This is a genomic window from Erwinia sp. GW821-FHT03D09 (assembly GCF_059420805.1).
This window is the reverse complement of the sequence record NZ_JBWKUK010000016.1, coordinates 46442-103887: the sequence shown is the minus strand read 5'-3', so window position 1 is coordinate 103887 and position 57446 is coordinate 46442. Positions and strand designations below refer to the sequence as shown.

The 57446-nt window shown below is 57.1% G+C and carries 51 protein-coding genes and 4 pseudogenes (1 of these 55 cut by a window edge); 26 read left to right on the top strand and 29 right to left on the bottom strand.

Features of this window, described 5'->3' with window-relative positions; genetic code table 11:
* The 6 genes from AC07U6_RS16640 to AC07U6_RS16615 all read right to left on the bottom strand — a co-directional run.
* A protein-coding gene (locus AC07U6_RS16640; protein ID WP_494763853.1) for an MFS transporter crosses the window boundary here: on the bottom strand, window positions 1–174 show its start. Its footprint begins 1146 nt before the window's first position; 174 of the gene's 1320 nt are visible here — the first part of the coding sequence; its start codon is at window positions 172–174; its stop codon lies off the left edge, out of view.
* 146 nt (window positions 175–320) lie between these two features.
* Window positions 321–1307, bottom strand: a complete 987-nt coding sequence (locus AC07U6_RS16635) for a Csu type fimbrial protein (protein WP_494763852.1) — start codon at window positions 1305–1307, stop codon at window positions 321–323.
* Entirely contained in the window at window positions 1304–3730 is a 2427-nt protein-coding gene (locus AC07U6_RS16630) for a fimbria/pilus outer membrane usher protein (RefSeq protein WP_494764818.1), read from the bottom strand. The genes AC07U6_RS16635 and AC07U6_RS16630 overlap by 4 nt, the downstream gene beginning before the upstream one ends.
* A 3-nt stretch (window positions 3731–3733) precedes the next feature.
* Window positions 3734–4459, bottom strand: a complete 726-nt coding sequence (locus tag AC07U6_RS16625) for a fimbrial biogenesis chaperone (RefSeq protein ID WP_494764557.1) — start codon at window positions 4457–4459, stop codon at window positions 3734–3736.
* Window positions 4460–4484: 25 nt separating this feature from the next.
* Window positions 4485–5018, bottom strand: a complete 534-nt coding sequence (locus AC07U6_RS16620) for a Csu type fimbrial protein (protein WP_494763850.1) — start codon at window positions 5016–5018, stop codon at window positions 4485–4487.
* Between the two features lie 14 nt (window positions 5019–5032).
* Window positions 5033–5599 (bottom strand): spore coat protein U domain-containing protein, encoded by a 567-nt coding sequence (locus AC07U6_RS16615; protein WP_494763849.1) that lies wholly within the window; start codon window positions 5597–5599, stop codon window positions 5033–5035.
* 514 nt (window positions 5600–6113) lie between these two features.
* On the opposite strand from AC07U6_RS16615, the gene AC07U6_RS16610 reads away from it, so the two are divergent.
* Together AC07U6_RS16610 and AC07U6_RS16605 are read left to right on the top strand one after the other, a co-directional pair.
* Entirely contained in the window at window positions 6114–8237 is a 2124-nt protein-coding gene (locus AC07U6_RS16610) for a putative bifunctional diguanylate cyclase/phosphodiesterase (protein WP_494763848.1), read from the top strand.
* Between the two features lie 65 nt (window positions 8238–8302).
* Complete coding sequence (locus AC07U6_RS16605; RefSeq protein ID WP_494763847.1) at window positions 8303–9709, top strand: aminotransferase-like domain-containing protein; 1407 nt, start codon at window positions 8303–8305, stop codon at window positions 9707–9709.
* 43 nt (window positions 9710–9752) lie between these two features.
* Here the strand turns inward: AC07U6_RS16605 and AC07U6_RS16600 are convergent, their stop codons facing one another.
* On the bottom strand, window positions 9753–10235 hold the full coding sequence (locus AC07U6_RS16600; RefSeq protein ID WP_494764556.1) for a YlaC family protein: 483 nt from the start codon (window positions 10233–10235) through the stop codon (window positions 9753–9755).
* Between the two features lie 202 nt (window positions 10236–10437).
* Here AC07U6_RS16600 and AC07U6_RS16595 point away from each other — a divergent pair, with 202 nt between their 5' ends.
* On the top strand, window positions 10438–11430 hold the full coding sequence (locus AC07U6_RS16595; RefSeq protein ID WP_494763846.1) for a lysozyme inhibitor LprI family protein: 993 nt from the start codon (window positions 10438–10440) through the stop codon (window positions 11428–11430).
* A gap of 12 nt (window positions 11431–11442) precedes the next feature.
* On the opposite strand, the gene AC07U6_RS16590 is transcribed toward AC07U6_RS16595, so the two are convergent.
* Together AC07U6_RS16590 and AC07U6_RS16585 are read right to left on the bottom strand one after the other, a co-directional pair.
* Window positions 11443–11886, bottom strand: a complete 444-nt coding sequence (locus AC07U6_RS16590) for a hypothetical protein (protein WP_494763845.1) — start codon at window positions 11884–11886, stop codon at window positions 11443–11445.
* The gene (locus AC07U6_RS16585) at window positions 11810–12799 is read right to left on the bottom strand and encodes a transcriptional regulator (RefSeq protein WP_494763844.1); all 990 of its coding nucleotides are present in this window, start codon (window positions 12797–12799) and stop codon (window positions 11810–11812) included. The genes AC07U6_RS16590 and AC07U6_RS16585 overlap by 77 nt, the downstream gene beginning before the upstream one ends.
* Before the next feature lie 262 nt (window positions 12800–13061).
* Here AC07U6_RS16585 and AC07U6_RS16580 point away from each other — a divergent pair, with 262 nt between their 5' ends.
* The 13 genes from AC07U6_RS16580 to mdcH all read left to right on the top strand — a co-directional run bounded on the left by AC07U6_RS16580 (window position 13062) and on the right by mdcH (window position 26240).
* Window positions 13062–14498, top strand: coding sequence for a circularly permuted type 2 ATP-grasp protein (locus AC07U6_RS16580; RefSeq protein ID WP_494763843.1), 1437 nt, complete (start codon window positions 13062–13064; stop codon window positions 14496–14498).
* Entirely contained in the window at window positions 14492–15421 is a 930-nt protein-coding gene (locus AC07U6_RS16575; RefSeq protein ID WP_494763842.1) for an alpha-E domain-containing protein, read from the top strand. The genes AC07U6_RS16580 and AC07U6_RS16575 overlap by 7 nt, the downstream gene beginning before the upstream one ends.
* A complete protein-coding gene (locus tag AC07U6_RS16570) occupies window positions 15421–16221 on the top strand; it encodes a transglutaminase family protein (RefSeq protein ID WP_494763841.1) in 801 nt (266 codons plus the stop codon). The genes AC07U6_RS16575 and AC07U6_RS16570 overlap by 1 nt, the downstream gene beginning before the upstream one ends.
* 18 nt (window positions 16222–16239) lie before the next feature.
* Window positions 16240–16950, top strand: coding sequence for a proteasome-type protease (locus AC07U6_RS16565; RefSeq protein WP_494763840.1), 711 nt, complete (start codon window positions 16240–16242; stop codon window positions 16948–16950).
* Window positions 16951–17086: 136 nt separating this feature from the next.
* On the top strand, window positions 17087–18814 hold the full coding sequence (gene olsF, locus AC07U6_RS16560; protein WP_494763839.1) for a bifunctional ornithine lipid synthase OlsF: 1728 nt from the start codon (window positions 17087–17089) through the stop codon (window positions 18812–18814).
* A gap of 255 nt (window positions 18815–19069) precedes the next feature.
* Window positions 19070–20722 carry a malonate decarboxylase subunit alpha gene (gene mdcA, locus AC07U6_RS16555; protein WP_494763838.1) on the top strand — a complete coding sequence of 551 codons (1653 nt, stop codon included), beginning with the start codon at window positions 19070–19072 and terminating at the stop codon, window positions 20720–20722.
* Window positions 20722–21576, top strand: a complete 855-nt coding sequence (locus AC07U6_RS16550; protein WP_494763837.1) for a triphosphoribosyl-dephospho-CoA synthase — start codon at window positions 20722–20724, stop codon at window positions 21574–21576. Before mdcA ends, AC07U6_RS16550 begins: the two co-directional genes overlap by 1 nt.
* Window positions 21577–21719: 143 nt before the next feature.
* The gene (mdcC, locus tag AC07U6_RS16545) at window positions 21720–22019 is read left to right on the top strand and encodes a malonate decarboxylase acyl carrier protein (RefSeq protein ID WP_494763836.1); all 300 of its coding nucleotides are present in this window, start codon (window positions 21720–21722) and stop codon (window positions 22017–22019) included.
* Complete coding sequence (locus AC07U6_RS16540) at window positions 22012–22848, top strand: biotin-independent malonate decarboxylase subunit beta (RefSeq protein ID WP_494763835.1); 837 nt, start codon at window positions 22012–22014, stop codon at window positions 22846–22848. Before mdcC ends, AC07U6_RS16540 begins: the two co-directional genes overlap by 8 nt.
* Window positions 22845–23645: a biotin-independent malonate decarboxylase subunit gamma gene (mdcE, locus tag AC07U6_RS16535; RefSeq protein ID WP_494763834.1), complete on the top strand. Its 801-nt coding sequence runs from the start codon at window positions 22845–22847 to the stop codon at window positions 23643–23645. The genes AC07U6_RS16540 and mdcE overlap by 4 nt, the downstream gene beginning before the upstream one ends.
* Window positions 23646–23774: 129 nt before the next feature.
* The gene (locus AC07U6_RS16530) at window positions 23775–24734 is read left to right on the top strand and encodes an AEC family transporter (RefSeq protein WP_494763833.1); all 960 of its coding nucleotides are present in this window, start codon (window positions 23775–23777) and stop codon (window positions 24732–24734) included.
* Between the two features lies 1 nt (window position 24735).
* On the top strand, window positions 24736–25341 hold the full coding sequence (locus AC07U6_RS16525; RefSeq protein WP_494763832.1) for a malonate decarboxylase holo-ACP synthase: 606 nt from the start codon (window positions 24736–24738) through the stop codon (window positions 25339–25341).
* Window positions 25338–26240: a malonate decarboxylase subunit epsilon gene (mdcH, locus tag AC07U6_RS16520; protein WP_494763831.1), complete on the top strand. Its 903-nt coding sequence runs from the start codon at window positions 25338–25340 to the stop codon at window positions 26238–26240. Before AC07U6_RS16525 ends, mdcH begins: the two co-directional genes overlap by 4 nt.
* Before the next feature lie 10 nt (window positions 26241–26250).
* Here mdcH and AC07U6_RS16515 read toward each other — a convergent pair whose 3' ends face one another.
* Complete coding sequence (locus AC07U6_RS16515; protein ID WP_494763830.1) at window positions 26251–27177, bottom strand: LysR family transcriptional regulator; 927 nt, start codon at window positions 27175–27177, stop codon at window positions 26251–26253.
* Window positions 27178–27314: 137 nt separating this feature from the next.
* Between AC07U6_RS16515 and AC07U6_RS16510 the strand changes: the two are divergent.
* Window positions 27315–27599, top strand: a pseudogene (locus tag AC07U6_RS16510) (acid phosphatase); the annotation flags it as partial.
* A gap of 10 nt (window positions 27600–27609) precedes the next feature.
* On the opposite strand, the gene AC07U6_RS16505 reads toward AC07U6_RS16510, so the two are convergent.
* The 5 genes from AC07U6_RS16505 to AC07U6_RS16485 all read right to left on the bottom strand — a co-directional run bounded on the left by AC07U6_RS16505 (window position 27610) and on the right by AC07U6_RS16485 (window position 33532).
* Window positions 27610–29055 (bottom strand): efflux transporter outer membrane subunit, encoded by a 1446-nt coding sequence (locus AC07U6_RS16505; protein ID WP_494763829.1) that lies wholly within the window; start codon window positions 29053–29055, stop codon window positions 27610–27612.
* Window positions 29052–31052, bottom strand: a complete 2001-nt coding sequence (locus AC07U6_RS16500) for a MacB family efflux pump subunit (protein WP_494763828.1) — start codon at window positions 31050–31052, stop codon at window positions 29052–29054. The genes AC07U6_RS16505 and AC07U6_RS16500 overlap by 4 nt, the downstream gene beginning before the upstream one ends.
* Entirely contained in the window at window positions 31049–32182 is a 1134-nt protein-coding gene (macA, locus tag AC07U6_RS16495) for a macrolide transporter subunit MacA (protein WP_494763827.1), read from the bottom strand. Before macA ends, AC07U6_RS16500 begins: the two co-directional genes overlap by 4 nt.
* A 699-nt stretch (window positions 32183–32881) precedes the next feature.
* Window positions 32882–33133 carry a hypothetical protein gene (locus AC07U6_RS16490; RefSeq protein WP_494764817.1) on the bottom strand — a complete coding sequence of 84 codons (252 nt, stop codon included), beginning with the start codon at window positions 33131–33133 and terminating at the stop codon, window positions 32882–32884.
* A gap of 144 nt (window positions 33134–33277) precedes the next feature.
* A complete protein-coding gene (locus AC07U6_RS16485; protein WP_494763826.1) occupies window positions 33278–33532 on the bottom strand; it encodes a hypothetical protein in 255 nt (84 codons plus the stop codon).
* 288 nt (window positions 33533–33820) lie between these two features.
* On the opposite strand from AC07U6_RS16485, the gene AC07U6_RS16480 reads away from it, so the two are divergent.
* The 3 genes and pseudogenes from AC07U6_RS16480 to AC07U6_RS16470 all read left to right on the top strand — a co-directional run bounded on the left by AC07U6_RS16480 (window position 33821) and on the right by AC07U6_RS16470 (window position 35474).
* A complete protein-coding gene (locus AC07U6_RS16480) occupies window positions 33821–34306 on the top strand; it encodes a GNAT family N-acetyltransferase (protein ID WP_494763825.1) in 486 nt (161 codons plus the stop codon).
* A gap of 238 nt (window positions 34307–34544) precedes the next feature.
* Window positions 34545–34961 (top strand): annotated as a pseudogene (locus AC07U6_RS16475) (TroA family protein); the annotation flags it as partial.
* A gap of 240 nt (window positions 34962–35201) precedes the next feature.
* Window positions 35202–35474, top strand: a complete 273-nt coding sequence (locus AC07U6_RS16470; protein ID WP_494763824.1) for a hypothetical protein — start codon at window positions 35202–35204, stop codon at window positions 35472–35474.
* Between the two features lie 76 nt (window positions 35475–35550).
* On the opposite strand, the gene ftnA is transcribed toward AC07U6_RS16470, so the two are convergent.
* The 3 genes and pseudogenes from ftnA to AC07U6_RS16455 all read right to left on the bottom strand — a co-directional run.
* Window positions 35551–36063: a non-heme ferritin gene (ftnA, locus tag AC07U6_RS16465; RefSeq protein WP_494763823.1), complete on the bottom strand. Its 513-nt coding sequence runs from the start codon at window positions 36061–36063 to the stop codon at window positions 35551–35553.
* Between the two features lie 329 nt (window positions 36064–36392).
* Window positions 36393–38015, bottom strand: coding sequence for a GMC family oxidoreductase (locus AC07U6_RS16460; RefSeq protein ID WP_494763822.1), 1623 nt, complete (start codon window positions 38013–38015; stop codon window positions 36393–36395).
* 105 nt (window positions 38016–38120) lie between these two features.
* Window positions 38121–38330, bottom strand: a pseudogene (locus tag AC07U6_RS16455) (TonB-dependent siderophore receptor); the annotation flags it as partial.
* A 33-nt stretch (window positions 38331–38363) separates the two neighbouring features.
* On the opposite strand from AC07U6_RS16455, the gene AC07U6_RS16450 reads away from it, so the two are divergent.
* A complete protein-coding gene (locus tag AC07U6_RS16450) occupies window positions 38364–38507 on the top strand; it encodes a hypothetical protein (protein ID WP_494763821.1) in 144 nt (47 codons plus the stop codon).
* Between the two features lie 106 nt (window positions 38508–38613).
* Here the strand turns inward: AC07U6_RS16450 and AC07U6_RS16445 are convergent, their stop codons facing one another.
* The 3 genes from AC07U6_RS16445 to AC07U6_RS16435 are packed head-to-tail and all read right to left on the bottom strand — an operon-like array spanning window position 38614 to window position 41056.
* Entirely contained in the window at window positions 38614–39912 is a 1299-nt protein-coding gene (locus tag AC07U6_RS16445) for a cytosine permease (RefSeq protein WP_494763820.1), read from the bottom strand.
* Between the two features lie 18 nt (window positions 39913–39930).
* Window positions 39931–40620 carry a helix-turn-helix transcriptional regulator gene (locus AC07U6_RS16440; protein ID WP_494763819.1) on the bottom strand — a complete coding sequence of 230 codons (690 nt, stop codon included), beginning with the start codon at window positions 40618–40620 and terminating at the stop codon, window positions 39931–39933.
* 25 nt (window positions 40621–40645) lie between these two features.
* Window positions 40646–41056, bottom strand: a complete 411-nt coding sequence (locus tag AC07U6_RS16435; RefSeq protein WP_494763818.1) for a GNAT family N-acetyltransferase — start codon at window positions 41054–41056, stop codon at window positions 40646–40648.
* Window positions 41057–41498: 442 nt separating this feature from the next.
* Between AC07U6_RS16435 and AC07U6_RS16430 the strand changes: the two are divergent.
* Window positions 41499–41972, top strand: a pseudogene (locus AC07U6_RS16430) (helix-turn-helix domain-containing protein); the annotation flags it as partial.
* Window positions 41973–42155: 183 nt separating this feature from the next.
* Here the strand turns inward: AC07U6_RS16430 and AC07U6_RS16425 are convergent.
* The 8 genes from AC07U6_RS16425 to fecI all read right to left on the bottom strand — a co-directional run bounded on the left by AC07U6_RS16425 (window position 42156) and on the right by fecI (window position 52140).
* Window positions 42156–44285: a putative bifunctional diguanylate cyclase/phosphodiesterase gene (locus tag AC07U6_RS16425; protein WP_494763817.1), complete on the bottom strand. Its 2130-nt coding sequence runs from the start codon at window positions 44283–44285 to the stop codon at window positions 42156–42158.
* A 194-nt stretch (window positions 44286–44479) separates the two neighbouring features.
* Window positions 44480–45247, bottom strand: a complete 768-nt coding sequence (fecE, locus tag AC07U6_RS16420; RefSeq protein WP_494764555.1) for a Fe(3+) dicitrate ABC transporter ATP-binding protein FecE — start codon at window positions 45245–45247, stop codon at window positions 44480–44482.
* A gap of 2 nt (window positions 45248–45249) precedes the next feature.
* A complete protein-coding gene (fecD, locus tag AC07U6_RS16415; RefSeq protein ID WP_494763816.1) occupies window positions 45250–46215 on the bottom strand; it encodes a Fe(3+) dicitrate ABC transporter permease subunit FecD in 966 nt (321 codons plus the stop codon).
* Window positions 46212–47204, bottom strand: coding sequence for an iron-dicitrate ABC transporter permease FecC (gene fecC, locus AC07U6_RS16410; RefSeq protein WP_494764554.1), 993 nt, complete (start codon window positions 47202–47204; stop codon window positions 46212–46214). Before fecC ends, fecD begins: the two co-directional genes overlap by 4 nt.
* Window positions 47204–48109: a Fe(3+) dicitrate ABC transporter substrate-binding protein FecB gene (locus AC07U6_RS16405; RefSeq protein ID WP_494763815.1), complete on the bottom strand. Its 906-nt coding sequence runs from the start codon at window positions 48107–48109 to the stop codon at window positions 47204–47206. The genes fecC and AC07U6_RS16405 overlap by 1 nt, the downstream gene beginning before the upstream one ends.
* Before the next feature lie 95 nt (window positions 48110–48204).
* On the bottom strand, window positions 48205–50568 hold the full coding sequence (gene fecA / locus AC07U6_RS16400) for a TonB-dependent Fe(3+) dicitrate receptor FecA (protein ID WP_494763814.1): 2364 nt from the start codon (window positions 50566–50568) through the stop codon (window positions 48205–48207).
* A gap of 100 nt (window positions 50569–50668) precedes the next feature.
* Window positions 50669–51622: a ferric citrate uptake sigma factor regulator FecR gene (fecR, locus tag AC07U6_RS16395; protein ID WP_494763813.1), complete on the bottom strand. Its 954-nt coding sequence runs from the start codon at window positions 51620–51622 to the stop codon at window positions 50669–50671.
* On the bottom strand, window positions 51622–52140 hold the full coding sequence (fecI, locus tag AC07U6_RS16390) for a ferric citrate uptake sigma factor FecI (protein WP_494763812.1): 519 nt from the start codon (window positions 52138–52140) through the stop codon (window positions 51622–51624). Before fecI ends, fecR begins: the two co-directional genes overlap by 1 nt.
* A 411-nt stretch (window positions 52141–52551) precedes the next feature.
* Here fecI and AC07U6_RS16385 point away from each other — a divergent pair, with 411 nt between their 5' ends.
* The 4 genes from AC07U6_RS16385 (at window position 52552) to AC07U6_RS16370 (ending at window position 57148) form a co-directional block, all read left to right on the top strand.
* Window positions 52552–53619 (top strand): alcohol dehydrogenase catalytic domain-containing protein, encoded by a 1068-nt coding sequence (locus tag AC07U6_RS16385; RefSeq protein WP_494763811.1) that lies wholly within the window; start codon window positions 52552–52554, stop codon window positions 53617–53619.
* A gap of 74 nt (window positions 53620–53693) precedes the next feature.
* The gene (locus AC07U6_RS16380; RefSeq protein ID WP_494763810.1) at window positions 53694–54611 is read left to right on the top strand and encodes an ABC transporter substrate-binding protein; all 918 of its coding nucleotides are present in this window, start codon (window positions 53694–53696) and stop codon (window positions 54609–54611) included.
* Window positions 54612–54665: 54 nt separating this feature from the next.
* A complete protein-coding gene (locus AC07U6_RS16375; protein ID WP_494763809.1) occupies window positions 54666–56153 on the top strand; it encodes a sugar ABC transporter ATP-binding protein in 1488 nt (495 codons plus the stop codon).
* 17 nt (window positions 56154–56170) lie between these two features.
* Entirely contained in the window at window positions 56171–57148 is a 978-nt protein-coding gene (locus AC07U6_RS16370) for an ABC transporter permease (protein ID WP_494764553.1), read from the top strand.
* The last annotated feature ends 298 nt before the right edge of the window (window positions 57149–57446 follow it).

Here is a 57446-nt window from a genome sequence, read left to right as displayed (position 1 = left end):
CAGCATCAGTGAAGCGAAGGGATCGTCGCCGGGAAAGAAGGTTTTGGCGATGGCGGTGGCGTAGTAGCCAAACACCATAAAATCGTACATTTCGAGGAAGTTACCGCTGGTAACGTTAAAAATCGTTCTGGCACCGCCCTGCCGCGATGAAGTGCTGACTGTCTCAGGGATCATGGGGACATCCTTATTGTAATTTCCCCCGTTTTAGCCTGCCGGTAACGGTATTAATGTGATACACATCACCGTTACCGGGCACAGGATATTTACTTTGGTAACAAATAATTAACAATGCACATGATGATTAAAATCTGCACATTAATTTAAAACGCAACATCGACGGACACCGAATCCAGATAGCTCCCCGCCGGCTGCGGTGTCTGGGTACTGATAATCAGTGCGCGATAGTTGAAGGTTTTGGTTAAGCCATCGGTACTGGTGACGCTGGCCGTGCTGCTGTCAACGCGATCGGTGCCGGTCGGGCCCCAGTAGGTGGTGCCGGTGGTGCCTTTATAAATCTGGTAGGCCAGCCGGTTACTGCCGGAAGCCATATAGCGCTGGGTGCCCACGGGATAGCCGCCGTTGGTAATGCCCACGGTGTAGGTACTGCCTTTGGTGCAGATCACATTCAGTGACTGGCTGACCGTCTGGAAGTTGGCGGGCAGCGGCGCGCTACCGAAGTTAATGCCCGGCGCGGTAATAGTGGTGCAGTCGCGCGTGACGGTCATATTCAGCGTAATCGGTAGAGATAAGGTACCCTGCTGGCGGTTGCCCAGCACACAGAAATTGCCAATGCCAATAGCGGTACAGATGTCATAGGTAAATGTCACCGTCAGCAGCACTGTATAGTTACCAGCTGCCACCACCGCGCCGGGCATCTGGTGTACATACAGCGGGATCGGAAAGCGATATCCATTTAACAGCCCGGCGAGGTCCAGCAGGGTACTGCGTGGAATAATCACTCCCGTGCCGCCCAGCGTGGCCACCGATGTGCAGTTGGCGTCGGTACACACCTGCAGCGGTATACGATCGGTGCCCAGCCCAAGCGCCGCCTGGGTTGTACTGGATGAGAAGGTCGCAGCCGTCAGTCTGACGGTGATATTGTCGTTGCCCAGCAACGTTAATACCCCGGCACCACAATCGACAGTGTAGGTGCCATTCAGCGTGGTTTGCGCGGTGGTGACCGCAAACGAGGTCATGGTACCAAAGCTGGCCGTCGCACTTGTCGGGCTAAGGGTACAGGCCGCCTGCGCCAGCCACGATCCGCTCATCAGCAGAATAAAGGTCAGGAATAATAAAACTCGTTTCATGGTGTAGTTCCTGAAGGGGACGACAGCGGGCAAACCAGCGGACCATAGGTCACCAGCGTGTCCGGCATTTCTTTCGGCAGGGTGAGTTCCGTCTCGCAGGTGCTGCCGTCCGGCGTTCTGGCGCGAATCGAGTTACGCTGCTCAAGGTTATCCATCCACACGATGCCATCCCAGCCGACTACTTCCGCCGGTGGAGCGGTACGGATAATTGCGGTCCCCACCGGCAGCGGCTGGCCGTGTTGATCGTTGATAATGACGCTGGCGGCGCGCAGCTGCTTGATTTCCATATCCAGCATATAGCCACTCTGGCGCTTCACCGCCACGCGTTTTTCCACATCTGCGCTACCCAGGTTAGCGGGCAGGTCGAGCGTGTCGATATCATATTTAGCGGCATAGTTTGAGGTCACGCGCGGCACCAGCAAGTACCCTTTATTATTGGTCTTGCCCTGTAACTGGTTCTCGAAGCGTACGCCAACATTCGGGTAGCCCGTTTTCACCAGTACAAAGGAGTCGGTCACCTGATTGGCGGCAAACAGCTGGCCGTCCATCAGCACCAGCGAGCCGTTAACCTGGCCCCACTTGGTCATGTATTCATCGTCACCGTAGAAGCCGCCGGACGTTTCCACCTGCTGGTTACGCCAGCGCAGGCTGCCCTGGCGGTAGTCGCCACTGCTGCTCTGATTCGCCCATGAGGCATCCCAGGCGAAGCCGCCGTCGCTCGGCATCGCGCGGGAGACAAACAGGCGCTGGGAATTTTTGCCCTCAGCATCGCGTTCTATACTGGTCCCGCCGCTGATCAGGCTGCTGAACGGCACGCTGAGCGAAATGGCACCCGCCCAGTTTTCCGCCTGATCGTCCCGGCTCGCGGAGACATAAATGCTGCTGCCACCCCACAGTCCGCGGCTCCAGGTCAGGTTGATTAGCCGGGTACGATCGCCGTTGCCGCTGGTTATGTCGATCAGCGCGGCACCCAGGCTGCCGTATTGATCGAGCGACAGGCTGGCGCTGTACTGAGCACTGCGCCGGCTCAGCGTGTAGTATTCCTGGTCGGCATTGTTCCACGTTTCGCCATTGTCGCGGTCACCGTACAGCGCGAGGTTGCCATAGCCGCTGGATCGTAGCGTTTGCTGCATGCCTACGGAAAACAGGCCCGTACTGTACTGATAGCCCCAGCTGTACTGATTACCGCTTTGCCCCATCATCTGGCTCTGGCTGACGGAGCCGTTGACCACGCCCAGCGAACCGACCCGCAACTGACCGCCTCCCCCCAGCTGTGCCAGTGACTCGGCCGTTTCGGCATGGCTCTCCAGAGTTAACCAGTCGGTTAAGCCATAGCGGTAAGAGCCGCTGGCGGTCAGCGGGCCGTAGTCAAAGTTTTCCAGGCCGTAATTCTCGCGCAGCGCCCCGGTAGAAACCGCATAGTCCGACAGGCCGCTCTGCAGGAGATTACTGGCGACGTAAAACGGCAGGGTGGTGGTCACCTGGCGTCCCTGAGCATCGGTGGTCACCACCACCGCGCTGCCCGCGCCGCTAACGAACGGCAGATTGGTCATTGACCAGGGTCCAGGCTGCACGCTGTTGCTGCTGGTACGGTAACCGTTGACAAACAGATCGACGGTGGACGGCACGGCGGCCTGGCCCGAGAACGAGGGAAGGGGGTAAGTAATTAAATCGGGTCGCAGCGAGAAGTCACGCGCCAGCTGAATGCCGCCGACGCGCACGCTGCTGCTCCACGCCAGGGAATCGGTCACCAGATCGCCCACCCGCAGGGTCAGCGCATTATCTTCATTCTGATTCGACCACCAGGTGTCATAGCGGGTATAGGTATTGCCCAGATCGGTGTCGCCGGACAGCTGGCGCTGTAAAATGCCGCTGTTGGAAAACTGCCCCCAGCCACCAAACAGACGCAGCTCGTTCCAGGCCGAAAGACGACTGCCGCCGCTGTCGGTCTGGCTGCCGTAAACATTGTAATTGAACAGCGCACCCGCGCTGCTGAGGCCGTCAATGCGGGGGCCGTTTTGGATGGCTTTACCGAATGTTTGCTGCGGTAGCCACTCCGGCGGCACCGTCAGCAGCAGGCGCTGCCCATGACGGTCATACTCGGCCTTGACGTTTTCCATCGCCGAGACGTCCATCATCGTCGAGTTAATCTTCGAGCTGGGGATGCCTGCCTTCATTAAATCGCCGGCGCGCATCACATAGTGATCGCCCTGGAACTGAACGCTGACTACCTCACCGGTATCGTAGCCGTTTAACATCAGCCCCAGCATCCAGCTTTGTGCCTCGCCCGCAGGAGCCGGCGCCGTCGGCGGCGGCGGCAGTGCGTTCCAGGTTTCGGCACCGGCGAACAGCGGCAGCAGGCAGCCGCTCAGGCCGATAATAGCCAGCTTCAGGGGAGTTGACGCCACGAAGTCAATCTTCATCGGTTAGCGTGAACTGCGGCCGCGCCAGACGGTTTTATCACTCAATTGCGCACTCAGTTCAGCATTCGCCGCTGCCGAAAAACTGAGGGGGAAAGTATTGCTCGAATGCGGTAAAACGTAGCCGAGCAGGCTGTCGGAAACGCTGCGCCCGCCGAGCGAGACGTGGCTCAGGCGGGCGTGCCCGCTACCGCTGTTGGTAATTTCGAGCGCCTGATGGCCATCTTTGTTAACCAGCTTCCATGCCAGCTGCGGTTTGCTGCTGGTGACGCTGGCACCGTTACCGTAAATGAACAGCGGCACGGTATAGCGCATCTGGAAATTCAGCCCGGCCTGATTTTGCGATGTGTTTTGCGCCTGCGGCGACGGGAGCTCGTCAATCAGAATGCGGAATGCCGTTTCTTCACCGGCAGGGACCGGCGTTTGTTTCACCAGGCGAATCAGCTGTTTTTTTCCGGGCTCAATCCGCACCATTGGCGGGCTGGCCAGCACCTGCTGCTGAGTTTGATACTGGTCCTGGCCGTCCTTCTGCTGCCAGAGGAACACGCGAACCTGCATCAGCGTGGTGCTGTCCCCACGGTTTTCCATCCACAGCTCGGTGGCTTTCTCATCGCTCGCAATTTTCGGGTCGATCGGCCACAAAAGCACCGAGTTTGCCGCCCAGCTGTTAAAAGCAACAAAAGAGACTAAAAGCAGAAAGCCGAATCCGGTGATGCGCGAGTGTTTCATAATGAGCGTTTCCTTTCTTTGAAATAAATCACCAGTTTAACGTTACCGTTAACGTATCGGTGTAGGTGCCGGCCCGGTTAACCCGTGGGATCTGCGCCAGGCCATAAATTGGCAACGTAATATTGCTTGCATTGTTGTAAGTAACGGTCAGAGCCGTATTTAGCGGGATTGCCGCGGTATGTGCGGCGTTGGTATACAGGGCGTAGGGCACGACGTCGGTATTATTCGCGATCTTCATATTGCGGCTGCCGTTGGCGTAATTAAGGCCACCGTTGATGCTCATCGTCAGCGTGGTATCCGGCGTGCAGGCCAGAATGATGGTGGTATTGTTGGCAAAGACCGCGCTAGCCGTTGTCGCAGTAGAGTTGATGCCGGGTAGCGTTCCGAAATTGAGCGTACCTATCGCGCTCGGATTCGTACCGGAAATCACGCAGCCGTTAACGATGCTGGCTTTCACCTCAACGGCGACGGGATTTGGCATTGACCACCCGCTGCTGCTGAGCAGCAGCGGAGTGAGTAAGTGCCAGCAGAACGTCAATGAATGGATGCGATCCTGCACCATACTTTTGCCAACTATCAGTAGTTTACGGCTACATTGATCGTATCGACATAAACCCCGACGGGGACGAGGGCGCTGTTGTTGCCGTCGATTTTACCGTAGATGGTGTAGTTATCGCCGTAGGTCTGATCGGCAGTTCCCAGCGGAGTGACGGTGGTGTTATTGACAATCGGCGTGGTGGACGCCGCAGAAGGGTAAAGGCCATAAACCACGCCGCGCGTTGCATCGGTAGCGCGGATCAGGTAGCGCGCACCGGTCGTCGGAGCGGTGCCGAACACGGTGGTGGGCGCGGTGTTCAGGCTGCCGGTAATTTGCAGATTATAGTCTTCACCGGCGGTACAGCGGACGAAAATACCGGCCCCCTGCGACCCGCTAACCGCGGCCTGTAATGAACCGAAGGTGGCAACCTGGCTACCGAAGTTAAGTGAACCGAAGTTGGCGTTGGTGGTGGCCGGTTGTCCGTTGACCAGACAGCCGGCGGTTAAGGTCAGTGTTGCCTCAATGGTCCCGGTGGTTGCAGCAATCCCCGAGGTGGCCACACCCATACTCAGACCACAGCCCAGCAGAAAAAGCTTTATTTTCATAACCATTCCTTAATGATTAGAGTGAGTAAAGAACTTTTTCGCCTGATGAAATGCCACGGCAGCAACGCTAAACGCAGCAAAGGTAAGGGAAAAATAACCAAACTATGACTGAAGCGTACTTCGGTCATATTATGTTACCTGTCTTAACAGGTTAAATTATTTGAATTAACTATAGGCAGGTGTTTTCGCGGTGTGAAGCCTCTTAATGAAAAAAAATTATATTTCGGCGACGAAGTTTATTAATGGACGATCCTTTTGAGTTTGGCGTGGGGAAAAGAATTTCAAGAATATTCTTACCATCAACTAGGCGAAATTTTGAGGTGATGCTATTTTCACTCTCAAGGAGAGGAAGATTAATAAACTTTATAAATTATAGGGAAATTTGCATGGTTAAATCAGCCTCTTTAATCATTTTCATCCCGTAACGGCGGCTGGATCCCAAAATCGATTCGGGGCCAGCACCGCTGAGTACGGGGAGACTTACGCCCTGACACACAGCTCCCGAGATCGTCACATGTTAATGAGCTCCTACAACCAGCTGCTGGTTATCATCTCGTTTATCGTCGCCTTTCTGGCCTCCTATACCGCGCTGGACATGGCCGGACGGGTCGCCACCGCCAGCGGCAAGGTAGCTCGGCTCTGGCTGTTCGGTGGTGGCTTCGCCATGGGCGTTGGCATCTGGTCAATGCATTTTATCGGCATGCTGGCGATGAGCCTGCCGGTGGTGATGAGCTATGACGCCACTCTGACCATCGTGTCGATGGTGATTGCCGTCGCGGCATCGATCTTCGCGCTGTGGACGGTGTGCTACGGTGAACTTCCCTGGTATCGGCTAAGCGTGGGCGCGGTGATTATGGGCAGCGGTGTGGTGGCGATGCACTACACCGGCATGGCCGCGCTGATGGTACAGCCGGGTATCGTCTGGCACTGGGGTTGGATAGTGCTGTCGGTACTGATCGCGCTGGTGGCCTCCGGAGCCGGGCTGTGGCTGGCCTTCCATCTGCGGCAGGGAACCGGTCGCCTGACGCTGATGCGCGGCGGTGCGTCGCTGATTATGGGGATTGCGATTGCCGGAATGCACTACACCGGCATGGCGGCGGCCAGCTTCCCGATGGGCAGCCACGCGACGCATATGGGAGTCAACAGCAACTGGCTGGCGGTGCTGGTGGTGGTGGTCACGCTGTCGATTCTCGGTATTACCCTGCTGGTTTCCATGCTGGATGCCCGCCTGCAGGCGCGGACTTCACTGCTGGCAACCTCACTGGCAGAAGCCAACCGCGAACTGGCCCAGCTGGCGCTGCACGACAACCTCACGCGGCTACCTAACCGTATCCTGCTGGAGGACCGGCTCGATCAGGCAATCAATAAAGCCACGCGGGAAAACTCGAAGTTTGCCCTGATGTTTATGGATCTGGACGGTTTCAAAGGCGTTAACGATGCCTTCGGTCACCATATCGGCGACAGCCTGCTGATTGCCGTTACCGAGCGGATGAAGTCGCTACTGCTTGGGCATCACACGCTGGCACGTCTGGGCGGCGACGAATTTGTTTTGCTAATGGAGATCGAGGACCCGAACGATGCAGCGGTAGTGGCCGGTGCGCTGGCGAAAAGCATTGAGCAGCCGTTCGATATCTCCCGCTACGAGCTGCAGGTGTCGCTCAGTATCGGCGTGGCCGTCTTCCCGGGGGATGGGGTTGATGAGCGGGAACTGATGTTTAACGCCGATGCGGCGATGTATTACACCAAGAACAAAGGGGGTAATGGCTTCAGCTTTTTCCAGCCCTCAATAAACATCATTGCGCAGAACCAGCGCCAGCTAATCAACGATCTGTGGATGGCACAGGACAACGACGAACTGCGCTTATTCTACCAGCCAAAATTCCGTGCGCCGGACGGACCGGTGGTGGGCTTTGAGGCGCTGCTGCGTTGGCAGCACCCGCAGCGCGGGCTGCTGACGCCAGACGTTTTCCTGCCGCTGGCGGAAAAAACCGGGCTGATTATCAGTATCGGCAACTGGGTGATCGATGAAGCCTGCCGGCAACTGCGTGTATGGCATCTACAGGGCAACACCCGCTGGTCGGTGGCGGTGAACCTGTCGGCGTTACAGTTTGAGCAAACCGGACTTGTTGAAACGGTGATCAAAGCATTGTCCACCCATCAGATCCCCGCGGAGCAGCTGACGCTGGAGGTGACTGAAACCACGGCGATGCGCAATCCGGATGAAAGCATTCGCATCCTTACTCAGCTGACCGAACTGGGGGTGAAGGCCTCTATCGATGATTTCGGCACCGGCTACTCCAGCCTGCTTTACCTTAAGCGGCTCCCGGCCAGCGAGCTGAAAATCGATCGCGCCTTTGTGAAAGAGCTGCAGGAACAGACCGAAGACGCCACCATTGTTTCCGCCATTGTGGCGCTGGCGCAAACTCTGAACCTGAAGGTGGTGGCGGAAGGGGTAGAAACGCCGGAACAACAGCAGTTCCTGACCAGTCTCGGCTGCAATACCCTGCAGGGCTATCTTCTGGGGCGGCCTCTGGCGGCGGATAAAGTGCCTGAGCTGGCTGACTTTTTCACCGCCGATAAAGCAACAGGGGTTGCAGAGAGCACTCCGGAACAGCCAAAGGCCGCCGATGTCGGATGATTGTACTGTGCTCAACGGCTGACCTATAATAGTTCACTTTTTGATGACAATGGCCTGTAACAGTCGTGGCAAAATATGAACAGCTGGTGACTCAAATCCGCCAGCAAATTGAGACGGAAATCTGGCTGCCCGGTGAAAAACTTCCCTCACTGAGGGAGCAGGTCAGCCTGAGCGGCGTCAGCCTGATGACAGTGATGCACGCCTATCAGGTGCTGGAAAGCCAGGGATGGATTATCTCGCGCCCGCAGTCGGGCTACTATGTTGCGCCGCGCGCCGAATTTCTCAGCCAGCTGGTCAGCCATCAAAAGCTGCAGCTGGCCGAGTCGGTGGACATCAATGCGTTTATCTTCGATGTGCTACAGGCCTGCCGCGATCCGCATATCGTCCCCTTTGGTTCAGCCTTTCCCGACCCGGAACTGTTCCCCCAGCGCCAGCTGATGCGGGCGTTGACCACCGTATCCCACAGCATGAAGCCGGTGGATGCCCTGCACAACCTGCCGCCGGGCAACGAAGCGCTGCGCAAAACCCTTGCCCAGCGCTATGCCCTTCAGGGGGTGCAGGTTTCGCCGGATGAAATCGTTATTACCAACGGGGCGATGGAAGCGCTCAACCTCAGCCTGCAGGCGGTAACCGAGCCGGGCGACTGGGTGGCGATTGAAAACCCATCGTTCTACGGTGCGCTGCAGGCAATAGAACGGCTGAAGCTGAAAACGGTGGCGATTGCGACCGATCCGCAAACCGGCATCGATCTGGATGAATTAAGCAGGGCGCTGGAAAGCTGGCCGATCAAAGCGATGTGGATGATGAGCAACCAGCAAAACCCCGTTGGCTGCACGCTGAGCCGGGAAAAAAAGCAGCAGTTGGTCGCGCTGCTGGCACAGCATAACGTCACGCTGATAGAGGATGATGTTTACAGTGAGCTCTATTTTGGCAGTGAAAAGCCGCTGCCGGCCAAAGCCTTCGATCGCGACGATAACGTGCTGCACTGCTCGTCGTTTTCCAAAAATCTGGTGGCGGGATTCCGCGTGGGTTGGGTGGCGGGCGGCAAACACGCCCAGCGCATTCAGCGCATGCAGCTGATGAGCACGCTATCTACCAGCGCGCCGATGCAGCAGGCGCTGGCGACCTATCTGGGCACCCGCAGCTACGATCGGCATCTGCGGCGGCTGCGGCAGGTACTGGAGCAGCGCAAGAATCTGGCGCTGCAGTCGCTAAAGCGGCATCTACCCGCTGGGGCAAAAATCAACGAGTCACGCGGCGGCTATTTCCTGTGGATTGAGCTGCCAAAACAGGTGAATACCACCGAACTGTACTTCCGCGCGCTGGAGCAGAAGATCAGTATCGCGCCCGGGAAAATGTTCTCTTCCAGCGAGCAGTACGCGAACTATTTTCGATTTAATACGGCATGGTGGGATGACACGCAGGAGGTGGCGGTGGCGAAGCTGGGAGCGTTGATCGGCGAACTGTTATAGCGGCGATCGGCCCTGAGGGCTAACCGATCGCCAGCGGCAGGCATCAGATAGTGGCGGCGTTTTTCTGACCCCAGGTCAGATGGAACACGTCATAAAAGTCAACTTCGCCCTTCAGCGACAGCAGCTTGTTAATGCCCTGCTTCACGTTTTCCGGTACCTTCTCGCTGCCGAGAATATCATTTACCGCTTCCGGTGACAGGGTGCGGATATAGTACCATTCGCCGTTGTAGCACACGCGAAGATCAAGAGTATCAATATCTTCAAAGCGATATTTGGGGTTGATATCCATCAGCATCAGCCCGCTCATCAGCAGGACGAACAGCGTGGCGCCCCAAAATGCGGGCCAGCCAAGGAAGTCGGTGGTAAAGATCAGCGCCACGGTCAGCACGTAGCAGCCATACATAGAAGCCCAAAGGCCCGGATGGGTTTTCAGGAACTTAAAGCTGAAACGCGGCTTATTATCGCGCTGCTCCTCGCGATTGAGCGTATCGATCTCGCGCAGCAGAATCTGTTTAACTTCTTCCATTTCCATTTTTTACCTCTGTTCAAAGAGCCCGGGCAGAGTGAAAGTAAATCACAGTTTTCGCTGCAACAGCAGACACAGTTTAGGGCTATTAAGCTATAACAGTTGTCTGCAGAAGGGAGTTTATAGCGACCTTGCGCGGCGTAGTGTAAAATTTTACCCATTCCCCCGGAAGGGCCGATAAGGGAATCAATGGACAGGCATCATGGTTAACCACTCCCGCTTTTTACAGATTATCCTGCTGCTCCTGCTGGGGATGTCATCCGCCCAGGCGCTGGACTGCGGACGTGCTTCAACGGTAGTAGAAAACACCATCTGCGACAATAAAGAGCTGACGTGGCTGGACCGCCTGTTCACTGATTCATTTCGCGATGTGGTGGTAGAAAACCCGCAGCGGGTGGAAAGCATCGTAAATAGCTGGACCCGCTCCCGCGACGTCTGCGCCAGCGACGCCTGCCTGCGGCGTGCCTATCTGAACGGTATCGGACAGCTGTACGGCGTCCCGGATTCCTTCGACTGGCAGGGCGTATGGTGGAATACCACCGCCACCCACGGTAACGGCGGAAAAATTCTCATCCATAGCACCGCCGACTGGGGTTTTAAAATGGATGCTACCGTCTGGGGTGGCGTCTACAGCTCGGTGCTCAGCGGCAGCGTCAATGATTATTACGGCGTTGGCTACACCAATGAAATTGCCTGGGGCGGGCACTGTGCAATCATTCTGGTACCGCGCTCCGACGGAAAACTCGAAGTCAGCAGTGATAGCAGCGGCGGCTGCGATATGCTGCTGCCGGGTGAAATGGCCATCGACGGCGTCTATGTTAAAGCCGCCAGCGATCCGCGCCCGCCCGCCACGCTGCTCACCTTAGGGATTTTGCCGGATAAAGCACTCGACGATCGCTTCCGTGAGCTGGTGGGCGACGACTATCAGCAGTATCTGGCGACCGCGACCAGCTTTGTATACAGCACGGATGAGGACAGTCTCGGCGCAACGGTGTTAACGCTGTGGGTGAAGGGGATGGCCAACCGCAAATCGTCGATGATTATGTATACCCCGGATGGCAAAATCTGGGCGCTGCGCGTTGAGCCGGGCAAGGACAACAAAGGGGTTCAGCTGCACTACGCCACCACCGAAAAAGGGAAAAACAGCATGCCGAAAACGCTGGCTAACTGGCGCTCAAGGTTCACAGAACGCTAAGCGCTCAGGCGGCTAGTGATAGTTGAAAATCTGGCCTGACGGGGTGATGAGCAACTGCTCGTCGCCAAATTCCAGCGTTTCAAAACGCACGCCGTTATTCTGCGCGTAGCCGAGGATATTTTTAATCATCCGCGCTGAGCCGTTGTCGGCATAGTAAATCTGATGAAAGTTGAACGCCACGCTGTGTGCGCTAACGCTCTTCTGCTCCAGGCTGACTTTAGCCAGAAAACGGTTATCGTTCGGGCTGGTCAGCGTCATGATCGCCGTCTTATCCTGGATGATAAAATGGGTATCATAAATCTCCCTCTGGGGGGCCAGCAGATCGTAATAGCCCAGTTGCAGGTTTGAGCCGGTAAAATCGCGGCTGAACAGATCCTGATTACCGAGCGGCAGCAGCTTTAGTCGCGCTGCTGTCAGCAGCAGCAGCAGCGTTATTGCCAGCAGACTTATCGACACAGTTCGCCATTTCATTGATTTTTCTCTCGCTTTCACGATAGATCAGCGCACTCAGCTGCGCGCCGTCGGTTCGCCAGTTGATAATATTCATCGCCAGCTGCCTGCGGTTGCAGCGGTTAATGAAGGTCATGGTGTAGTTCAGCGTGGTACCGGAGGTAAAGAAGAACACCTCCATATTGACCTGACGATTTTTCAGATACTGATTCAGTGAAAACAGCACCGGCCCCAGCTGCTTATTCAAATCCTCGGAGGCGGATGAACCGTCCCAGCCGTGGCGGACCTCAACCAGGCGGATACTACTGTAGGCAACCGAATTTTTTTCCTGCAGCTGCGTCGGCGAGGCGGTGAAATAGTTGCGGGCGAGAACCACTAACAGGGCGGCCAGTATGATGACCTGGCCCAGCACCAGCCAGCGCCAGAAGGGTGCTTCCACAGCGGGAGCAGAAGCGGGCGGCGCGGCAGGGGTAACCAGCTCCGCGTGTACCTGAGTGGCGTTGTCAGGATGGACATCCGTGTCAGGCCCGCTCTCCGTCAGCGCTTCTTCGCTGGCAGAAGACTCGGCGGGCTGCGGCAGAATATCCGCCAGGGTAATAAACTGGCAGAATTCCGCTTCAAGAATATAGCCCTTCTTCGGCACGGTTTTAATAATACGCTGTTGCTTACCGTCATCCTCCAGCGCCAGGCGCAGGGCGTGAATGGCGTTAGGCAGGCTGTTATTACCAATAACCCGCCGTTCCCACACCAGGTTAGTCAATTCTTCCCGCGTCAGCGTTTGGCCCACATGATCGGCCAGAACCTGTAACAGTTTGAGCTGATACTCGCCAAGACGACGCTGTTCCCCGGTGATCTGATGGATCAGCGAGCCGGAGGCATGGTCAATCAGCCAATGATGAATGATGAGAGATGGAGTCATAAGCACCGCTAGGCAGAAGTTTGTCACTGAATATTATGACGGGTGGCGGCCAGTTAGCGCAACTTCCCCTTCTTTTTTACGATCGTGCACCGTTCTGGTGCGAAAGAAAGTGCACGCTTCATTTTCATGCATTTTGCTAACAAATCGGCTATTTGCCACCCGAGCCTGGGTCTTGCGTCTCGCGGGGTGCTTCCTTCGCCAGGGATACTGGCACGCTTTGTGCAGCTTTGATCGTGGGTTCACAGACAGCGGTAGGGAAATCATGAATCAAAGCTATGAATTAGCGTCGCACTTTTATGATGAAATGTTGCTGAGCGATGGACACTATCGTCAACATTATCGGGAATACTGGCAGTGGCTTCAGCAGGCCGACCAGCAGGCGATTGCGCGCAAGCGCGAAGAAGCGGAGCTGCTCTTTCACCGCGTGGGGATCACCTTTAACATTTATGGCGAAGACGGCGGCGCGGAACGGCTTATCCCGTTCGACAGTGTGCCGCGCATCATACCCGCTGCGGAATGGGCGATGCTCGACAAAGGCATCCGCCAGCGCGTCCAGGCGCTGAATGCCTTCCTGCACGATATCTATCACGATCAGTATATCCTGAAATCCGGCATTATCCCACCCGAACAGGTGCTGGTTAACGAGCAGTACCAGCCCTGCATGCAGGGGATCAACCTGCACCGCAATATTTATGCGCATATCACCGGGGTAGATATGGTGCGCAGCGGCGACGGCGAATACTACGTGCTGGAGGATAACCTGCGCACTCCGTCCGGGGTGTCCTATATGCTGGAAAACCGCAAAATGATGATGCGGCTTTACCCGGAGCTGTTTGCCGATCAGCGCATTGCGCCGGTTGAACGTTATCCTTCACTCCTGCTGCAAACCCTGCGCGAAAGCTCGCCGGTCAACGATCCTGTGGTGGTGGTACTGACGCCGGGCCGCTTTAACAGCGCCTACTTCGAGCACAGCTTCCTTGCTCAGCAAATGGGGGTGGAGCTGGTGGAAAGCGCCGATCTGTTTGTGAAGGATGGCGCGGTGCTGATGCGTACCACCGCCGGGCCGTGCAAGGTGGATGTAATCTACCGCCGCGTGGACGATGCCTTCCTCGATCCGTTAGCGTTCAACCCGGATTCGATGCTGGGCGTACCCGGCCTGCTGTCGGTTTACCGCAGCGGTAACGTGGTGCTGGCCAACGCCATTGGCACCGGCGTCGCCGATGACAAATCGATCTATCCCTACGTGCCGGATATGGTGCGTTTCTACCTGGATGAAGACCCGATTCTCAACAACGTGCCGACCTGGCAGTGCCGCCGCCCGGAAGATCTCTCCTGGGTGCTGGCGAACCTGGAAAAGCTGGTGGTGAAAGAGGTACACGGTGCCGGCGGCTACGGCATGCTGATCGGCCCGGTGGCCAGCCGACAGCAGCTGGAAGATTTCCGTGCGCTGCTAAAGGCGCGGCCACAAAACTACATCGCCCAGCACACGCTGGCGCTTTCAACCTGCCCAACCTTTGTGGAGCAGGGGCTGGCACCGCGCCATATCGATCTGCGTCCGTTTGCTCTCAGTGGCGCGGAGATCCGTCTGGTGCCCGGCGGGCTGACCCGTGTGGCGCTGACCGAAGGCTCGCTGGTGGTGAACTCCTCGCAGGGCGGCGGCACCAAGGACACCTGGATTCTGGAGGATGACGCATGCTGAGTCGCACGGCTACTGGCCTCTACTGGATGGCGCGCTATCTGGAGCGCGCGGAAAATATTGCCCGGGTGCTTGACGTCACCAACCGTCTGTCGCTGATGCCGGTGCGCGGCAGCCACAACAACGAGCTGCGCGTTCCGCTAAACCTCACCAACACCAGCGAGCTCTTCTGGTCGGTCAACGACGCGCTGGCGATGCCGCAGCTGTTCAGCTTTTTCGCCCTCGACGATCGCAATCCTGCCAGCATTTACAACTGCTGGCAGGCGGCGTGGAACAATGCCCACGCGGTACGCGGCAGCCTCTCTTCGGAAGTGTGGGAAAGCATCAATTCCAGCTGGATTGAACTGCGCAAAATCCGGCGACGCGGCGTCGGCAGCGGCGGGGCGGATGCGTTCTTTGATTGGGTGAAAGAGCGCTGCCATCTGTTTCGCGGGGCGATGTTTGGCACGCTGATGCGCGGCGACGCGATGAACTTTGTCCGCCTTGGCACGCTGCTGGAGCGCGCCGACTGCACCGCACGCCTGCTGGATGCGTATCAGTACCTCTCGGATGCCGACGACGACACGGTGCGGGAATACTACCGGCTGGATACGCTGCTGCGCTCGGTTTCGGCCCGCGAAGCCTATCACAGCATCTACAAACAGCAGCTGGCGGCGGAGGGCGTGAATGAAATGCTGATCCTGCGCGAAGAAAGCCCACGATCGCTGCGATCCTGCGTGGAAGAGATCGCCGGACTGCTCGAACAGATCGGCAGCAGCGGTGAGGATCGTCCGCGCTATCTGATCAGCGTGCTGCACGCGCAGCTGCGTTTCAGCAGCAAAGAATCGGTACTCGATCGCGGACTGCACGCGTGGCTCAGCGCCTTTCTGGGCGAACTGGCTACCCTGTCTGACAGCATTCATCATACCTATCTGGAGGCGAAATAATGCAGCTGACCATCGAACATAAAACCTGTTTCAGCTATCAGGACCCGGTGACGCAGAGCATCCAGTACCTGCGCCTGACGCCGCAGGACTCCGTCCATCAGCGCATTATCTCCTGGGAGCTGCGGCTGCCGGGCGAGGCGGTGTGCACCACCGATGCCTGGGGCAACGTACTGCACGTACTGACGCTGGATACGCCGCATCAGGCGATTGAAATTGAGGCCCGCGGGGTGGTTGAAATCATTGACGGCGGCGAGTTTGCCGACGAGCGGGTCAACGCGCTGTCGCCGCTGGTGTTTTTACGTCAAAGTGCGCTGACCCTGCCGGATGAGGCCATCCGCGACTTCGCCCGCCGCTATTATCGGCCGGAAGCGCCGCTAGAAAGCCTGGAACGCCTGATGGGCGAACTGCTGTTGAAAATGCCCTGGCAGCCGGGCAGTACTCTGGTGACCGACTGCGCGGCGAAAGTTTTTGCCGCCGGCAGCGGCGTTTGCCAGGATCACAGCCACGTATTTCTGGCCTGCTGTCGCAGTTTGCAGATTCCCGCACGCTACGTCAGCGGCTATCTGTATACTGACAATGTGGAGCACGTGGCGACCCATGCCTGGGTAGAAGTGTGGATCGGCGACGGCTGGCACAGCTTTGATATCACCAACAACACCCGCAGCACCCGTCAGCACCTGAAGCTGGCCATTGGTGTGGACTATCTGGATGCCTGTCCGGTGCGCGGTATGCGCCTCGGAGGCGGCAGTGAGGATATGCAGGCGGTTGCCGCAGTGCAGCAGATGAATTCGCAGCAGTAATCGTTAATCGGGAAAACTATGACCTATTGTGTCGCAATGCGCTTATCGTCAGGGATGATTTTCGTTTCCGACACCCGTACCAATGCGGGCGTGGATCATATCTCCTCTTTCCGTAAGCTTCATGTATTTCAACAGGATGATGAGCGAACGCTGGTGCTACAAAGCGCCGGCAACCTTGCCACCACGCAGAGTGCCCTGAGCCTGCTGCGCCGGGGTTGTGAAGACGCTAAAAAGCCGAACCTGATGAGCTGTAGCAATATGTACGACGTGGCGCTGCTGGTGGGCGAAACGCTGCGCTCGGTGATCAAGCGCGATGGCGAAGAGTTTGGCGGCACGCTGCTGCTCGGCGGACAGATCAAAGGCGAAGATCCACGGCTGTTCCAGATCTACCCGCAGGGCAACTTTATTGAGGCCAGCACCGATACGCCGTACTTCCAGATTGGCGAAAGCAAATACGGCAAGCCGATTATCGACCGCGTGCTGCGCTACGACACGCCGCTGGATCAGGCGATGCAGTGCGCGCTGATCTCGATGGATTCCACTCTGGCGAGCAATATTTCGGTCGGGCTGCCGCTGGACGTGATGATCTACCCGGCGGACAGCTTCAGCACCGCGCAGCAGTATCATATTACCGAGAAGCATCCCTACTTCTCGCAGATCCGCCAGCTGTGGAGCTGCGGGCTGTTAAGCGTTTTCTCCCAGCTACCTTCCCTACAGCTGGAAGAGTAATTTCCCTCTACTTTTTAACCCCTTATAGCGCGGCGAAACAGGCCGCGCCACGCTGTCTTTTTTTCGTCATTTTTTTGCCATGTTGGCGTCATTCCCGGTGTTTAGTGTGCGGATAAAACACCCGGGAGATAAGCCTGTGTTTACCATTGAAACCGTACTTGAAGACCTCTATCCGCAGCATGAAACCCCTTCCTGGCAGAAAAGCGTCCTGCGCCGCCTGCTGCATGAAAAAGAATTCCAGCGATTCAACCAGCGCAATAAACACCTGAAAGGGTTGGATATGGTTGAACAGGTACTGGAATACCTCGACGTCAGCTGCGAACTGAGCGAGCGCGATCTGGAACAGATCCCCAGCCAGGGGCCGGTGGTGATTGTCGCCAACCATCCGCTCGGCACGCTGGACGGTCTGGCCTTGCTGCACGCGGTGTCGCAGGTGCGGCGCGATGTGAAAATCGTCACCAATCGCCTGCTGAACTGTCTGGAATCGCTCAGCAGTCTGATGGTACCGGTGGATAACATGGGCAACCGCACCAGCCGCCAGCAGGTCGCGCTGATGCAGGACCAGCTGGAAAGCCAGGGCGTGCTGATCTTCTTCCCGGCGGGCGAGGTTTCTCGCTTCGGCAGTAAAGGCGTGAAGGACGGCAAATGGAGTCACGGCTTCCTGCGGCTGGCGGCGCGCTACCGAGCGCCGATCGTGCCGATCCACGTCAGCGGACGCAACAGTGCGCTGTTCTACCTGACTTCAAAAATCTACCAGCCGCTGTCGATGCTGCTGCTGGTGAAAGAGATGTTTGGCAATCGCGGCGAGCGGCTGAAGCTGAAAATCGGCGCGCGCATTCCCTACGCCAGTTGGCACGATGGCCGGACCCCGGCAAAAGAGCTGGCCGCCCGCTTTCGCCGCCATCTGTATCGCGTGGCGCAGGGAAAATCCGCGCTGTTCCAGACCGAAGCGGCCATCGCCCGCAGCGAAGACCGTGCGGTGCTGAAGCGCGCGCTGGCGGGCTGTGAAGTGCTCGGCAAACTGCCCGATGGCAAAACCATTTACCTCTACCGCCGCAACGGCGAAGTCTATGTCCCGATCCTGCGCGAGCTGGGCCGCCTGCGAGAGATCGCCTTCCGCGCGGTGGGCGAGGGCAGCGGCACCCGCCGTGACCTCGACGACTACGACGACGATTATTACCACCTGATCCTCTGGGACGAAGAAGCGCTGGATATCGTCGGTGCCTACCGCTTTATTCCCACTGCCGAGCAGTTCGAGCGTCGGGGACTGGAGGGGATCTACAGCCACAGCCTGTTCCACTACGATCACCAGATGAACCCGGTGCTGATGCAGGGGATCGAACTGGGCCGCAGCTTTATCCAGCCGGCCTACTGGGGCAAACGCGGCCTCGACTATCTGTGGATGGGCATCGGCGCCTGGCTGGCGAAATACCCGCAGTACCGCTATCTGTTCGGCCCGGTTTCCATCTCCGGCGGCCTGCCGCTGGCGGCACGCGATCTGCTGGTGGCGTTCTATCGCCTCTACTTCGCGCCGCTGCTGCCGTTGGCCACCTCGCGCCGCCCGTATCCGGCATCGCTACCGGACGTGCTGGCCCAGTTCAGCGGCGATAACTACAGTGAAGACCTCAAACGTCTTAAGCGCCTGCTGGCTAATCTCGGCACCGGCATTCCGCCGCTGTATAAGCAGTATTCCGAGCTGTGCGAAAGCGGCGGCGTGCAGTTTATCGACTTCGGCAGCGATCCCGACTTTAACCACTGCATCGACGGCCTGGTGCTGGTTGACCTCACCCGACTGAAAGAGAGCCGCTTCCAGCGCTATATCTCCATCCACCATCAGCCGGAGCCGGAAACGGCCGTCGGCTGACGCCCCTCCCGCCACAAACGTTCCGGTTAATAAACTGGCACACGTGTGTGGCATTTTTGATGCAGCCTGCTGGACATAAAGTGAATATATTCCGTGCGTTAGCCGTAATTCCCTGAACAACGGGCGGTTTATTTTAATTGTTACTCTCAGAGTAACAATCAGGCACAAAGCGTAATTGATGAACAACCCATTCCGGTACAGACTGGCTGCCATACTGAAAGCATCTTGAGAAGATGCAATTACAGGAGGTTAACCATGTTATCTACCCCGTCACCCCAGGTCTGGGATACGCGTCGGCGCGAGAAACAGCGCCGTATAGCCAGCCTCGGTATCCCGCATAAAGTCCTGCCCACCGACGATATCGTCGCCATGCTTGAAAAGCTGATCTCCCCCGGTGACCGGGTGGTGATGGAAGGCAACAACCAGAAGCAGGCTGATTTTCTCTCGCGTTCGCTGGCGCAGGTGAACCCGCAGACGCTGCACGACCTGCATATGATTATGCCCAGCGTTGGCCGCAGCGAGCACCTTGATATCTTTGAAAAGGGCATTGCCCGCAGGCTGGACTTCTCGTTTTCCGGTACCCAGAGCCTGCGTATTTCGCAGCTGCTGGAAGATAGCCTGCTGGAAATCGGGGCCATTCACACCTACATCGAACTTTACGCCCGCCTGTTTATCGACCTCTCGCCCGATGTGGCGCTGGTCGCCGGTTTTAAAGCCGACCACAAAGGCAACCTCTATACCGGAGCCAGTACCGAAGACACCCCGGCGCTGGTCGAAGCCGCCGCGTTTCACAACGGCATCGTTATCGCTCAGGTTAACGAACTGGTCGATGATGAATGCGATCTGCCGCGCGTGGATATCCCCGGTTCATGGGTAGATTTCGTGGTGGTGGCGGACAAGCCTTTCTTTATCGAACCACTGTTTACCCGCGATCCGCGTCTGATTAAGCAGGAACACGTGCTGATGGCGATGCTGGCGATTAAAGGTATCTACGCCGAACACCAGGTCCAGTCGCTGAACCACGGCATCGGCTTTAATACCGCCGCCATCGAACTGCTGTTGCCAACCTACGGGGAGAAACTCGGCCTGAAGGGCAAAATTTGCCGCCACTGGGCGCTGAACCCGCATCCGACGCTAATCCCGGCCATTGAAAGCGGCTGGGTGAAAAGCGTGCACTGCTTCGGTGGCGAACTGGGCATGGAAAACTACATTGCCGCCCGCCCGGACGTGTTCTTTACCGGCCACGATGGTTCCATGCGCTCTAACCGTGCCTTCTGCCAGATGGCCGGGCAGTACGCGGTCGATATGTTTATCGGTTCGACCTTACAGGTTGACGGCCAGGCAAACTCCTCGACCGTGACCCGGGGCCGCCTCTCCGGCTTTGGCGGCGCGCCGAACATGGGCCACGATCCGCACGGCCGCCGCCACGCTACCCCGGCCTGGCTGGCGATGATCAATGAGCCTGACCCGCTGGCGCGTGGCCGCAAGCTGGTGGTGCAGATGGTGGAAACCTTCCAGGCGGGCGTTAAACCCACCTTCGTCGAAAAACTGGAGGCGATAGACGTGGCGAAAACCGCCGGTATGCCGCTGGCTCCGGTGATGATTTACGGCGATGACGTCACCCACGTGCTGACCGAAGAGGGGATTGCCTATCTCTATCGTGCCAGTTCGCTGGAAGAGCGCCGGGCGATGGTGGCGGCGGTTGCCGGTATCACCGACGTTGGCCTCGGTGTGGATGCGCAGCGCGTGGCTAAGCTGCGTCGCGAAGGCAAAGTGGTGTTCCCGGAAGATATCGGCATTCGCCGTACCGATGCCAGCCGGTCACTGCTGGCGGCGGGCAGCGTTGCGGACCTGGTCGAATGGTCCGGCGGGCTGTATCAGCCACCGGCTAAATTCAGGAGCTGGTAATGAGCCCGCAGCGGCAGCTCGCCGCGATCGTCGCAGAGCGCCATGCGCGGCACCTGGCCGTGGTGGCGGCCCACTGTCTGCTGGAGGAAGCGAACCTGACGCCCAAGCCTGGTCTGGTGGATCGTCGGGGAAGCGGTGCGCACACGGACCTCACTTTGGATCTCCTTGAGCGTTCGGCTCACAGCCTGACGCCGACCTTCTACGCGCTGGCGCTGCAGTGCTGGCAGCGACCGGTCGATATTGCTCTGCGCCAGCTGGTCGGACGGCTCGGTCGCGAAGGTGAAGCGCAGATGATGCAGACCACCGGCGGGGTCAACACCCATCGCGGGGCGATCTGGGCGCTGGGCCTGCTGATCGCGGCCAGCGCGATGCGCGGTGGCGAAGGCAGCGTGCAGCAGGTCGTTGACGGTGCAGCCGCGCTGGCAATGCTGCCGGATGACGCGGCACCGAAGCTGTTCAGTAACGGTCACCGCGCCAGCTCGCGCTACCGTCTGCCGGGGGCGCGTGAAGAGGCCCAGCAGGGCTTCCCGCACGTGGTGAACCTGGCGCTGCCTCAGCTGCGCCGCAGCCGCCGGCAGGGGGCCAGCGAAAGTGAAGCCCGGCTGGATACGCTGATGATCATGATGACGTCACTCAGCGATACCTGCGTGCTGTCGCGGGCGGGCATGGAAGGACTGAATGCGATGCAGCAGGGCGCACGAGCGGTGTTGGAAGCAGGCGGCGTCAGCCAGCCTGCGGGGCAGCGCGCGCTGGCAAAGCTGGATGCTGACATGCTGGCGCTGAATGCTTCACCGGGCGGCGCGGCCGATCTGCTCTCCGCCGCGCTGTTTCTTGACCGCATCTGCCCGGCCTGATGCGTAACGTGATGCAGGCCCGCTATCGGTGCGGTGAGTCAAGCCTGCGGTGAGTCACATCCGTCAGTGTGGGTTCCTGACACTCCGAAGCGGCGGTCCGTAGCGGCCGTCCGACACAAGGATTTTTATTTCAAGAGGATCTTATGCAACAGATAAGCCTTTATTTTCCAGCCTCGCGACGCCTGAACGGCAGAGCGCTGGCGGGCGTTGTAGGCTCAGGCGACATGGAAGTGCTGTTTGTCGCCGACGGCAGCGACACCCTGAACGTTGACATCGTCACCTCCGTCGATAACAGCAACAAGCGCTGGACGGCGCTGTTCGAGCGGCTGGGCACCTTCGGGGATCTGCCCGCCGGTCAGATGACCATCCACGACTTCGGTGCCACGCCCGGCGTGGCGAGGATCCGCATTGAGCAGGTATTTGAGGAGGTAGCCGATGCGTAACGATCTCAGCTTTATTGAACTGAATGCACGTCAGCGCGCACGGCTGTTGCTGGACCAGGGCAGCTTCCGCGAGCTGTTAGACCCCTTTGAAGGGATCGTCTCACCGTGGCTGGCGAGGCAGGGGATCGTCCCGCAGGCCGACGACGGCATGGTGGTGGCGAAAGGCACCATCGAGGGTCAGCCCGCAGTAGTGATTGCCATTGAAGGGGCGTTCCAGGGCGGCAGCATGGGCGAAGTATCGGGAGCCAAAATGGCGGCGGCGCTGGAGCTGGCGGCGGAAGATAACCGCAACGGCATTCCCACCCGTGCGGTGCTGTGCCTGGAAACCGGCGGCGTGCGGCTACAGGAAGCCAATCTGGGGCTGGCAGCTATCGCCGACATCCACGCGGCGATCGTCGATCTGCGCCGCTATACCCCGGTAGTGGGTATTATTGCCGGTACCGTCGGCTGCTTCGGCGGTATGTCCATCGCTGCCGGACTGTGCAGCTATCTGATCGTCACCCGCGAAGCGCGGCTGGGATTGAATGGCCCGCAGGTTATCGAGCAGGAGGCGGGCATTGATGAGTATGACTCCCGCGACCGTCCGTTTATCTGGAGCATGACCGGCGGCGAAACCCGTGCGGCCAGCGGTCTGGTGGATGCGCTGGTCAGCGATGGCCAGAAGGCGGTGAAGCAGGCGATGCGTGACGCGCTGGCGAAGGGCGTACCGGCGGTACACCGTTCCGAAAATTATCCCTGGTATCTGCCGCGGCTGACGAAGTTTGATACCCGCCAGCAGGCGGACGCACAGCAAATTACGCGGCTTTTCAGCAAGGAGGATCGGTCATGAAACAGCAAACAGGACGCGGTGAAATCTGGCTGCAAACACTGACTCCCGGTGCCAGCAGGATGCCGGGGCTGTGCCCGTCAGTTCAGGTCGCGGACGGTGAAGTTCACGGTGAGGCCGCGCGTTTTATCGCCGTGGTGGCGGATAAAAATAACCACTTCCCACGCGCAGCCGGCGGGGAAGCCGGACTGCTTGAGGGCTGGACGCTGGCGAAAGTGGTCAGTGAAACCGTAGCGGAAGACGCAAATAAATCTGAAAAACGCATCATCGTTGCGGTGATCGACGTTCCCAGTCAGGCCTATGGTCGCCGTGAAGAAGCTTTTGGAATCCATCAGGCGCTGGCCGCAGCGGCAGGTGCTTATGCCAGCGCGCGGCTGGCAGGCCATGTGGTAATTGGGTTGATTGTCGGCAAGGCGATGTCGGGGGCGTTTCTGGCTCACGGCTATCAGGCTAACCGGCTGATCGCCTTTAATGACGGCGGCGTGATGATCCATGCGATGGGCAAAGAGGCGGCAGCACGTATCACTCTGCGCAGTGTCGAGGCGCTGGAAAAACTGGCGGAAACCATCCCACCGATGGCCTACGACATTGACCACTACCAGACGCTGGGCCTGCTGGAATCGCTATTGGATATCAGCAAACCGGACGAACCGGATGCCGGAGATGTCGCACAGGTACGCCAGGCGCTGGCCGCCGCCATCGCCGCCGCCCGCCGCGATCCCGGACTACAGTGTCGCCTGCAGGCAGAAAACCGCAGCAGTTCAAAACGGGTTCGCGAATTGATGCGCGCAGCCTGGTAAGAAAGTCGCTAAGACTAACCTGCCGGGTTATCTGCGGGGGCAAATGGAGCATTCGCCCCCGCAGCAATGACCTGAAAAATAAAATAATAATCATCGCACCGATGCTTAATCAGACTACCAGGTGATGTTATGACATATATAATTATTCATGCGCTTGCCCCCATTTTCGTGATTATGCTGCTCGGCTTTTATGCAGGGAAAGCGAAGATGGTGGACAACAAAAATGTGGCTCTGCTAAACGTCTTTGTGATGGATTTCGCGCTACCCGCCGCGTTGTTCAGCGCGACGGTTAAAACCCCCTGGCTGGGGATTGTCCAGCAGTCGCCGCTGATCGTGGTGCTGGTGCTGTCGATGTGGGTGGGCTGGTTTGCCATCTATTTTATGGCCACGCGGCTGTTCCATAAGTCACCGCAGGATGCTGCCGTACTGACGCTCACTGTTGCTCTGCCGAACTATGCGGCGCTGGGCCTGCCGATCCTCGGTAGCGTACTGGGTGAAGGGCCATCGACGTCGCTGTCTGTGGCGGTATCGATCGCCTGTGGTTCGGTGCTGCTGACGCCGTTCTGCTTGCTGATCCTCGAGCGTGAAAAAGCGCTGGCGGCGGGCAATGGCCAGCAGTCCGGCATCGGTATGCTGCCAATCCTGATGTGGCGTTCGGTGACTAAACCTATCGTCTGGGGTCCGCTGCTGGGCGTGGTGCTGTCCGGGCTGGGGATCGGCATGCCGGAAATCGTGCTGGCAGCAATTAAACCGCTTGGCCTGGCGGCTACCGCTGCCGCACTGTTCCTCACCGGGGTGATCCTCTCCGCGCGTAAGCTGAGCATCAACGGTGCGGTGATCGTGGGCAGCATCACCAAGTTGCTGATCCAGCCGCTGATCGCATGGGGCATAGTACTGGCGATGGGCCTGCATGGTCAGGTGGCGATCACGGCGATCCTGATGATCGCACTGTCGGCGGGTTTCTTCGGGGTGGTATTCGGCAACCGCTTTGGCGTGCAGTCACCGGATGCAGAGGCCGTTCTGCTAATCACCTCACTGTTGTGTATCCTTAGCCTGCCGTTGTTTATCACGCTGACTTCCGGGATGTGAAATGAGTTCACCACACGATCTGATTTGGGTTTCCGACCGCGCCGCATTGCAGGGCGATCTGCCTGAATGGGTAGCCAGCCAGTGGCGGCCCGCGCTGCCTCTGGTGGTGCGCAGGGACGCTGATGAGGGCGGACGCGTGCCGGTTGGCGTACGCGGCCTGCGGCGCGATCTGCGGGCCGCAGGCTGGGTCGATCCCCGCCTTATCCGGCGAATTGTGTCGCCGGAAATGCTCAGCGATCCGGCACGGCTGCTGGCTTCACCCTATATTTCCCAGCCGCCGCTACAGGCTGCGCTTCAGCTGGCCCAGCAGGCGTGGCCGTGGAGCTGGGGGATCACCGGCAGCGTCGGCTATGCGCTGGCGACCGAAGTGCCGGTGCTGCGCGACAGCAGCGATCTCGATCTGCTGATCCACAGCCACTGTCCGCTGGATAACGCCGAGCTGTTGCGCTGGCAGACGTTTATCAGCCAGCTTCCCTGTCGGGTGGATACACAAATTGGTACGCCGTGTGGTGGTTTTGCGTTAACAGAATGGCTGCGGGAAGGGCGGGTGATGCTGAAAACACCACATGGCCCGCTGCTGACCGATCGGCCCTGGAGTACAGAATGAAAGTCCTTTTCTCTTTCCCAGGCCAGGGCGCACAGCGGCCCGGCATGTTACAACAGCTGCCTGACGGTGATGCGCTGCTTGATGAGGTCAGCGACGTCCTGGCGGAGGATGCGCGACTGCTGGACCGCACGGAGGCACTTGTGCATACCCGTGCGGTACAGCTGTGCATCCTGATTAGCGGCGTCGCCCACGCCCGCGCCCTTGAGCGGCAGGGCACCGTTGCCGATATGACCGCCGGGCTGTCGATCGGTGCGTATCCTGCGGCGGTGGTGGCTGGCGCGCTGGAATTCAGCGATGCGCTGCGGCTGGTTTCACTGCGCGGTACGCTAATGGAGAACGCCTGGCCGCAGGGCTATGGATTAACGGCGATTGTCGGTTTTCCACAGTCGGAACTGCTGCCGCTGCTGGGCGATGACTGCTGGCTGGCCAACGTCAACAGCCCGCAGCAGCTGGTGATTGCCGGATCGGATGCGGCAATGGCGCGGGTCGGTGCCGCAGCGAAATCGCTTGGTGCCCAGCGCGCCTGTCGGCTGGCGGTGAGCGTGCCTTCGCACTGTGAATTGCTGGCGAAGCCCGCGCATGAGCTGGCGCAGGCTTTCCAGACTGTCACGCTGCATCGTCCACGCTGTGCGTATCTCAGCGGCAGCAGCGCGCGGGTGCTGTGGCAGCCGCAGCAGATTGCCGACGATCTGGCCTGGAATATGGCCCGCAGGGTGAACTGGTATGATGCCATGGTGGCGGCAGAAGAACGCGAAGTCGGTCTGGCGATCCAGATGCCGCCTGGCTCGGGACTGACCGGCCTGACGCGGCAGTCTTTTAACCTCGGCGGTGAAGCGATCTCTCTGGAGCAGAGCGGACCCGAACTGTCATCCCGGCTGGCGCAGAGAGTCAGGAACTAGTCTTCCGGGATCAGGATTTCGCACCGCGCTGGCGGCTGTACATCCGGCCTTCGGCGACCAGCGCCAGTAGATTCGGATCGTGCTCGCGGTTGCGCTCAAAGACAATCGCGATGTTTTGCTGCATCTGATAGGGCTGCGCCAGCCGCAGCAGCTGTACCGAATTTTCATAAACCCGCTTCATCCGCCCCGGCAGTAGCGTAAAGCCCACCCCGGCCTGCACCAGGCTCAACATTGAAAAGATATCGTTCACCCGCGTGACGATTTCCGGTTCGTAGCCCGCAATGGCAAACGCTTCACGAAAGCCCTGCCAGGTTGCAAAGCCTTCATCCAGAGACACAAATTTCTCCTTGCGGAAGTCGCGCAGATCGGCCTCCTGGCTGACATCCAGACCGGATGTGGCCGGTGCCGCGAGAAAAATATTATCCTCAAACAGCGGCAGCGTTTCCAGATGAGCGTGATTGATCTGCTCGCAGGACGTGGCGATCAGCACCGCGTCCAGCGACCCTTCCTTCAGACGATTTAACAGCATCTTATTAGAGCCCATCGTCAGCTCCAGCTCCAGATCCGGGCGGCGCAGCTTCATGCCCATAATCAGCTGTGGAATGGTCTCCAGGGTTAGCGAATAGAGCGTACCCAGCCGCAGACTCCCCTGGCTCATTCCGGCCGTTTTCCGTGCCTCTTCCACGCCGCGTGACAGCAGGTCCAGCGCTTCCAGGCTGTATTCCCACAGCGTATGCGCGGCGGGCATCGGCACCAGATTACGCCCCTGATGAATAAACAGCGGGCAGCGCAGGCTCTCTTCCAGACTGTGCAGGGCGCGATGCACGCTGACGTTGCTAATCCCCAGCTCAGCCGCCGTACGGGCAAGATTGCCTCTTGTCATAAAGGAGATGAATATTTCCAGTTTACGAATGGTGATATCCGAATCGATGCTCATTTTGACCTGTTTCCGTTAGTCGCAATGTGGTGAGTTTAACGAGTCTATGATGAAGATGCGCGCCGGGTTTTACGCTTTGATGCGGCGAAATTCGGCAAGTACATTTCCATTTTCCCCTGATTTTCCCGCGCCAGGTGCAAGCACAGGATGATCCGTATGCCGCCAAAGCGATGCAGACCTTCTATCGCTTTACCATGACCTATAACCTGCCTGCCGCGAAGGTAAAGGCGTCGCCGCTGGTGGTGCCGGAAGGCGCTGAAGTGCTGCTGAAAGCACCGCTGCCGAACCTCAGCACCGCCCAGCGCCGCCAGCCGATGGTACGCACCGCGCTGGCGGACGGCTATCCGCTCTCCGGCGACGCGTCTCAGTGCTTCTGGCAGCGCCTGAATCTGCATGACGCGGTGAAGGCGGCGGGACGTTAAGACAGACGACTCAGGGGCTGGCCTCGCTTTCAGGCCCTGATAAAGACGATGTTGCCTGATAATTTCCCCCAAGGGCGGCGTACAGCTGTACGGCATTATTTTTACGTGCCAGCGTATTTTGCAGCAGGCTGAGTTCCGCCTGGCGGCGGGCGCGCTGCGCATCCAGCCACGGCTGAATATCAGTGCTGCCCTGCTGCCAGCGAACCTGCGTCAGACGCTCCGCCTCGCGAGATTGTGCCAGATATTCTTGTAAGAACTGCGCCTGTTCTGTTAGCCGCTGACGGGCAGATAGCGCGTTTTCCGTATCCTGTAGCGCGGTATAGATTGTTTTTTTAAAGTTAATGACCGCCATTTCATAACGTATTTTTGCCGCCTCTTTGTTGAAACGCGCGGTATTGAACTGGACGAAGGGCAGGGAAAGGGCGGCAGCCAGCGATCCCACCGGGTTGGCCAGATAGTTGGTCAGTGTGGAACTGGCAGTACCGAGACTGCCCGTCAGCGTCAGTTGCGGATAAAAGCTGAGCCGTACCGCATCAGCACTTGCCAGGCTACTGCGTACTCGCAGTTCAGCGGCATGGACATCCGGTCTGCGTGAGAGAATGTCGGCAGGCAGGCCCGCATCCGGCACGGGTAGCGGCGTATCTGTTAAATCTTCAAGTTCGATCTGTCTTGATTCCGGGGCTTCCCCCATCAGTACCGCAAAGGCAAAGCGTGCTTCGGTGAGCAGCTGCTGACTTTGCGACAGGGCCGATTGCTGTCCCGCCAGCGCCTGGCGGGCAAAGACCACATCGCTGCCGGATGTTGCCCCGGCCCGATAGCGAATCTGCGCCAGATTAAGAGTGTTACTGGCATCGGCAAGATCGGATCGTGCATTGGTCAAGGCCCGATTCAGATATCCCAGCTGCCAGTGCGCCTGAGCAACCGAGACGCTGAGGGCGAGCCGTGCCGCCTGCCAGTCCGTTTCGCTGGCCTTTGCATCAATATCTGCCGCTTCACGCTGTGCCAGCTGGTAACCCCAGATGTCCAGCGGATAGCTTAGCGAAGCTCCCAAACCCGCTGAGCGCGAGATGAATCCGTCGGGGTTATCCAGCGGCCGTGACAGACCGGCATTACCACCGAGGGAAACATCCGGCCAGCGAGATAGCCCGGTGAGCGACGCCTGGATCTGCGTCAGTTTCATCTGAAGGCTGCTCAGTTTCAGATCGTGGTTATGACGAAAAGCTCGATCAAGCAAACCCGGCAGGGCGGGATCGCCCAGGGAAGACCAGAAATCCCGGGTTGCTGTTTTCCCGAATGTTGATTGACCCGTATCGGATACCCAGCGGGTGGGCAGCGGCGGGGCTTCCGGCGGTGTGCTGAGCTGCCAGCTACAGCCGCTGAGCAATGCGATCGACCACAGCAGACTAAGCCGGGTTTTGTACACAAAGGAGGATAGTGAATATGTCGTCAGTTTCATTCGCGCGTCAGTGCCTCTGCCGGATCGAGGCGTGCTGCTTTCCTGGCCGGAAGCCAGCCCGAGAGAATGCCAACAATCACCGCACTGGTTACGGCCATCAGCATCGCCTGAAGTGAGAACACCATCTGCCAGCGCTGAACGAACAGCGAAAGCAGTATACCGATACCGAGCGACAGAAGTATTCCGACTACGGCACCGGTCAGACAAAGCAGGATCGCCTCCGTCAGAAACTGCCACTGAATATCGCGGCGTCTGGCACCTACCGCCATGCGAATACCGATTTCACGGGTACGCTCCGTTACGGAAACCAGCATGATATTCATCACACCAATCCCGCCAACCAGCAGTGAAATCAGCGCAATTAAAGAAAGAAATAGCATCAGGGCAAAGCTGGTTTTTTCAAATGCGCTGACAAAATCGGCGCTGTCGAGAATAAAGAAATCCTGCCTGCCGTGCAGGCGAAGCAGAGATTGCTGGATGGCCTTTTTTGCCGTCGCGATAGGGACATCGTCCTCCAGCGATACCGCAATATTATTAAACCAGCTCTGGCCAAGCAGCCGGCTGTTGGCCGTACTCCAGGGCATCCATAAATTAAGGTTGTTACCGCTGAAGTCTGACTTACTGCGGGCTATACCGACAATACGACACGGCAGCGGGCCGACCATAATAATCTGCCCCAGCGGCTCAACGTATGCCGGGAACAGTTTTTTACGCAGATTTTCGTCAATCACCACTACTGATGTCTGCTGCTGAATATCCCTCGGCAACAGGCCCCGGCCCGCTACAATCTTTAGCGCATCGGTTTTTAAAAAGCTGTCGCTCACGCCGTTAATCGTGGCGTTGGTATCCGCACGCTGCCAGCGAATACGCAGCGTGCTGCTAACGTGCGGGCTTATCGCCTTCACACCGGGCAATTCGGCCAGGAGTTGCAGATCCCGCTCGCGCAGAGAGCGCACGCCCTCCGACTGGTCATCGCCAAAACCCTTACCGGGATAGAGAGTGATAATATTGCCCCCCAGTGATGACATCGTATCCAGCACATATTTCTTTGCGCCTTCGCCTACGGCATTGAGCGAGACAACGGAAACAATGCCAATCACAATCCCCAACAGCGTCATTCCCGTACGCACCCGGTGAGCGCGCAGTGAACCGATCGCATTCCACAGAACTTCAGTTGTGCTGCTCCACTTCGCCCGCCACGCAGGCCGCGCAACCGCTGGTTTGTTAACGGAGAAGGTTTCAGGCCGATCGCGGTTGGTATCCGCAGGCCTCTCTTCACTTTGGGGATTGGCCCGATCGGCGATAATCCTGCCATCGGATACTTCGATAATACGTCGCGCGTACTGGGCTATCAGCGGATCGTGGGTAATGATAATTACCGTGTGCCCCTGGCGATGCAGCGTTTGCAGCAGATGCATAACCTCCCGTCCGTGCTGGCTGTCCAGCGCACCGGTGGGCTCGTCCGCCAGGATGATTTCGCCACCGTTGATCAGGGCCCGGGCGATGCTGACCCGCTGCTGCTGCCCGCCCGACAGATGAGTCACTTTACGGCGCAGGTAGTCGGCCAGCCCGAGGCGAGAAAGTAATTTCCCGGCGTTATCCTGTCGGAGCGATCTGGACTGCCGGGCATAGCAGGCGGGGACCTCCACGTTGCTCTGTACGGAAAGCGATGGGATAAGATGATAGCGTTGAAAAATAAAGCCAAATCGCTCCCGCCGCAGCTGCGCTCTGGCATCATTGTCCAGTTGTTGTACATCCCGCCCGGCCACGCGATATTGTCCGACGCTGGGGGTATCCAGGCAGCCGAGAATATTCATCAGGGTGGATTTTCCTGAGCCGGAAGGGCCCATAATCGCCACCATTTCGCCCGCCTGAATGGTCAGAGAAACATTGTCCAGAACGGTAAATGTTTCCCGATCGACCTGAAAATGCCGGCTGACGCCGGAAAGCGCTAACAGGGGACTACTGCCGGATACGGGATCGTCTGCGGGGATCATTGAGCCTCCTGCGTACTTTCCTGACCGGGAATAATGACCTTTTCTCCCGCCTGTAAGCCCTCTTTAACTTCGATCTGCTGAGTGTTATCTACCCCGGTCAGCACCTCCCGCGTGGTGGTTTTACCCTGGGCATTGGCGACCTGCACCTCATAACGACGATCGGGCAGCGCTTTACCTAAAGCGGTCACGGGAATAGCCAGAACGTTTTCAGCGCGATGTAAGACGACCGTCACCTGGGCGGTCATCTCCGGCCGCAGTGCGCCCTGTGGGTTAGCAACATCAAACAGGGCATTGAAGAACTGAGCGTTGTTGATTTTTTCCGGTGCCGGTTCCAGCACGTTAAGCTTGCTGCAATAGGGCTGGCTGCTGATGCCAAGGGTAGTAAAGCACACCGGCATACCAATGCGCAGACGGGCAATATCCGCCTCGGGAATTTGTGCACGAACGGTCATGGTGCTGAGGTCAGCAATTTGTAAAATCACCGGAACCTGATAGGACGCCACCACGGTTTGCCCTTCCTGAGTGGTGACCGACAGTACGGTGCCGCTGACGGGAGCAAGTATGCGTGTATAGCCCAGATTGGTTTTGGCGGTATCAACGCGAATCTGCTGCTGGTGGATTTGCGCTTTCATCGCTGCCAGCTGCGCCAGCTGTACCTGCATATCGGCCTCTGCAGATTCCACATCCTGGCGGGAGGCGGCATTCTGCGCGTACATTTCGCGCTGTCGCTGCAGGGTCAGCCGGGATTTTTTTACCTGAGCATCGTTCGACAGCTTTTGTGCCAGCAGGCTGTTTAACGCCACCTGGGCATCCTGCAGCGCGTTTTCCGACAGGGCCGGATCGATTTCACCCAGCAGCTGATCTTTTTCAACATAATCCCCCGGGCGCACCAGCAGCTTCTTTAACTGACCGGAAGCCTGCGATCCCACGTCCACCTTACGCACCGGTTGCAGGATGCCGGACGCCATGACGGTTTCTTCGATCGTCTGGCGGCTGACGCTGGCGGTAACGGGAGGAACGGCGGCTGCGCGGCTGGCGTATTGGTACCAAATAACGCACCCTGCGACGACAAGCAGTAAGAGAACTCCATAGCGCCACAGGCGTTTAGAACCAACACGGGCTAATGTCACATGAACCTCGCTCCATGAATCTGTAATCAACAGTAAAATCAGCGCAATACAGGTCTTTAATCAGCGTAGCAGGTCCGCAGACTTTTAGAGGGAATTTTTATTTGGGATTAGTGGTTACAGGAGGGCAACAATTTTGCTGCTCCCCTGTAACCATACTCTTATTATCTGTGCTTTGTAATAGTTAATAAGGATATTTAAATTTCGAAATTTGAGATGAGCCGAAATTAAATAATAGTGGTTAAGTTAATAATAATTGTTAGGAGAGTATATGAATTTTCTCACTTACCATGGTGTAGGAACTACTCCCAGTCTTATATCTTCGCAGTATTTAACTTGAGCTGCTGTTAGACCAACAACGTTTGCAATAATCTGATAAGTTTCCCCTGTGGGGGTATTTAGATTAAAATCAACTACCGCCAGAAAATTAGTGAATTGCTGGCAATTCACTGCTGTAAATATCGGGTCTGCTTTCACCACGGAATATTGATATTCAACCCAACCAGCAATAAAGCAGCCAGCGCGTAACGACGGGAAGATGTTCTAACTTTTTGACTTATCATATAAACCTCACGTTAATTGTTTAGAATAAATTGGAGCATGAGCAGTGAGTGACTTATGGCTCTATAATTACTTAGAAATGCTACATGATGAAATGTAGCATTCTATAGTTGTGGAGAGAGTTTCTTAATGATAAAAATATTATAAGTCGCACGCAACTATTACTTCAACAGGTTGTTCTAAAACTCGTGCCAGGGCTTGTACAATTGTTTCACCGGGAAATATCGGGAATGTTATAACTGCTAGCGTATCCCTAAGACTCTGGCACAACGCAGGAGGGACATTCACAATTGGATCGGCCTTAACAACAGGAATATTGATATTCAACCCAACCAGCAATAAAGCAGCCAGCGCGTAACGACGGGAAGATGTTCTAACTTTTTGACTTATCATATAAACCTCACGTTAATTGTTTAGAATAAATTGGAGCATGAGCAGTGAGTGACTTATGGCTCTATAATTACTTAGAAATGCTACATGATGAAATGTAGCATTCTATAGTCGTGGAGAGACTTTCTTAATGATAAGAATATTATTTTATGCTAAGTTGCATGCAATTATTACTTCAACAGGTTGGCTTAAAACTCGTGCCGTGGCTTGTAAATATGTTTCACCGAGCTTTAACGGGAACTTTATAAATAATAGCGTATCCCTAAGACTCTGGCACAACGCAGGAGAGACATTCACAATTGCATCGGCCTTAACAACAGGAATATTGATATTCAACCCAACCAGCAACAAAGCAGCCAGCGCGTAACGACGGGAAGATGTTCTAACTTTTTGACTTGCCATATAAACCTCACGTTAACTATTTAGAATGAAATAAAACATGAGCAGTACGCCCCTGAACGGGATGCACATTGATGTATTGCCATACAGCGAATTAAGTGTAGAGCATAAAATTTAAAAGCAATACAGGATGTGAAAAATAATTTCTAAAATAAATGATGCCGCTCCATAACTATTTTATATTTCAATGATTTCTTCTGCCGATAGCTGTCCGGTTTATTTTTATAGTATGTTTTACCTCACCGGTATCAGATATGCCGTTTCAATCTCAGGTACAGGAGCAACATATTGATGTCATTACGTATCGAACCCTACAGCGCAAAACACCAGGCAGCGGTTATCGATTTAATCCTGCCGATTCAGACTAACGAGTTCAGCATCCCCATCACCGCAGAGCAGCAGCCCGACCTCAACGATATCGAAAACTTCTATCAGCAGGGTCACGGCCAGTTCTGGCTGGCGCTGGTGGACGATCGCGTGGTCGGCTGTATTGCGCTGAAGGATATTGGCAATCGCCAGGCGGCGCTGCGCAAAATGTTTGTGGCGGCAGAATATCGCGGTAAGGCTTACGGTACCGGGCTGGCGCTGCTGAATGTATTGCTGGACTATGGCCGCGAGCAGGGCTTAAGCGATACCTTCCCCGGCACCACCGCGCTGTTCCTTGCCGCGCATCGCTTCTATGAGAAAAACGGTTTTACGGAAATCACCGTGCCCGAGCTGCCAGCTTCTTTCCCGGTAATGAAGGTGGACACTAAATTCTATCGCTATACCTTTTAATACCGTCATGAAATGAAATTTTTTGACACATCTTGTTTTAACTTTCATCGCCACGTAGCATGCCCCTGCAAGACTTAAGGTGATAATGATTTTCATTTTCATTATGGGGTTTATCATGACGATTTGGGGTAAAACGGGCATTCTGCTGGCCGGGCTGATCGCCTCTGCCAACCTGTGGGCTGCGCCATTTGTAGTGGAAGATGTCAGCGGCCGTAAGGTTGAAATTAAATCGGAAGTGAAGAGGCTGATCCCCGGCACCTTCGGCACCCTGAACCCCGAGCAGATTATCGCCACGCGCCTTGATGTGGTGATTGTGACCGGTGCTAACTGGAAGAATTACAACACCGCCGGCGGCTGGGTGGGCGTTGGGCCTGGTGCCGATGCTGTTGAAGCAACAAAACGCTTAACGGCGCTGATGGCGCGTCCTGCCTTCCATACTCTGCCGGTGGCAACGAACGGTAACGCCCATGCGATCTGGCATCAGTTCTACGACAGCCCTTACCAGTTTGTGGCGATCCAGTCGATAGCTAAATGGCTGCACCCTGAGCTGTTCAAAGATATCGATCCGGATGCCACCTTCCGTGAATTCCACCAGCGCTTCCTGCCGGTGGCTTACAAGCCTGGCTATTGGGTAACCTTACCAGCCAGCCACTAAACAAAGGGTGCTTTTCGCACCTTTTGTTTAATTAATTAAAAATCAATAGGTTGTTATTAAAATTCCCTTTTTTTCGTTATTCCACTCATATTCATTAACATTTTGCACTGAACTGCCGCGTCTTTCTCCTCTATTTTATCTCCAGGACGCTGTAACTGTTCTCTTCCTGCTGCTTACGATCTCCGGCGGGTGAACGGTAGCGCTTTGAGCATGATGGACAGGTTTAACAGGGAGTGAGCCATGAAAATCTTTATCCGGCGGTGGTTATCAACTCTGTTCATCATCGTATCGGCCACTCTGCATGCGGGAAGCGATTCGCAGGAGGAAGAGCAGCTGCATGACGATGGCCGTATGGTCTGCGGCGATCCCTGCGAGCTCGTTCCGCAGACCAGCCAGCATCCCGGCAAGGTGGATCTGAAAGCGATAGCGGTATATTTGAAAAGTCTGGTCAGTGACGCGCCTTCAGGTTCTTTGCCAGCTGAAAGCCATGATGACGGTGATGATGCCGAATAAAAAAAGCCACTCTCAATGAGAGTGGCCCTGAGTATATTCGCGGATGCGCTTTGCCCACTTAATGTAATGCCGTCGATTAACTGGCAGAGTGTGCGCCCGGCTCGCCCATCTTTTTCAAATCTTTGTCGAGGAAGAACAGTGCCTGGCCGCTGTTGCCAACCAGAGCCAGTTTGTCCAGCACGGATTTGAACAGTTTCTCTTCTTCGTGCTGCTCGGCAACGTACCACTGCAGGAAGTTAAAGGTTGAATAATCCTGGGTGGTGATCGCCGCGTGGGCCAGTTCGTTGATCTTCAAGGTGATCAGCTGCTCGTGCTGATAGGCCTGTTCCAGTACTTCACTTAGTGAGTTAAAGGTTACCGGTGGTGCATGAATGGTGCCCAGCACCGGCATCGCACCGGTATCGCTCAGGTAGTTAAACAGGCGCTGCATGTGCTGCATCTCTTCTACAGAGTGTTCCCGCAGGAATGCGGCGGCACCGTCAAAACCTTTATCGTTAGCCCAGGCGCTCATCTGCAGGTAGAGGTTGGCAGAGTAGAATTCCAGATTCAGCTGATCGTTCAGCTTGGCGGTCATTTCATTCGTCAGCATGGTGACTCCTTAAAATTATTATTAACTGTGGATGACAGGTGATTTCTGCGCATTATGCACCCATCCATAGAAAATAAAAACCGTTTATTATAGCAAATGCTAAATTTATTTTTGGTGATCTAACTCAATGATTTTAAGTGTGTTTATTTTTACTTTAAATATAATTCGTTCCGTTTTTTAAATAAGTTTGATAACCATTCTTATTAATAGTTAAGCACGTTATTCCTATCGGAATGAGAATTAATATCTTTAAGATTATTCTGCACATGGTTTAATTCTAGTTGAATAAGAAGCTTCTGCCACAGGGCAGAAGCCGGTTATTTTTGCCGTCAGGAAACGGGATTAGAAACATTGTTAAGGATCAGAGAGGCAGCGCGTTCAGCGATCATAATGGTGGGCGCATTGGTATTGCCGCAGGGGATTTGCGGGAATATGCTGCAGTCCGCCACGTACAGGCCGTGAATACCGTGAACGCGTAACTGCAAATCCACCACGGAGGTGGCCGGATAGGGGCCCATTCGGCAGGTCCCCACCGGATGGTAGACGGTTTTAATGTCGTCGAGGATAAAATTAGTGATGGCGTTGATATCGTCTTCTTTCACCTCGTTCAGATGTAAAATGTGCCCGACAACCGATTGCAGTGACGGGCTGCGCAACAGGCGAAGGCCTGTCTGAACGGCCCGAATCTGTCCTGCCAGGTCCGCAGGATCGCTAAGATAACCGGCATCAATCGCCAGTTCATCGCTTGGATTACTGCTGTTCAGCCGGACCTCTCCGCGTGACTTGCTCGGCAAATAGCCCACTTTTAATGTAATGCCGTGTTCGCTGCCGGCGGGATTGGCACCCGGCCCATTTTCAAAGTTATCCAGAACCGGCAGGAAGTGCACCTGTACGTCGGATCGCCCGCTGCCGGTGGTGTCTATCAGCGCGCCGCCCTCCAGGATATTGCTGGTAAGCAGGCCGCTACGGAAGAACTGCCACTGGGCGAAGTTTTTCACCGCCCGCAGGCCTTTGTCCTCGCCCCACATGCTGTTACCGGTATTGACGGTAGCGTTCAGCGACATATGCAGATGGTCCTGATAATACTTACCGACCGGCAAATCGGCACAGGTGACAATGCCCATGCTGTCGAGGTGCTTTTGCGGCCCAATCCCGGACAGCATGAGTATTTTTGCGCTTCCAAAGGCTCCGGCACAGAGGATGACCTCCCTGCTGGCATAGGCCAGGCGCTGCTGTTTGCCGTGCACATGATAGACCACACCGCGCGCCTGGTTGCCCTCCATTATCAGATGCTGTACCTCAGCATCGGTAAGCGTGGTCAATTGAGGATTATTTTTTACTCGATCGAGATAAGCACGCGATGTACTGGCGCGTTCTCCATGATGAGTGGTGGTCTGCCACAGGCCAATGCCAGCGGGCGCGCCGTCGTTGAAGTCGTTAACGTAGGGCAGGCCCTGTTCCTGTCCGGCGCGGATAAAAGCATCCGTCAGCGGATGGCGAAACTGGTTTTCACTGACGCTTAGCGGCCCCTGCTGAGCGTGATAGATTCCGCTCAGGCACTGATTGTTTTCTGCTTTTCTAAAGAAGGGAAGCAGGTCGTTAAAGCTCCAGCCACGGCAGCCATATTCCCCAGCCCAATCGTCATAATCCTGCGGCTGGCCGCGTAAATAGATCATACCGTTGACGGAGCTGCCGCCGCCCAGCACGCGGCCTTGAGCGACCTGCATCACGCGTTTATTAACATGCTGTTGGGGAAGTGTGCGGTAGGGCCAGCGGGTTTTGGGGGAGAGTTTTACCAATCCGGCGGGCATTTTGTGGAACAGGCTGTTATCACGGCCACCCGCTTCCAGCAGCAGGACGCTGCCTGCCTGGGCCTCAATCAATCGTGAGGCGATTACGCATCCAGCGGAACCGCCACCGATGATAATGTAGTCAAATTGCTGTTCTGCCATAGTTTATCTCCTGAAAGCGACGACTGGCATCGTTAAAACATCCGATGTACTTCAGGAGCTAAACTACGTTTGCACGGAATAAACGGCTAATTTAAACGTGCTGGATCAGAAATCCATTTTCACTGTGAACTGCACTTCACGCGGATCGCCAATCTGATTAGAGAGATTATTCGTCGCGATAGATGACGTGCAGTACGTTTTCTCGAAGATATTCTTAACGTTAACCTGCAGCGTGACAGGATGTTCTGTCTCTCTTTTATAAGAAGCAAACGCATCGGCAACCGCATAGCCCTGCAGAGAATAATCCTCGCCGTTGGCTCGCCGAATGACGAGCTGCAAAATCGCCGGGTGTATATCGAAAAACTGGAAGCGCTAAAGATCGTGCCAACGGACGATTTACCCTTTAAATATATGAGTGCGCCCTCTGAACCGCTGATCCGTGATGCGCCAAAGCGTACGCTGATAGTTCTGCTGTTTGCGCTGGTGGGCTGATAACCGGCTGCGGTTTTGTTATGGTGAAGAGTGTGATGGCCAGTCGCGCGGTGAAGTGAATGTTATCAATCAGGAAAGAAGGCGGACGATGTCCGCCTTAATTGCATCAGGCGGATACCGCTGCGGGACGGCTGCGCTGCTGCGCCAGCTTAACCACGTAGTAAATCACGCAGGAAATCAGCAGTGAGTTAATCGTTGGCACACCCCATTCGGTTAACAGGCCAACTGCGCTTCCCACCAGGGTGGCAATAATCGCGACCCAGCCAATCACCGGCGTTTCGCTGTCTTTCGGCAGTTCACCCAGCAGACGGCTGCGGTCCAGCAGACCACGGTGGGTACGCAACAGCAGGTAATCCACCAGCATAATGCCGAGGATCGGTGGGAAAACCACGCCCAGCACGGTAAGGAAATCCACGAAGCGATCCAGAATACCCAGTACGGAAAGCAGGGTGCCCAGCAGGCCGATCACTAACGTGGTGCTGCGATACTTCAGCCTTTTGCCGCTGATCCCTTCCACGGCGTTAATCACCCCCAGCGATGAAGAATAGAGGTTCAGGTCGTTAACGCGCAGGGTAGAAAGGATCACCACCAGCAGTCCGACACCGCCCGCCGCCTGTGACATAATCGTCACCACGTCGGCAGTTTGCAGCGTACGGGCAATCAGAATTGCCAGGCCGTTGACGATAAACTCACCGGCAATAATCGTCAGCAGGGTAATGCCCGCCACGTGCTTAGACGATTTGGAGTAGCGGGTCAGATCCGGGGTCATCAGGCTGGCCACGATTGCACCGCCCACTACCATCGTAATTGCCGCGCTGATAGTCAGCGGCGAGCCGGTTGGCGGCAGATCGATAATCTGCTGCAGGGTATGGCCGGACAACGTATGGAACGAAATAAAGGCAACCAGGCAGATAAACAGCGGGACGGCAATGCGTGCGGTGACGCGCAGTGCCTTAAAGCCATAGGTCACCAGCACGGTCAGCAGCAGGCCGGAGAGGCTGGCGGCCAGCGGGAAGCCTAACCTGTCGCCGAGCGCAAAGTTCAGCGATTTGGCGAAAATGGCATTCTGAATGCCAAACCAGCCGAGCAGGCTGACGGCCACCACCAGGCCAATCAGCACGGAGCCGATACGGCCAAAGCCGCACCAGCGTGCCAGCAGGCTGCCGGAGATCCCTTCACGCATCCCGGCATAGCCCAGGCCGTAAGTCACGATACCAAAAATAACGCTACCGGCTAAAATCGCCAGAAACGCGCTGGCCAGATCCATCGAGTCACCCAGCACCGAGCCGAGCATAAACTGATCCAGCGCGGTCAGCATACCCATATGCACCACGGCAACGCTCAGGAACGAGACGCGCTTGTTCTCTGGAACGCGGCTTAGCGGGTAGTCTTCTATTTTTATCACGATCTGTTTTCCTTGAAATTAAATAAACTGGATGCCCTTTTCGATCAGGCGATCCGGAATAAAATTGTCTAACCCTGCGTGACGGCAATACTCTTCAAACTGATTCAGCGTGTGTACCCCGGCCTTCTGATAGATGCTGTAAATCCGGTTTTCTACCGTGCGATGGCTAAGGTTATAGATGCGGGCGATCTCCTTGGTGGATAAACGCTGTAGCAGCAAAAACAGCGTATCCAGCTCCGAGCGGGTAAACAGATCGGTACTCACCTCGGTGGTCAGCACCCCCGGCTTCTGCTGGGTGATGTATTTCAGCGGCGACAGGGTGTTGAGCAGGCGGGCATTCCACGCCACGCCAATAAACACGCCGCCGTCGCTGTACAGAGGAATTTTTTCGCTGACGTAGGGCGTCAGGCTGTCCTGGCCGAACCAGAAGTGGGTTTCAATCACCGCCACCCGGCCGTGGCAGGCTTCGGTGCGGCGATCGTGCTCGATCAGTTCTTCTTCGCATTCCGCCCAGGAGGCGGGAAACTCACTGTCGAACCTTCCCTCAACGGCAAATTCCTTTGGCGTGTTGGTATAGCGATACGCCATCTCATTCATATAGATGTGGCGTGACTCTGCATCTTTGATGCCCCAGGGTTCGGTTAAGTGTTCCATCATGGCAATCATTGCGTTCAGATTTAACTGCTGCTTTGCATCTGAAACGTTCATATCTTCCCCCTGTGGCCCGGCACTATCAGAGTTTTTTCGCCAGATAGTGCCGGGTATGTTGATGGGCGTAATCACCCAGTTCGCCGTAGACGGAATAGCCTAACTTTTCGTAAAAGCCCCGCGCCTGAAAATCAAACGTGTCTACATACGCCATATGGCAACCGCGTTTTTTTGCTTCCTGTTCTGCATTTTGCATTAAATCGCGCCCGACACCTTTGCCGCGATAGTCATCGCTGACCCACAGATACTGCACCTCCAGCCCTCCCCACCACGTGCGGGCAACAAGACCGGCCATTATCTGGTTCTGCTCATCGCGCAGAGTCAGAAAGAGGGGATGAATATCTACCGGGGTGGTTCTGGCGTTGTGGGTCCACAGACTGTCGATGACATACTCTTCATCTGCGGCGGCGGGTTTGTCAGTCATAGTAATTTTCATTGCTAGTCCGATATCATTATGTGAAGTAAAATTAATAAGATAGGTTGCGCATTAACAATGGGTAATTATCATTTTGGCTTTTGGCAAACAAGAGTGTTTTTCTCCCGTTCCCCCAAGGCTAAAAAACATCTACTGTAGTGATGACCGGGCAATTCAGCTATGTAGATCACACTATTATTAATTTGCCGGGCAGTTTGACAAGAATTCTTTGCGCCTCACCAGGGCCATTTCTCGATGGTACACACCCATTTCTCGCCACGATTGACGCGAATGGAGTGATAATAAAGAAAGATAAATTATGATTTAAAAACAAATAAGTTCAGAAAATCTTTTCAAAGATAGCTGTATCTTCTCAAAGGACCGCGAGTTTCGGGTCCCTTGAGTTTTTCTCAGGCTCCCCCGTTCGTTACTGCAATCCGCCAGCCATCGTAATCACCACTTTTCCACAGTGCAGCTGCTGGCGCTGGAGACCGACGCTCCACATCTGGGATCGCAGATTGTGGTCAGTCGGCTGGCGGACGTGCTGTTCGTGCAGGCCATCCGTACGCACTACCAGCAAATGCAGACGCAGCAGGGATGGATGGCGGCGCTGGCCGACGGCCGCCTGCGCCCGCTGATCGGGCAAATCCATCAGCAGTTAGACTTTCCGTGGCGGCTAAGTGAAATGGCGAAGCCGGCGGGCATGTCGCGTTCAGCGTTTACCGTGCATTTTAAGCAGGTGACCGGCGAAACCCCGGGGGATTATCTGACCCGCTGGCGCATCTGGCGCGCGCGCTGCCTGCTGCGTCATCCCGAGCTGGCGCTGGAAGCCATCGCCCGGCAGGTGGGCTATGATTCTGCCATTACCTTTGGTCGGGCATTCAAGCGCCATGAAGGGCAGACGCCGGGGGAATATCGGCGCTCGCTGGTAACGTAGCTGAAGCCACCCGCATCCCGGACGCTTGCGCAAGTGCTGGTGCTTGCGCAAACGTTATGGCTTGATGCTACATTTGCCCATTTGCCCATTTGCCCATTTGCCCATTTGCCCATTTGCCCATTTGCCCATTTGCCCATTTGCCCATTTGTGCAGTTGGGCTGGAGAAGCGCAACGTTCAGCTCTTTACAGGCGCTGTTGATCCAGCAGGGCGTGCAGGTTATTCGCCGTCAGCGGCCTGCTGAATAAAAAGCCCTGCAGCAGATCGCAGCCCGCCGATTCCAGCATCAAACGCTGGGCGTCGGTTTCAACACCTTCAGCCGTCACGGTGATCCCCAGGCTGTGGCCGAGGGTAATAACTGATTCAACGATGGTTGCCGAGTTGTCGCGTACGCCCAGCGACTGGGTAAAGGTCTGATCGATCTTGATGGTATCCACCGGGAACTGGATCAGGTAGCTGAGGCTGGAATAGCCGGTGCCAAAATCGTCCAGCGCGATGCTGAATCCGGCTTCGCGCAGGGTATTGATATTCTGTAAGGCGCGTTCTTTATCTTCCAGCAGTACCCCCTCGGTGATCTCCAGCTCGATCTGGCGGGGATCGATGCCGTGGCGCCCCACCGCAGCCATTAACGTGCTGATAAAGTTTTCAGCCAGGAACTGCAGCGGCGAAACGTTGATTGCCACAATCAGCTGCGGGCAGGTGGTGGCCATCTGGCAGGCTTTCTCCACCACCCAGTCGCCGAGCGGAATAATCAGCCCGGTTTCTTCCGCCAGTGGTACGAAGTCAGCGGGAGATATGGGGCCTAGCTTCGGATGATGCCATCGCAGCAGCGCTTCAACCGCAACGGTATTTTTCCCGCTGATATCAACAATTGGCTGATAGAGCTGGATTAGTCCGCTGTCATTCTTTAGTGCAAGGCGCAGCTGCTGAGCCAGCCGCTGGCGTTTTTGCAGGGCTTCATCCATCGCTGGAATAAACAGGCGATACTGACCGCCGCCTTCGGTTTTCGCGGCATAGAGTGAAATATCGGCTTTGCGCATCAGCTCCAGCCGGTCGGTGCTGTCGAGCGGGGCCAGCGCCACGCCGATGCTGACGCCGATCCACAGCGCATTGCCGTTCAGCTGCATCGGCTGCGACAGGTGAGTGATAATCTGCTGGCACAGCTGGTGAACCTGCTGCTGATCCGTGACGTTTGCCATCATGATCACAAACTCATCGCCGCCCAGCCGGCCAATCGAGTCTTTAATCGGGAGCAGGCTGGACAGCCGTTTACTGACCTCCATCAGCAGCTCATCGCCGGTATGGTGGCCGTAGGTGTCGTTGACGATCTTAAAATGGTCGAGATCCAGCAGCAGCAGAGCCAGGTTCTCGCGGTCGGCAGCCAGCATGCCAAGGCGATGATTCAGCTGCTCCTCAATCCATTTCCGGTTAGGCAGGCCGGTTAAAATGTCATGCAGCGCGATATGCCTGGCGCGGGCTTCGCTGGCGGCCAGTTTCCGCATTGAGCGGGTCAGATTCAGCGAGGAGTGCCACAGGCGGCGGGTCATCACCAGGCACATCAGGGCAATGCTCAGCACCGCCAGCGCAATCAGCGGGCCGGTAAACAGCAGCATCTGGCTGCCGGGGCGGATCGGCTCCCAGGAGACGTCGCTGACCGGCGTTCCCTGATGTGAGGTGAGCAAAAAACCCGCGCTGTTCGGCTGATCTGGCTGGCTGGCGCTGAAGCTGAAATTACTCACCACGCCACGATGGGTCAGGAAATCAACAAAGCTGCTGCGCAAATAGCGGATAAACACCAGCTGGTAGCCGCGATCGTCGCCGGGCAGGCTGGCAACGGCCACTTCAGCCACCCGTTCACGCAGACGGATGAAGTCGCTGGTCAGCACATTGGAGGGATGCATACTTGGGGCGAGATCCCGGGCAATCTCATTGTAGCGTTCAACGGGCGCTGGGGCGTCTGAAAACCAGGCAGCCAGCGGGCGCTGGTGGGTATCCACCAGATAAACTTCGTCATCGCCAATAAGCCGAAACAGCCGCGAGGCGGCAGCATCTGACTGCAGCAGCTGTGAAATCGGCTGTATTTCCCGCAGCAGATTACGGTGCTGCTGGCTGAACTCTTCCAAATGTTGGGCCAGCAGGTTTTTGATCACCTGCTGCTGTTTTTCCAGCGCTTTATCGTTGCTCTGCACCGTAACCCACCAGGCGGTAAGCCCACACCCCAGCAGAGAAAACAGCACCACCGCCACCACTGGCGCGATAACATTACGCGTGAATTCCCGGCGCAAACTGGCAACCGTGCTGTGTTTGATTTTCATTGACCTTCCAGGATAGACGCCTTGTAGCCCCAGGAAACCACCGATCTTGAGATAGCAAACATTACCTCATTGACCATTTTTGGCAAAGATAAACCCTTGGATAACGTCATGAATAGATCAGTTATTGTTGTATCAAGGGTTTTGGATGAAAAGAGGTTTCCTGAAAGTGCCAGTTATCCAGGCAAATTGATCAATTAAAGCACCACGCACATCGGGCGTCCACACACCGGATCGGCATGGATTTCCGCGTTGATGCTGAAAACCGTATGCAAAAGTTCCGGGGTCATCACCTGTTCTGGCGTCCCGCAGGCAATCACCTGGCCGGCCATCATCAGCACCAGATGGTCGCAGTAGCGGCTGGCCTGGTTCAGATCGTGCAGCACCGTCACCACGGTTTTTCCCTGCTGCTGCTGGCGGCGGAGTAGAAGCAGCAGCTCAACCTGATGATTGATATCCAGCCAGGTGGTTGGTTCGTCCAGCAGCAGCAGTGGCGTGTCCTGTGCCAGCGTCATTGCCAGAAACGCCCGCTGGCGCTGGCCACCGGACAGTGTACTAACCTGCTTTTCGGCGAGATTGCCGATCTGTACTTCATCTATCGCCGCCTGTACTCGCTGATGATCTGCCTGGCCGGGGCGACCAAACAGATTAAGCCACGGGCTGCGGCCGTAGCCAACCAGCTCGCGTACGCTAATCCCTTCCGGCACGCTGTGCTGCTGCGGAAGCAGAGCCAGACGCTGTCCCAGCTGGCGGGCGCTTAGCCCGGCCAGATCGTCATCGCCCAGCGTTACCCGCCCCCGTGTGGGCTTCAGCAGCCGCGAGCAGCAGCGCAGCAGCGTGGATTTACCGCAGCCGTTGGGGCCGAGCAGGGCGGTGATCTTTCCGGCGGGCAGCGTCAGCGAGAGGTTATGCAAAATGGGCGTGCTGGCGTATCCGGCACTCAGCCCTCCGACGGATATTGGCATCATTAGCGGGTTCTCATTAACAGCCAGAAAAAGTAGGGTGCACCAATCACTGCCGTCAGCACGCCGGCGGGCAGCTCCAGCGGCGGATGCAGTGTGCGTGCCAGCAGATCTGCCAGCATCAGCAGCAGCGCGCCGGTCAGCATCGCCGCCGGGATCAGCCAGCGATGGCGGCCCCCGACCAGCCGCCGGGTCAGATGTGGGGCAACCAGGCCAATAAAGCTCAGCGGCCCGCAGACGGCCACGCTGACGGCGGCCAGCGCCAGTGCCAGCAGTAGAATGCGCCGCCGCGCGCGGGGAACCTCCACGCCGAGCGTCGCCGCCTGCTCATCGCCCAGACCCAGCAGATCGAGGTTACGGCACAGCAGCAGGCTGAGGGGCAGCAGCACAACCAGCCACGGCAGCGCCAGCCAGACAAACGGCCAGTCGCGCCCCCACAGGCTTCCTGTCAGCCACAGCAGCGCCTGGTTGATCTCCAGCGGGCGGGAAAGCATCAGATAGTCGGTGACGCTGGCGTAGAAGGCGGTCAGCGCCACGCCCAGCAGCGCCAGCCGCAGAGGCGCAGTGCCGCCGGCCACCAGCCGGAGCAGCAAAAAGGCCAGCAGCGCACCGGCAAAGGCCAGCAGCGGCAGCCAGACTGCCGACAGCGCTGGAAACAGCATCAGGCCGGCAATCGACATCAGTCCGGCGGCGTGATTCACCCCGAGGATTTCCGGCGAGGCCAGCGGATTGCGGATCGCCCCCTGCACCAGCACGCCGGACACCGCCAGCGCCGCGCCCACTAACATCGCTAACAGAGTACGCGGCAGGCGATACTCTATCAGGGCAAAGTAGCGATCGTCCGCCGGGTTCAGCGCCTGATACAGCGCGCTAACGCTGAGGGTTTCACTGCCGTAACGCAGCGACAGCGGCAGCACCAGAAGGGTAAAAGTCAGCAGCAGCAGCAGGGCCTGTCCCGGGTGATATTTCATATGCGCCTCCTAACCAGCCAGACAAAGCAGGGGGCACCGATCAGCGCCACCACCGCGCCGGCGGGCAGCTCGGCAGGGAACGTCAGCCAGCGCGCAATCACGTCGGCCAGCAGCATCAGCAGCGCGCCGAACAGCATACAGGCGGGCAGGAGACGCCGCAGATCGTGGCCGATCCAGGTCCTGGCCATATGCGGTACCAGCAGACCGAGAAAGGCCATCGGCCCGGCAACGCTGACGCAGCTGCCGACCAGCACCACTACCAGCAGATTGACCACCACGCGCAGCATGCCGGGATTCACCCCCAGCGTGTGCGCGCTGTCGTCGCCCAGCCGCAGCAGGTTAAGGCGCGCCGCCAGCAGCCAGGCCAGCGGCATTAGCAGTGCGCTGAACGGCAGCAGCTGCCAGAACTCGCGCCAGCGCACGTGGGACACGCCCCCGGCCAGCCAGTGCAGAATGCCGTAGGTGTGATCCTCCGCCAGCAGCAGCGTGGCGCGGGTCAGCGCGGCACAGAGTGCGGACACGGCGACCCCCGCCAGAATCAGTCGGCTGCGGTCACCGGCAGATCGCCAGCCTTTACCCAGCAGCATCACCATTCCCCAGCTCACACCGCCGCCTGCCGCGGCCAGCAGCGCAAGACTGTAGCCGGCGATCCAGCCTGGATTAAAGGCGCTGGCCAGTACCATTGCCAGCGCCGCACCGGCGTTAATCCCCAACAGGGAAGGGGAAGCCAGCGGATTACGCGTGAGGGTTTGCAGCAGGCAGCCTGCCAGTGCCAGGCTCGCGCCACAGCCCATTGCCACCAGGCTGCGCGGCAGGCGCAGGTTAAACACCAGCGCCTGCGGCAGCACGGTGGCCTTACCCGGCAGCAGCGCGCTCAGCGCCTGCCACGGGTCGATCGGCAGCGCCGACCCGCTGAAAAGCGACAGCCAGAAGGCCAGCGTCAGCAGCATCAGCGGCAGCCCCCAGGCGAGCAGCGGTCGGCCTGACATCATGGCTTCACGATGACCGGCTGATGATGCAGGATCGCCACCAGATCGCGGGCGATCTGCTCGGCGGCAAACAGCCCGCGCATCCGCGCCCAGCCGTTGCTGTCCACTTCAGCAACCTGATTTTTCTGCGCGGCGGTTAACATCTGCCACAGCGGGTCCTGCTGCCAGTCACGCACGATGCTTTGCTGACGGTAGTGAGCTACCAACAGCCAGTCGGGATTGATCGCCAGCAGCTGTTCCAGGTTAATGCTGGCGATCGGGTTTTGCCCGGCGGATGCCGGCACTTTCATCCCCAGAGCGACCAGCACGCTGCCGGTGTAACTGTCGCGGCTGTGCAGGTTAAACTGCTGCTCGCGGGAGGTGCCAAACACCAGCTTCAGCCCTTTGGGCAGCTGGCTGGCGAAATCCTTCATTCGCTGGTGATGCAGGGCTAATCGCTGCTGCATTTCACTATCTTTGCCCAGCACTTTGCCGATAATCGCCGCCGATTGCAGATTTTCTTCCCACTTTTCATTACGGGATTTCAGCATCAGAGTGGGGGCAATGCTTTTCAGCTGGCCGAGAATGCCGCCGTGGCGGGCGCTGTCGGCAATAATCAGGTCCGGCTTCAGCGCAGCGATCACTTCCAGACTCGGCTGGGCGCGGGTACCGACCGATTTCCACGGCTGTAGACGCTGACGAACGGCAGGCAGGATGCGCTGCGGATCGTTATCGTCCGCCACGCCAACCGGGCTGACGTCCACCGCCGCCAGCGCATCAACAAACGACAGTTCCAGCACCACCACCCGCTGTGGGGCGCGATCGAGGGTAAAGGTGCCATTGCTGTCCTGTACCGTAACCGCCGATGCGGACCAGGCGATCACCAGCAGGGTGCAGGACAAAAAACGAGAGATAAGGGTGAACATAGATTCTCCAGCTGCCAGAAACGACAAAACGGGCTGCCACCGGCACCCGCTACACCATCCACAATGGCCGGTTATGACACCGGCGATCGGGAACATCAGAACTTAACGGAGCCCTGCATATAGAGGGTGCGCGGCTGCCCGGTGTAAATGCCTTTGTTGTTGTCATCAAAGGCGCGGGTAAAGTATTCGTGGTCGAAGATATTCTTCACGCCGACGGCCAGGTTGAGGTTGGCGTACTGCGGGCCGAAGTCGTAGTTGGCGCGCGCGCCCCACAGCATGAAGCCGGGAATGCGGCCGGTGCTGCCGTCGGCACTTTCCTCGCGGGTATTGGCGTTATCGGCGAACTGCGAAGACTGGTACTCGCTGTTGAGGTTAAAGGTCCAGCTGCCGGTCAGGTAATCCAGTCCCAGCGTGCCTTTGTGCTTTGGCGAGAACGGCACCTGATTACCGTGGTAATCACCCTGCTCGCGGATCATCGCATTGACGTAGGCATAGCTGGCGGACACCGACAGGTTTTCCAGCGCGGGCGAGAGATCGCCGAGGTCATAGCGCAGCTTGCTCTCCAGCCCGGTATGGCGGGTTTTACCGCGTGCGGTTACGCTGTCGGTTACCTGGTTTGAGTCGTACTGGTTGCTGAAGTTAATCAGGAACAGACCCGCTTCGGCCTGCAATACCTGATTGTCATAGCGCGTGCCCAGTTCCCAGGTGCGGGCTTTTTCCGGTTCCACGCTGCCGCTGCTGACCGCTTTGCCGATCTGGCTGTACTGCACGGTGCCGAACGATCCCTCGGTGTTGGCATACAGGTTCCAGGCATCGTTCAGGTGATAGAGCACGTTAAGCGCGGGCAGCGGCGCGTTGTAGCCGATTTCCTGCTTTTCACCCTTGATAAAGTTGTTCTGGTAGGACTGGATATGCTCGTAGCGCATGCCCGGCGTAATGGTCCAGTCACCGATATCGATGCGATCATCAATGTACCAGGCGTGCGCTTCGGTACCCGACTGGGTATCGCGGTCGTACGGGCTGCTGCCGGTTGGTAATCTTCCGCTGCTGGCCGGGCTGGTGTAGCGCAGCTCGTGGGTGGATTCGCTGACATAACGGTAGCCGACACCCACTTCATGCGCGGTGTTGGCAATCGTGAAGCTCTGGCTGTAGCGCGGCTCCACGCCACGTACCCAGTATTCGCGCGGTGACAGGGTGATGTTTTTCCCCTGATCCAGATAGCCGCTGCGCAGGGTGTTGGTGTAGAAGGTCAGAATATTGAATTTGTGCTGGGTGTCCGGCTGGTACTGATAGCCGAGGCTGGCCAGCTGGCGGCGACCCCAGAACTCGTCGTAAGGGCGAGTTGACTGGAAGCGATCGGCGTTGTAGTCCGCACGGGAAAGCCCGCCCGGCATCTGCGCCCGGCCTTCATAATACTGCAGCAGGCTGGTGAAGGTGTGCACCTCGTTCGGCGCGTAGCGCGTTTTCAGCATCACGTCGTCGATTTTGGTTGAGCTGTGTTCACGCCAGTCGCTGCCGCGCGTGCCGGAGTAGAGCAGCGCCGCACCCAGGCCGTTATCGGCGGTACCGCCAATCATAAAGTTGCCGCTGCCTTTCGGATCGTTCTGGGTTGAAGTTGGCGTCAGCAGCCCTTCCATTCCTGCTTCAATGCCGAAGCCCTGCGGAATGGCGCGAGTCACAAAGTTGACCACGCCGCCGACGCTCTGCGGCCCGTAGCGTACGGCACCGCCGCCGCGTACCACATCTACCGCATCCATGTTGCCCAGCGACACCGGGGCCAGCGACAGCTGCGGCTGGCCGTACGGCGCGAACGGCACCGGAATGCCGTCCATCAGCACGGTGGTGCGGCTGGCGAGGCGCGGATTCAGCCCGCGAATGCCGAAGTTCATTGCCATATCGTGGCTGCCGGTGCCGTTATTCTCCGGGGCGTTCACGCCGGGAATGCGGTTCAGCGCTTCACGCATGGTGGCGCCGCCGGTGCGGGCAAAATCTTCGCGGCGCAGCACGTCACGCGCCCCGGCGTGTTCAAAAACATCGTCCTCACGCGCGGTGCCCAGCCAGTCACCAACCACGGTCAGCGTGGCGGTCCCTTCCACGACCGGCACCGGTTCCAGCGTATAGGCGTTATTGCCCAGCGATTTCGCCTGCAGGCCGCTGCCGCTCAGCAGCGTTTGCAGCGCCTGGTCCAGCGAGTAGCCGCCGTTCAGGCCCGCGCTCTTTTTGCCCTGGGTCAGCGCCGAGTTGACCGCCAGCGTAATGCCGGAACGAGCGGCGAACTGGTTCAGCGCCTGGTCGAGATCGGCGGCGGCAATCTGATAGTCAGCCGTTGCCGGAACGGTTGCCGCACTGACCAGCGCAGGAGCGGCCAGCGCCAGCGGTGCCAGCGCGCAGTGAATAGCGAAAGCCAGAGGTGTTGTTTTGCTAAAAGCGCGCTTGATGTGGGCGCAGGAATCAGACATGGCCGTCTCCAGAGTAGGCATTTTTATCTTGTGTACTAAGGAGTCGAATGAGCTGAGCAAAAGGGACAACGCATTTTGAAATTTTTTTTATTTTTTTCCGCTACGCCGCGCTGACCTTTACCCAGTAACGGCTGACAGTCTGAATTTTTATCGGCAGCGTCTGCGCCAGCACGGCCAGCAGGCGATCGGTATCCTGCAGCGGGAAGGTACCGCTGACGCGCAGTTTGGCGGCGCTGTCGTCGCAGATCAGCATGCCGTGGCGGTAGCGCGCCACTTCAGCGATCACCTCGCGCAGCGGACGATTACTGACGCTGAGCAGGCCCCGGGTCCAGCTGCTGCTGTTGGCAACCAGCGGTAAGATTTCGCCGAAGGTGCTACGACTGAAGCGCAGGGATTGCCCCTGCTGAATCACGCGCTTTTGCAGCGGATCGGCGGCCAGCGTGACTTCTACCGCATACTGCTGCACCGACAGTTCTGTGGCATCCGGCCACAGTCGCACGCTGAATTCGGTGCCGAGCGCGCGCAGCGTGCCGTCGGCGGTGGCCACCCGGAACGGTCTTTGCTGTGCATCGGCGGCGGTGGTAATGGCTATCTCGCCGCGCTGCACATGAATCATCCGCTCACTACCGGTAAATTCCACCTGCACCGTGCTGGCGGTATTGAGCATCATCTGCGAACCATCGCTCAGCCGCACGCTGCGCATTTCGCCGGTGGCGGTGCTGTAGTCCGCCCGCAGGCTCAGGCCCAGCGGCGACTGCCAGAGCTGCCAGCCACTGCCAGCGCCCAGCAGCACCAGCAGGCTTTTCAGCACGCGGCGGCGGGTGAGATGCGCCTGATTCAGCGTTTGATAACCAAGATGGCCCGGCAGAGCCTGTAGCTGATTTTGCAGGGATTCGACGCGCTGCCACGCCCAGCGGTGATCTTCATGCTGCTGTAGCCACTGCTGCCAGCGGGCGTGCTGCTGCGCGGTGGTATCTCCGGCGCAAAAAGTGGCATACCAGCTGGCCGCCATTTTCAGCGCCTGGCGCTGCTGCTCGCTGACTCTTTCGGCCATTACGCTAAATCCTGCATCAGACGAAACAGCAGGCAGTGTTCGGTGGCTTTGGCCATATATTTCTTCACCGAGCTGACCGATACCTCAAGCCGTTCGGCAATCTGCGGGTAGGTGAACCCTTCCAGCTGAGACAGCAGAAACGCCTGGCGAACCTTTGCGCCAAGGCCATTGAGCATGGTATCGATCTGCTGCAGCGTTTCCAGCATGGCATGCTGTTGTTCCGGCGGCGGCATATGCTCTTCCGGCAGCTGTTCCAGCATCTCCAGCCAGGCCCGCTCCAGCGCGTTGCGGCGGAAGAAATCCACCATGACCCGTTTGGCAATCGTGCAGAGGAAGGATTTCGGCTCGCGGATCTCCGCCACGCCGTTGCCGAGCAGCACCCGCACGAAGGTATCCTGCGCCAGATCTTCGGCATCGCTGGCCGATCCCAGTTTGTGCTGTAGCCAGGATCGCAGCCACCGATGATGTGTCTGGTAGAGGCTGGCGAACGGATCGACAGACGCAGCTTGTGTTGACATAACGCGTGGCACATCCCGGCAAAAAAATGACGCCGGGATGATAATTGATAATGGTTATCATTTCAATGGCCGGAAATTGTTCGATTATCTGCCTGGCGAAAGCCTGCGTACGTAAACGGGCTAAAGCGGGCATAAACGGTCATTCCGGCGTGTTGTGAATGAGACTGAGATCGAAGTTGTTAACCCTGAAACTGATTTGTTAATGATATGTGATATCGCTCAAAGATTTTGTTTTGGGCTTTTGATTATATGATAACCAATGTTTACGTTGTCATTTTGTTTTTTATGAGGAAATTATCGATAAATCATTAATTTATGTTTGAATAGAAAATTTGCATTTTTTATTTACCGAACAATGACAACGTCAACATTTTGCCTATGTGACAAACAATTTTGCTACTGGAGAGAGAAATGAGTCAGCTGCCCGAGAAGATGAGCGCCGTTGTCTGCCACGGTCCACAGGATTATCGCTTTGAGCAGGTTCCGGTTCCGCTGCCAAAGGCCAACGAACTGGTGATCAAAGTTGAAGGCTGCGGTATTTGTGCCGGGGACTGTAAGTGCAAAAACGGCGCGCAGATGTTCTGGGGTGAAAACCCGTGGGTGAAGCCGCCGGTGATCCCGGGGCACGAATTCTATGGCCGCGTTGCCGCGCTGGGCGAGGGCAGTGAGAAGAAGTTCCGCGTGGGCGAGCGGGTGATTGCCGAGCAGATCGTTCCCTGCTGGGACTGCCGCTACTGCAAATCCGGCAGTTACTGGATGTGTGAAACGCACAATATTTATGGCTTCCAGAAAGACGTGGCCGAAGGCGGGATGGCGGAATATATGCGCTTCTCGGCCAACGCAATCGTCCACAAAATCCCGGAAAGCCTGAGCCACGAAGATGCGGTACTGATTGAGCCAATGGCATGTGCGATCCACACCGTGGCACGTGGCGATATCCAGCTGGATGATGTAGTGGTGCTGGCCGGAGCCGGACCGCTGGGCCTGTGCATGGTGCAGGTTGCCCGGCTGAAAACGCCGAAAAAACTGATTGTTATCGACGCCATGGACGATCGCCTGGCGCTGGCGAAAGAGTACGGTGCCGATGTGGTGATCAACCCGCTGAAAGAAGATGCCGACAAAATCGTTAAGTCGCTGACCGGCGGCTACGGCTGCGATGTCTACATCGAGGCAACCGGCTCACCGGTGGGCGTAACGCAGGGCCTGCAGATGATTCGCAAGCTGGGCCGCTTCGTGGAGTTCAGCGTGTTCGGCAAAGAAACCACCGTTGACTGGTCCATTATCGGCGACCGCAAAGAGCTGGATATTCGCGGTGCGCATCTGGCCCCTTACAGCTATGAAATTGCCATCGACCTGTTTGAACGCGGGCTGGTGACATCGAAAGGTGTGGTCACCCATAGTTATTCACTCGAACAGTGGGATCAGGCATTTGCTCTGGCCGACTCCACCGATTCAATTAAGGTTGTTCTGGTTCCGTAGTTTATTTTTTACCGATGTTATTTATACCGTTGTTAATAAATCAATAAAAATACTTCCCCTACAGGAGAATATCCATGTTTTCATTCGTCAAAAAAACGCTGCCGATTATTATCGCGGGCGGAATGTTGTTGGCTGCAAACACCGCAATGGCAAAGCAATTAACCATTGGCGTCTCTTTCCAGGAATTAAATAACGATTATTTCGTTACGATGAAACAGTCGCTGGAACAGGCCGCCGCTGAAATTGGTGCGAAGGTTTATGTTGCCGACGCCCACCATGATGTTTCCAAGCAGATTAATGACGTTGAAGACATGCTGCAAAAGAAAGTCGATATTCTGCTGATTAACCCGACGGATACGGTGGGCGTGCAGTCCGCCGTGATGTCTGCCCATAAAGCCGGCGCGGTGGTGGTGGCGATTGATGCCCAGGCCGAAGGCCCGGTGGACTCGTTTGTCGGCTCCGAGAACTATGACGCGGGGTTACAGGCAGGGGAGTATCTGGCGAAATCTATCGGTGGGAAAGGCAAGGTCGCTATCCTCGACGGTATTCCGGTGGTGCCAATCCTTGAGCGCGTGCGCGGATTTGAGGACGCGATGAAAAAATACCCGGATATCAAGATTGTCACCAAGCAGAACGGCAAACAGGAGCGTGATACTGCACTGACCGTCACCGAAAATATGCTGCAATCCGCCCCGGATCTGAGCGGTATCTTCAGCGTTAACGATACCGGCGCGCTGGGTGCGCTGGCGGCAATTCAGAGCAGTGGTGCCAAGGTGAAACTGGTCAGCGTTGATGGCCAGCCGGAAGCGATTAAAGAGATCGAAAAAGCGGATTCACCGTTTATCGCCACATCGGCACAGTTCCCGCGTGACCAGCTGCGCATCGCGCTGGGGATTGCGCTGGCCCGCCACTGGGGTGCCAATATTCCGAAAACCGTGCCGGTAAAAGTTAAGCTGATCGACCACAGCAATGCGAAAGGCTTTAGCTGGTAATAGCGTGAAATATTCGCTCTGCGCAAGCAGAGCGATAACCCGGAAGCGATGCTGATGACACCTTTACTGGAATTAAAACAGATTAAAAAATCCTTTCCCGGAGTGAAAGCGTTGGACGGTATTAACCTGACGGTGCAGCCCGGTGAAATACATGCGCTGCTTGGAGAAAACGGTGCGGGTAAATCAACGCTGGTGAAAATTATGTGCGGTATTCACCAGCCGGATGAAGGGGAAATTATCTTACAGGGGAAGAACTGTAGTTTTCCTAATTATCGGCACGCCATTGAAGCAGGCATTGGAATTATCTTTCAGGAGTTCTCGCTGATCCCCTATATGAGCGCGGTTGATAATATTTTCCTGAATCGGGAAATTAAAAATCGTTGGGGACTGTTGGATCGTCGTGAGATGCGCCGCAAGGCACGCAGCGTCTTTAAACGCCTGGCTGTGGATATCGATATGGACTGCCCGGTGGAGCAGTTAAGCGTGGCGCAGCAGCAGTTCGTTGAAATTGCTAAAGCGCTGTCGCTGGACGCGCGCGTGCTGGTGCTGGATGAACCCACGGCCACACTGACACCGGGTGAGGCCGAGCACCTGTTCAGCGTGATGAACGATCTGCGCCTGCTGGGCGTGGGCATGGTGTTTATCTCGCACCATCTGGATGAAATTTTCGCCGTGTGCGATCGCATCACCGTGCTGCGCGACGGCTGCTACATCGAAACATTGCCAACCAGCGACACCGATATCGACGAACTGGTGAAGCTGATGGTAGGCCGCAAAATTGAGAACACCTTCCCGGTGAAGTCGCACGTGCCGGATCGGAGTAAGCGACTGCTGGAAGCCAGCGTTCAGCGCACGAAGCAGAGCCAGACGGATAACTTCTACCTGCACGCCGGGGAGATTCTCGGCTTTGCCGGGCTGGTGGGATCGGGACGAACCGAGACGATCTCCGCGCTGATTGGCGCCAGCCCCTGCTATCGCAAAAGCGTCAAGCTTAACGGCCAGGACGGCAGGCTGAGCAGCCCGGCACATGCGTTACAGCAGGGCATTGGCCTGCTGCCGGAAAACCGCAAAACCGAAGGTCTGGTGCTGCCGTTTTCCGTGGCGCAGAACATCACCCTCAACCGCCATGAAAAGCGCGGCAAGATTTTTGTGCATGCCGGCAAAGAGCGTGACATTGTTCAAAAGTTGATCCGCGCAGTGGGGGTGAAAACGCCCGACGCCGATACCGCGGTGTCAACCCTCAGCGGTGGTAACCAGCAGAAAGTGGTGATCGCCCGCTGGCTGAACAACGACTGCAATATTTTGATTTTTGATGAACCGACGCGCGGTATCGACGTGGGCGCAAAATCGGAAATTTACCAACTGATGCAGCAACTGACTGCCAAAGGCGTTTCTATCATCATGATTTCTTCCGAGTTACCGGAAATTATCGGCGTTTGCGACCGGGTGCTGGTATTCCGGGGTGGGCATATCGTCGCCGAACTGGCCGGGAATGAGATTGAATCGGGCAACATCATGCTACATGCCACCGGGAGCGCATAATGAGCGGAATCGAACAGATGTCATCTACCTCAACTTCCCGCACAGCGGGACCAGGGCTGGCTAAGCGCTGGGAAAAATTGCTTCATCATCCTGCAGCGCTACCGTTTATCGGCTTTGTGGTGCTGTTTGTGCTGATGAGCCTGCTAAACGACAGCTTCCTGACGGTGAATAACCTGACCAACGTTGCCCGTCAGGTGTCCATTAACGCGATTATTGCCGTGGGGATGACCTGCGCGATCCTGACCGGCGGTATCGATCTGTCTGTCGGTCCGGTGATGGCACTGGCCGGTTCCGTTGCTGCCGGATTAATGATGGCCGCCGTTCCGGTACCGCTGGCGGTGCTGGCCGCGCTGCTGGTCGGTGTACTGTTTGGCCTGGCGAACGGCACCTGTATTGCCTGGCTGCGGATGCCGCCGATTATCGTCACTCTGGCATCGATGGGTATCGCCCGTGGCCTGGCGCTGCTGTACACCGGTGGATATCCGATCTCCGGCCTGCCGGATGTGTTCTCCTTCCTGGGGCGCGGCACGGTGTTCGGCATTCAGGTGCCGATTCTGGTGATGGCGGCGGTGTACGTGGTGGCGTGGATCATGCTGCACCACCTGTCGTTTGGTCGTTACGTTTACGCGATCGGCGGTAATGAAGACGCTGCACGACTGAGCGGTATCCGCGTGCAGCGCTACAAGATGCTGGTGTATGTGATCAGCGGCGTGACGGCGGCGCTGGCCGGTCTGGTGCTGACCTCCCGTCTGATGAGCGGGCAGCCGAATGCGGGTGAAGGCTTTGAGCTGGATGCGATTGCGGCGGTAGTGCTGGGCGGCGCGGCGATTTCCGGCGGTCGCGGGGCGATTATCGGTACGCTGGTGGGGGCGATGATGCTCGGTGTGCTGAACAACGGGCTGAATCTGATGAGCGTGTCGCCGTATATTCAGAACGTGGTGAAGGGTGGGATTATTCTGGCGGCGATTTATTTGAGTTCGGTAAGGCGTAAGTAGGGTAGGGCGGTCGGGTGCATCTGGCCGTACCGTTCGCCGGGGGAGGGCTGTTCCGTTTGGGGCAGCCTGTTTTTTCCTTTCGATATCGCGGGAATGATGTCGTCAGGCGTATCGGTGCCGGACGGGTTCGCGGACTCGGCGTGAACACTTCCCTGTGGCCTCGAATCGCGCATCCCTGCGCTCAACGGTCCGCGAACCCGCCCGTCACCGATTGCTCACTGGCTCTGGTTTCGCTGTGAGTAAAACAGGGCACTGTTTGCTGCATCTGAATGGGTTGCTGAAGGTGATGCGTCGGGAT

Bases quoted from the DNA above. Each gene is read 5' to 3' on its own strand.
- AC07U6_RS16635 (WP_494763852.1), bottom strand. From the start codon at position 1,307: ATGAAACGAGTTTTATTATTCCTGACCTTTATTCTGCTGATGAGCGGA.
- AC07U6_RS16630 (WP_494764818.1), bottom strand. From the start codon at position 3,730: ATGAAGATTGACTTCGTGGCGTCAACTCCCCTGAAGCTGGCTATTATC.
- AC07U6_RS16620 (WP_494763850.1), bottom strand. From the start codon at position 5,018: ATGGTGCAGGATCGCATCCATTCATTGACGTTCTGCTGGCACTTACTC.
- AC07U6_RS16615 (WP_494763849.1), bottom strand. From the start codon at position 5,599: ATGAAAATAAAGCTTTTTCTGCTGGGCTGTGGTCTGAGTATGGGTGTG.
- AC07U6_RS16610 (WP_494763848.1), top strand. From the start codon at position 6,114: ATGTTAATGAGCTCCTACAACCAGCTGCTGGTTATCATCTCGTTTATC.
- AC07U6_RS16600 (WP_494764556.1), bottom strand. From the start codon at position 10,235: ATGGAAGAAGTTAAACAGATTCTGCTGCGCGAGATCGATACGCTCAAT.
- AC07U6_RS16595 (WP_494763846.1), top strand. From the start codon at position 10,438: ATGGTTAACCACTCCCGCTTTTTACAGATTATCCTGCTGCTCCTGCTG.
- AC07U6_RS16585 (WP_494763844.1), bottom strand. From the start codon at position 12,799: ATGACTCCATCTCTCATCATTCATCATTGGCTGATTGACCATGCCTCC.
- AC07U6_RS16580 (WP_494763843.1), top strand. From the start codon at position 13,062: ATGAATCAAAGCTATGAATTAGCGTCGCACTTTTATGATGAAATGTTG.
- AC07U6_RS16575 (WP_494763842.1), top strand. From the start codon at position 14,492: ATGCTGAGTCGCACGGCTACTGGCCTCTACTGGATGGCGCGCTATCTG.
- AC07U6_RS16570 (WP_494763841.1), top strand. From the start codon at position 15,421: ATGCAGCTGACCATCGAACATAAAACCTGTTTCAGCTATCAGGACCCG.
- AC07U6_RS16565 (WP_494763840.1), top strand. From the start codon at position 16,240: ATGACCTATTGTGTCGCAATGCGCTTATCGTCAGGGATGATTTTCGTT.
- mdcA (WP_494763838.1), top strand. From the start codon at position 19,070: ATGTTATCTACCCCGTCACCCCAGGTCTGGGATACGCGTCGGCGCGAG.
- AC07U6_RS16550 (WP_494763837.1), top strand. From the start codon at position 20,722: ATGAGCCCGCAGCGGCAGCTCGCCGCGATCGTCGCAGAGCGCCATGCG.
- mdcC (WP_494763836.1), top strand. From the start codon at position 21,720: ATGCAACAGATAAGCCTTTATTTTCCAGCCTCGCGACGCCTGAACGGC.
- AC07U6_RS16540 (WP_494763835.1), top strand. From the start codon at position 22,012: ATGCGTAACGATCTCAGCTTTATTGAACTGAATGCACGTCAGCGCGCA.
- mdcE (WP_494763834.1), top strand. From the start codon at position 22,845: ATGAAACAGCAAACAGGACGCGGTGAAATCTGGCTGCAAACACTGACT.
- AC07U6_RS16530 (WP_494763833.1), top strand. From the start codon at position 23,775: ATGACATATATAATTATTCATGCGCTTGCCCCCATTTTCGTGATTATG.
- AC07U6_RS16525 (WP_494763832.1), top strand. From the start codon at position 24,736: ATGAGTTCACCACACGATCTGATTTGGGTTTCCGACCGCGCCGCATTG.
- mdcH (WP_494763831.1), top strand. From the start codon at position 25,338: ATGAAAGTCCTTTTCTCTTTCCCAGGCCAGGGCGCACAGCGGCCCGGC.
- AC07U6_RS16515 (WP_494763830.1), bottom strand. From the start codon at position 27,177: ATGAGCATCGATTCGGATATCACCATTCGTAAACTGGAAATATTCATC.
- AC07U6_RS16505 (WP_494763829.1), bottom strand. From the start codon at position 29,055: ATGAAACTGACGACATATTCACTATCCTCCTTTGTGTACAAAACCCGG.
- AC07U6_RS16500 (WP_494763828.1), bottom strand. From the start codon at position 31,052: ATGATCCCCGCAGACGATCCCGTATCCGGCAGTAGTCCCCTGTTAGCG.
- AC07U6_RS16490 (WP_494764817.1), bottom strand. From the start codon at position 33,133: ATGATAAGTCAAAAAGTTAGAACATCTTCCCGTCGTTACGCGCTGGCT.
- AC07U6_RS16485 (WP_494763826.1), bottom strand. From the start codon at position 33,532: ATGGCAAGTCAAAAAGTTAGAACATCTTCCCGTCGTTACGCGCTGGCT.
- AC07U6_RS16480 (WP_494763825.1), top strand. From the start codon at position 33,821: ATGTCATTACGTATCGAACCCTACAGCGCAAAACACCAGGCAGCGGTT.
- AC07U6_RS16470 (WP_494763824.1), top strand. From the start codon at position 35,202: ATGAAAATCTTTATCCGGCGGTGGTTATCAACTCTGTTCATCATCGTA.
- ftnA (WP_494763823.1), bottom strand. From the start codon at position 36,063: ATGCTGACGAATGAAATGACCGCCAAGCTGAACGATCAGCTGAATCTG.
- AC07U6_RS16460 (WP_494763822.1), bottom strand. From the start codon at position 38,015: ATGGCAGAACAGCAATTTGACTACATTATCATCGGTGGCGGTTCCGCT.
- AC07U6_RS16440 (WP_494763819.1), bottom strand. From the start codon at position 40,620: ATGAACGTTTCAGATGCAAAGCAGCAGTTAAATCTGAACGCAATGATT.
- AC07U6_RS16435 (WP_494763818.1), bottom strand. From the start codon at position 41,056: ATGAAAATTACTATGACTGACAAACCCGCCGCCGCAGATGAAGAGTAT.
- AC07U6_RS16425 (WP_494763817.1), bottom strand. From the start codon at position 44,285: ATGAAAATCAAACACAGCACGGTTGCCAGTTTGCGCCGGGAATTCACG.
- fecE (WP_494764555.1), bottom strand. From the start codon at position 45,247: ATGCCAATATCCGTCGGAGGGCTGAGTGCCGGATACGCCAGCACGCCC.
- fecD (WP_494763816.1), bottom strand. From the start codon at position 46,215: ATGAAATATCACCCGGGACAGGCCCTGCTGCTGCTGCTGACTTTTACC.
- fecC (WP_494764554.1), bottom strand. From the start codon at position 47,204: ATGTCAGGCCGACCGCTGCTCGCCTGGGGGCTGCCGCTGATGCTGCTG.
- AC07U6_RS16405 (WP_494763815.1), bottom strand. From the start codon at position 48,109: ATGTTCACCCTTATCTCTCGTTTTTTGTCCTGCACCCTGCTGGTGATC.
- fecA (WP_494763814.1), bottom strand. From the start codon at position 50,568: ATGTCTGATTCCTGCGCCCACATCAAGCGCGCTTTTAGCAAAACAACA.
- fecR (WP_494763813.1), bottom strand. From the start codon at position 51,622: ATGGCCGAAAGAGTCAGCGAGCAGCAGCGCCAGGCGCTGAAAATGGCG.
- fecI (WP_494763812.1), bottom strand. From the start codon at position 52,140: ATGTCAACACAAGCTGCGTCTGTCGATCCGTTCGCCAGCCTCTACCAG.
- AC07U6_RS16385 (WP_494763811.1), top strand. From the start codon at position 52,552: ATGAGTCAGCTGCCCGAGAAGATGAGCGCCGTTGTCTGCCACGGTCCA.
- AC07U6_RS16380 (WP_494763810.1), top strand. From the start codon at position 53,694: ATGTTTTCATTCGTCAAAAAAACGCTGCCGATTATTATCGCGGGCGGA.
- AC07U6_RS16375 (WP_494763809.1), top strand. From the start codon at position 54,666: ATGACACCTTTACTGGAATTAAAACAGATTAAAAAATCCTTTCCCGGA.
- AC07U6_RS16370 (WP_494764553.1), top strand. From the start codon at position 56,171: ATGTCATCTACCTCAACTTCCCGCACAGCGGGACCAGGGCTGGCTAAG.